Below are 57,671 nucleotides of genomic sequence, written 5' to 3'. Positions count from 1 at the left end.
CATAAAGAATTACATGATCCCGTACTTTCTTTTCAGTTAAGTAACGATTTCCACGTTTTACGAATCATCAAAAATTATTTGGAAGGTGATGAAGAATCTAAGGAATTTGCTGTTCTGTTAGAATGGAACAATGTGTATTATGATGATAGTCCGTCACTTATTAATCAAAAAAGTGTTATACGCTTAGGATTAATCCAATGGCAGATGCGCCAGCTTAATAATATTGAAGCGCTGTTCGAGCAAGCTGAATTTTTTATTGATGTGGTTTCTGGTTATGGAAGTGACTTTGCCTTGTTTCCGGAACTTTTTATAGCACCTTTAATGGCAGATTACAACCATTTATCAGAAGCTGAAGCCATTAGAGAACTTGCCCGATATTCTGAACCAATTAGAAAACGCTTTCAGGAATTTGCTATATCGTACAATATCAATATCATTACCGGAAGCATGCCTTATTTGGAAAACAATAATCTATACAATGTTGGTTTTTTATGCAAAAGAGACGGAACTTCTGAAATGTATACCAAAATACATGTAACTCCCAACGAAGTTCAACATTGGGGAATGAAAGGTGGCTCTGAATTTAAGACCTTTGATACTGATTGTGGCAAAATCGGAATTCTGATTTGTTATGATGTCGAATTCCCGGAACTTTCACGAATTATGGCAAACGAAGGGATGAACATTCTCTTTGTTCCGTTTCTGACAGATACCCAAAATGCTTATACGCGTGTAAAACATTGTTCTCAGGCAAGAGCTATAGAAAATGAATGCTATGTTGCTATTGCGGGTTGTGTGGGCAATTTGCCAAAAGTGAATAACATGGACATTCAGTATGCACAAGCTTCCGTTTTTACACCATCAGATTTTGCTTTTCCTAGTAATGGGATAAAAGCAGAAGCAACTCCAAATACTGAAATGACTCTGATCGTTGATGTGGATTTGAATTTACTTAAACATCTTCACGAGCATGGAAGCGTGCGTATCCTCAAAGACAGAAGAAATGATTTGTATGAAGTTAAAAAAATAGAGAAATGAAAACATGCCTTGAGTGTGCAGAAAAAATTGTAGGCCGTGAAGATAAAAAGTTCTGTTCGGACAGCTGCAGAAACGCCTACAACAACAAAATAAATAAGGACAGCAATAATTTCATGCGAAATGTAAATAATAAATTACGCAAAAATTACCGTATTTTGTCTGAGCTGAATACGGAAGGAAAATCAAAGGCAACACGAGAAAAAATGGTCAACAAAGGCTTTGATTTTGATTTTTTTACTAATATTTTGCAGACCAAAACAGGCAACACTTATTATTTCCTTTACGACCAGGGATACCGGTCTTTGGACAATGATTATTTTATGCTTGTGAAAAAAGAAATTTAGTATATTTCGGCTATGAAAAAAAATCCTACTTCAATACTAGCTTTTCTATGCGTTATTGCCATTTTGGGTATAATATACGCAACAATGATGCCTCAGTGGGTTTCTAAAAATGAGGAAGCGCTGGCAGAATTTTCGACAGAGAGAGCATTTAACCAAGTCAGAATCATATCGCAAAAGCCCCATTTTGTAGGTTCGACAAATCATGAACTGGTTGCCAATTATCTTAAACTTGAGCTAAACCGAATTGGTTTAGAAACTTCTGTTCAGGAAGGTTTTACACTTAATGACAAGGGTTTATTGGTAAAATCAAAAAACATTCTCGCGCGGATAAAAGGATCTGATAACTCAAAAGCACTTTTGCTTCTTTCCCATTATGATAGTGCCCCACACTCATTTTCTAAAGGAGCAAGTGATGACGCCTCCGGAGTTGCAACCATTCTAGAAGGTGTCCGTGCTTTTTTATATTCAAACCAACCTCACAAAAATGACATTATTATTCTCTTTTCTGATGCAGAAGAATTAGGATTAAACGGTGCGGCTCTTTTTGTAAACAAACATCCGTGGGCTAAAGATGTTGGTTTGGTTTTAAATTTTGAAGCCAGAGGTTCTTCTGGGCCGAGTTATATGCTCATGGAAACCAACAAAGGAAACGAAGCTCTTGTAAAGGAATTTGCGAACGCAAAAACTAAATTTCCGGTTTCAAATTCATTGATGTACAGCATTTACAAAATGCTCCCTAATGATACCGATCTGACCGTTTTCAGGGAACAGGGAAATATTCAGGGTTTTAATTTTGCTTTTATCGACGGGCACTTTAATTATCACACTCAACAAGATGATATTCAGCATTTAAACAAAACTACACTTACGCATCAGGGAACTTACCTGATGCCTTTAATGAAGTATTTCTCGAATATTGATTTAAATTCAACAGCAAGTACAAAAGACAATGTATATTTTAATGCCCCCTTTGGATATTTTATAAGTTATCCTTTTGAATGGGTTGCCCCAATGACTTTTGTTGCCTTAGGATTATTAATTGTTTTTATTTTCATCGGAAAAGTAAAACGCGTAATCAGCTTCAGAGAAATTTTCAGAGGATTTGTTCCGTTTTTGGGATCAATTATAATAGCAGGGCTGGTTACCTTTTTAGGATGGAAAATTATTGGGGAAATATATCCGCAATATTCTGATTTTTTAAACGGATTCACTTATAACGGGCATGCCTACATTGGAGCTTTCGTAACACTAAGCATTGCGATTTGTTTTGCTTTTTATCATCATTTTTCAGAAGGAAAAATTACGATGAATCATTTCGTAGCCCCTTTGTTACTTTGGATAATTATTAATGCTTATTTGGCCAATAGCCTGGCCGGAGCAGGATTTTTGATTATTCCGGTTTACTTTGGGATATTCTTATTTGGAATTTTCGTCATCACGCAACATTACAGCTTAGGGCTGAATTTACTATTCAGCATTCCTGCTTTGGCAATTGTTGCACCATTTATTGTAATGTTCCCGGTTGGGTTGGGTTTAAAAATACTTTTTGGAAGCGCCGCCCTTACTGTTTTGCTTTTTGGATTACTGCTCCCGGTATTTGGGGCATTTTCTAAAAAAGGAGTCTGGACGATGCTGTTCTTTGTTATTTCAATTGGCTTTTTTGTGTACGCAGGTATTCATTCCGGTTATGAACAAGGAAAAGCTAAATCTAACAGTTTATTGTATGTTTATAATGCTGATAACGATTCGGCAGTCTGGACTACTTATGACACAAACCTTGATGACTGGACAAAATCTTATCTGGGACAAATGAACCAGAAAGCAGTTGGCCTAAACGGACTTCCGATTGCCAGCAAATACAACTCAACTTTTAGTTACAGTGCCATTGCACCCAAAGTTGATGTTCCAAAACCAACTATAACTTTTATAAAAGACAGTGTTGTAGGCAATAACAGATATTTAAAAATAAAAATCACACCAAACCGAAAAGTGAATCGTTACGATATTTATGCTAATCCAAAAATGACGTTTTACAACTTTAAGGCTAACGGAGTAGAAACTTCGGGGCAAAAATCAAATCGTCTGGAACGTGATGATATAAAAATTTTATGTTATTATGTAGTTGGCAATGAACCTCTTGTTTTGGATTTCTATATCAATAAATCATCTGTTTTTGATATGGACCTTATTGAAAGTTCTTTTGATTTAATGACAAATCCGCTGTTTAACATCAAGCCTAGAAGTGAATGGATGATGCCTACACCTTTTGTTTTAAATGATGCTGTTTTGATTCAACAGAAAATAAAGAGATATACCGCACCTCTCAAAACAACTATTGAAGCGGTACCGGTAAAAGACAGCGCAGTAATTGTCAAAGACAGTTTGAAACCAACTGTTCAACCTGAATAATAGTACTAAAGATAAAAAATGGCAAACTTTCTAATTAAAAGTTTGCCATTTTTCATTAACAGGTACATTCTATTTTTAATCCTGCTTTAACACCATTTGTGCCTTCAGTGGCATAACCGTCAAACTTCCACCACTCTATTCCGCCAATTAACTCTTTTACATTAAAGCCTAGTTTTGTCATATTCAGCGCGCCTCTTGTCGAAGCATTACAGCCAATTCCGTCGCAATAAGTGACATATAAAATTTCTTTATCAAGATGTTTTGTACTTTCAGAAGTCATTTCACGATGCGGAATATTAATCGCCGTTGGAATATGCTCTGCTTCAAAACCAAATGCTTTTCGGGCATCTATAACTACTACTTTTTCCCCATTGTTTAAGGCATCAAACAAATCAGAAGGATCCATTTCAAATGCCAGTTTATTTTCATAATGTTTAATTTGTGCTTCCATTTTTAATTAAGGTTTTATCATTTTGCTTTTTCAAAAGTAGCATAACCCAAAGCGTGATAAAAACGAAAAGAATTCATCAATTTCATTACTTTTTTTCATAGAAAAAGCAACTTAAAATTTTGTTCCTTTGTATACTAATTCTCAAAAAATGGAAATACGACATTTACGATTGATAAAAGCTATAGTCGAAGAAGGAAGCATTACCAAAGCAATAGACAAACTTCATTTGACACAATCGGCTTTGAGTCATCAGCTTAAAGAAGCTGAATATCAATTGGGAACGGCTATTTTCCTGCGAATGAACAAAAAGCTGGTCTTAACACAGGCCGGAGTAAAAATCTACGAAACCGCCAACGAAATTCTGGAGAAGCTTTCTGAAACCGAAACTCAGATCAAACAAATGGTTTTTGGTGAATATGGTGAAATCAGAATTAGTACCGAATGTTTCTCAAGTTATCACTGGCTTCCTTCGGTTTTAAAACAATTCCATCTTTTGTATCCCAATGTTGAATTAAAAATTGTGGCAGAAGCTACACATATTCCTTTACAAAAGTTATTAGAAAATGTAATTGACATTGCCATTGTAAGCGACCAGATAAAAGACACCAATATCAGGTATACGGAGCTTTTTCAGGATGAAGTCGTTATGGTTGTTTCTGAAAATCATTCCTGGGCAGATAAAAAATATGTAGTTGCAGAGGATTTTATCAATGAACATTTACTGATTCACTCACTTCCGATGGAAACGGTTACGATTCATCAGTTTGTTTTGGCGCCTGCCAAAGTCACTCCAAAAAAAATAACGCCCATGCCATTAACAGAAGCTTCACTAGAAATGGTCAAAGCCGATATGGGTGTCATGTCGATGGCAAAATGGGCTTTGCTCCCACATTTAAAAACCAGTCCCATAAAAGCAATTAAGATTGGTAAAAACGGTTTGAAACGAAAACATTTTATTGCCGTTCGGGAAAATCAACATTACCCGAATTATTTTCACCACTTTATCACCTTTTTGCAAACCGAAATCAATCTTCAATGGAATATTCAATAAGAAATTGTGAACCGTTAGATTTACCCAAATTGATTGTTTTATGCCAAAAGCATGCTGAATATGAAAAAGCGGATTTTTCTCCGGAAGGAAAGGAAAAAAGGCTAAAAAAAGCATTGTTTGAGGAGAATCCAAAATTGCATTGTCTGGTTGTTGCTGCAAATGAAACAATTGTTGGATATGTTTCTTATACTTTTGATTACTCAACCTGGGATGCGGCCGGTTTTATGCATATGGATTGCTTGTTTTTGGAAGAGGAAGTAAGAAGTTTTGGAATTGGAGAAATTTTAATTGAGAAACTAAAACAAATTGCAATAGAAAAAGACTGTGTAAATATTCAATGGCAAACTCCTCAATTTAACGAAAGAGCTATAAAATTTTACCACAGAATTGGTGCAAAGGGCAAAGATAAAGTTCGATTTACCCTAACTTTGTAAAGATTTAATCTCGCAATTTGTGAACAATCTTGTGTTTCTGACGCTTGAACCTTAAAAAATGAAATGAAAAAAATTAGTATACTCGGCTGTGGCTGGCTAGGTTTGCCTTTGGCGAAGAAATTAATCGCAGAAGGAAATTTTGTAAAAGGTTCAACAACATCAGAAAACAAACTTTCAATTTTGGAAAGCTTTAAAATAAATCCGTTTTTGGTTACGCTTGAAAGCGAAAGTGTTTCTGAAACTATAAATGATTTCTTAGCAGAAAGCGATATACTTATAATAGATATTCCGCCTAAACTACGCGGAAATAATCCGGATACAGAAAAGAAAGTTTTTGTCGAAAAAATCACCAATTTGATTCCCTTTATAGAAAAGTCCAGTGTCAAAAAAGTACTTTTTGTAAGTTCAACTTCTGTTTATGGAAATGAAAACGGATTAATCACAGAAAAAACAAATCCAAACCCCGACACAGAAAGCGGCAAACAACTTGTTTTGGCAGAAGCAGTTTTGCAAAACAATTCAGCTTTCAATACTACTGTTATTCGCTTTGGAGGATTAATTGGTGAAGATCGTCAGCCGGTTAAGCATTTGTCCGGAAAAGAAAATCTTGAAAATCCGGACGCACCTGTTAATCTGATTCATCAAAATGATTGTATTGGAGTGATTCTGGAAATCATTAACCAGTCAAAATGGAATGAAATTTTTAATGCTGTAGCGCCATTTCATCCAACCCGAGAAGTATATTATACACAAAAAGCACTTGATCTAAACTTAAAATTACCAAAATTCAGTTCTGAAAAATCAAATATCAAAAAGGTTCTTTCAAGTGAAAAAGTTGAAACTGTTTTAAACTATAAATTTCAACTTCAAAATTATTAAACTGTAAGTTAGTTTAAAAAATAACCGCAGAACTTAAATAACTTATATGCTTAAGAAAAATTTGCGAACTTTGCGTAAACGCTTACGGTAAATCTATGGAAACAGTTTACATTAATTCTCCCCTTGGAATCACTACAATAACTGGTGATGAAGATGGCATTTCGGTTATTTCGGTTATGAAAGAAGGAGAAATTTCTGCTGTTGTACCAGAAGTGCTTCAGGAAGCTGTTTTACAGTTAAATGAATACTTTGAAGGAAAAAGAACTGATTTTACTCTAAAACTAAATCCTAAAGGAACAGAATTTCAACAAAAAGTCTGGAAATCACTATTAGAAATTCCGTACGGAAAAACGGTTAGTTATATGGATCAGACCAAAAAGCTCGGCGACATCAAAGCGATCCGGGCTGTAGCATCTGCAAATGGTAAAAATCCACTTTGGATTGTGGTTCCTTGCCATCGTGTAATTGGTACAAACGGCTCCCTTACCGGTTATGCCGGAGAAATATGGCGTAAAAAATGGCTGTTGGAACATGAAAATCCAATAAAACAGCAAAGCTTATTCTAAAGATCCTCAGAACGAATTCATATTTTTTTTTGAGAAAATTCGTTCTTTTTTTTAAAATTCCTGCAGATAAATCCATTTTGCGTAAATTTAGCCCACAAACAATTAGTGGAAATTCGTGAAATTCGTGGTAAAAAATATGATCGAAAAAATAAACCTCAACAACATTTTATTTCTGGACATAGAAACTGTCCCCGAAGAAGAGAATTTTAATTTGCTTGACGCTGAAATGCAATCGCTTTGGGATCTTAAAACACAATATCAGCGAAAAGATGATTTTACGCCCGAAGAATTTTATGACCGCGCGGGAATATGGGCTGAATTTGGAAAGATCATCTGTATTTCGGTTGGGTACTTTACAATAAAAGGCGATATTCGAAATTTTCGTGTAACATCGTTCTTTGGCGATGAAGTGAAGATTTTAAAAGACTTTAATAATTTGCTGAACAATCATTTTAATCAGCCACAACATCTTTTGTGCGGACATAATGCAAAGGAATTCGATATTCCGTTTCTGGCTCGCCGAATGATTATCAATCAAATTGCTATTCCGGACAAATTAAATTTATTTGGAAAAAAACCCTGGGAGATTCCACATTTGGATACTCTCGAATTATGGAAGTTTGGCGATTACAAACATTTTACTTCTTTAAAACTATTAACAAAGATTCTAGGTGTACCATCGCCAAAAGGCGATATTGACGGAAGCCAGGTCGCACATGTTTTTTATGTCGAAAAAGATATTGACCGTATTGTAACATACTGCGAAAAAGATACGATTGCCGTAGCTCAGATTTTTCTGCGTTTACGCCGTGAAGATTTATTAATCGATGATGAAATTATTCATGTATAGTTTTTTGAAGGTACAAAGCTGCAAAGGCACAAAGTCTCAAAGGTTCAAATATTCGCTTCGGATTTAAATGGTTTAGAAAATGACTTATCAGGAAATATCACATCATAGACTTGTTTCGCAAAAGTTACACAAAACAAGTCCAATTTCTCCTCAGGAAATTGTACATCATTTGGGCGCTATGCAGGCGCAGGATTATTCGATGGCAAAATGGGCGATTGGTTCACGTTGTGATGCCACCGAAAAAGAAATAGAAGAAGCAATTAATTCGGCAAAAATCATCAGAACCCATATTTTGCGTCCGACCTGGCATTTTGTTTCTTCAGAAGATATTTACTGGATGCTCGATATTTCAGGACCTCAGGTTAAACCCCTGACAATTTCGGCTGCTAAAAAATTTGGTTATGATACTAAAATGCTTGAACAGATTAAGGTTTCAATTGAAAAGCTATTAGCCGGAAATAATCATCTGACGCGTGATGAAATCATGCAGGAACTGAATATTAAGAAAACTTCGAGTGGCGATTTTCTAAGTGCTGCCATTATGATGAATGCTGAACTTGATGGTTTGGTCTGCAATGGGAAGAGAAAAGGCAAACAAATTACTTATGCTTTGCTTGAAGAAAGGGTTTCTAAACCAAAAAATAAATTATCCAGAGAAGAAGGGCTGGCTAAATTAGCCCTGCGCTATTTTGAAAGCCACGGACCTGCAACGCTACCTGATTTCTCTTGGTGGTCCGGTTTTTCACCCACAATTTGCAAAACAACTATTAACGCAATTAGATTGCAATTAAACTGTATTACCATTGATAATCAGGATTATTGGTTTGGAAAAACTAATCCGAAAATGGGAAATTATCAGGAAAGCGTACATTTTCTTCCGGCGTTTGACGAGATTTTGATTTCGTATAAAACCCGTGAAGCTTCTATTTTGCTCGAGCATCAATCGAAGGCTTTTACCAACAATGGCATTTTTAAACCTATAATTGTAGAAAACGGAAAAGTTATTGGAACGTGGAAAAGAACCATTAAAAAAGATCATACTAAGATTGAAACGCAATTTTTTAATGAAACTGAAACGCACAAAAAAAAGATTCTATTTGAAGCGATCAAACCTTTTGAAAGCTATTTAGAATCTAAAATTAGTATTGAATAATATAAATTTTTGCAGAATATGAGCGTTTTTATAGAAAAGCTTGCTGTTTGAGTATTAAAATCTTTGTGCATTATATTTTGAAATAATTACATTTACAAAAAAATATAATTATGGTACTAAGTAGATTCTGGCTAGTTATTTTTATTTCTTCGATTGTTTTTATTGTTGTTAGTTTGGTTACTGCCGATACGTATACAATGGATTATGTTCTGAATGGAAAAAAAGATGATCCGATTCTGGTTTCTGAAAAATATGCAGAACAGCTTCCTGCCTTTATCAAAGACAGCATCAAAACAGCGCCGGATCAGACGATAATCATCAATCGTGATACGCTAAATGCTGATACTACGTACGTTTATAAAAACAAAACTGTAAAAATTTACAGTGGAGTTCAAAAATCTGATGGTTTATTACCTACTTGTAAAAGTACTTTGGTAGATTTAATTCTGCCGCTAATTGCTTATCTGGCTTTCTTTTGCGGATTAATGGAGCTTTTAATTATATCGGGGGCGTCTGGGAAATTAGCAAAAGCGCTAAGTCCGGTTTTTGTAAAAGTATTTCCAAGTATACCAAAAAACCATCCTTCTATTTCATACATGACTTTAAACTTTGCTGCTAATTTCTTAGGATTAGACTCTGCAGCTACTCCGTTTGGTCTTAAGGCGATGGAAAGTTTACAGGAAATAAATCCCGAAAAAGATAAGGCAAGTGATGCGCAAATTATGTTTATGTGCCTACATGCTTCTGGTTTAACCTTAATTGCTACTTCTATTATCGGATATCGGGCTGCTGCCAATGCAAGCAATCCTGCCGATGTTATGCTTCCTTGCATTATCACTTCATTTATTGGGACTATTGCTGCTTTTCTTATTGTTGGAATCAAACAAAAAATCAACTTCAAAAGTGCTTCACTGGTTATTGCCTTAATGGTCTTAATTGCCGGGATTATTGGTTTGTTGATGTATGTAAACCATTTGGATTTAATCGGTAAAAACCTTTTTACTTCAAATCTTTCTGCATTAATATTGATTGCGATTATTGCTTTTACTTTGATTTTTTCTTTCATTCATGAGAAAAAATTTACTGATGCTAATACAACTGTTTTTGAAAGCTTTGTGGTAGGTGCAAATAATGGTGTTAAAACCGGAGTTACAATCTTTCCTTATGTTTTAGGAATGCTTGTGGCTATCTCCCTTTTCAGAAACAGTGGTTTATTTGAAATTATCAGTGATGGTATTGCTTTTGTTTTCTCTAATATGGGGGTAAGCAAAGAAATTACAAATGCACTTCCGGTTGCAATGCTGCGCCCGTTTAGTTCTGCTGGATCAAGAGGATTCCTTATCGATTCTATGAATACCTTTGGCGCAGATTCTCTTACAGCGAGATTGAGCAGTATTTTTCAATGCAGTGCAGAAAGCACTTTTTATGTTATTGCGGTTTACTTTGGTTCTGTAAATATCAAAAACACCCGTTATGCTTTAGGTACAATGCTTTTAGTTGATTTAATCTGTGTGATTACAGCTATTTTTGTGGCAACGTGGTTTTTTTAATTTGGATAGATAATTATGAACCAAGCCTATGGCTCTCCAAATTATTGGATATTCTGTAACCGGATTAAAATCCGGCCCTACAGTATATATCGAGCCAATGGCTCTTTATAGAACGAATTAAAAAGTTCTGTAGGAACAATTTATATATCTCTCTTGTTTTTAAATTATTGATATTCTATAACCGGATTAAACCCGGCCCTAAAATATAAATCGAGCCAATGGCTCTTTATAGAACGAATTAGAAGTTCCGTAGGAACAATTCATATTGTAGCAACGGATTTTAATCCGTTGATTATGAAAATATGGTACGCCAAAAGTTCCGTAGAAACAATTCATAAAATCAAAAAAGAAAGCCCTACAGTATAGATCGAGTCAATGGCTCTTTATAGAACGAGTTAGAAGTTCCGTAGGAACAATTCATATTGTAGCAACGGATTTTAATCCGTTGATTATGAAAATATGGTACGCCAAAAGTTCCGTAGGAACGATTCATAAAATCAAAAAAGAAAGCCCTACAGTATAGATCGAGTCAATGGCTCTTTATAGAATGAGTTAGAAGTTCCGTAGGAACAATTCATATTGTAGCAACGGATTTTAATCCGTTGATTATTAAATATGGTACGCCAAAAAGTTCCGTAGGAACGATTCATATAATCAAAATAAGAAAGTTAAATATTACAAATAAGTAAATTGTCCTACAATAATGATTTACTTTGCATCTAAAAAATCATTCAAGATGGCAAATACTTATTATCAAATTTATATACAGGTTGTTTTTGCTGTAAAATACCGAGATGCTATAATTTCAGAAGAATGGAGATCAAAATTGCTTGGTGTAATTGGTAATCTTATTAATGAAACAGGATGCAAAACTATCATTGTAAATGGAGTTGAAGATCACGTGCATTGCCTTCTAGGACTAAAGCCAAATATTTCTATTTCAGATTTGATGAAAATAGTAAAAGCAAAATCATCCAAATTTGTTAATGATAACCAACTATCGAAATCAAAATTTAACTGGCAGGAAGGGTATGGTGCATTCTCCTATAGCAGATCACAAGTAGGCGCGGTTTGTAAATACATCGAAAATCAAAAGGAGCATCATAAAAAAGAAACTTTTAATGATGAGTATTTAAACTTTCTAAATAAATTTAATATTCAATACGAAGAAAAATATATTTTTGAAGACTTAATTTAATTACATGAAGATAACCCATTTTTTCATTTTAATTCTTTTGGCCGGCTGCCAAAAAGAACAGAAAAAAAATCAACTTTCAAGTTCAGATACTGATCAAAAACCTGAAGTTGTTGCGCTTCATGTGAAAGAAATTGAGGATAAAGCTTTAAAAACTGATACTATTGTTCTTTCTGAAGACAAAAATGAATTAATAAATTACATCCTGGCAAATCTTATCGAACAGAAAGCAGATAAGGACAGTATAGTAACATCAAAATTCAGACTTGACTTTTATCAAAATAAAAACAAAATTGCTTCTTCAAAAGTATTTATCAGGCAATATGAAAAAGGTTCAGAATGGAGCGGTTCATTTGGTCTGACAGATCTGTCAGATAAAAATTCCTCTTTTATAAAAATCAATTGTGGATATCCTGCTTGCGGGTATACTTATGAGAATTACCTGTATTACCTAAAAAACAATAATTTACAGCTTGTGCATCAGTGGCAATCCATGTCTGACAGCGGCTGGGGAACCTGGACAGAGTTTTTGAATGAGGGATCTAAAGACCCCAAAACCTTTTATTGCAAAACTGTTGCGTTTGAGCCGACAGATGATGATTCAGAAGATTTCGGAATTCTAACCTATTCAGATTCAACCTCTTTTTCTTTAAAAAGGAATCATTGGAAAAAGCAATTACTTACAACAAAAGACAAAGCTTATTTTGAAAAGAAAATGAGTCTTAATGAGTTTTATAAACAGGATTAAACATAATTAAACTCCTAATTCAAATCCTTTCTAAGATAAATAATTTTTAACTTTGTAAAAAACAAAGCAATGATTGATTTTATATACCAAGATCCTTATCCAATTTTAAAAGATGAGACACAATACCGCAAAATTACCTCAGATTTTGTAAAAGTCGAACAATTTGGCGAACGAGAAATATTAACTGTAGATCCGAAGGGATTAGAGTTATTAGCGGAAGAGGCACTAACAGACGTTTCGTTTATGCTGAGAACAAGCCATTTACAAAAATTAAGAAAAATTCTTGATGATCCTGAAGCTACAGATAACGATCGGTTTGTGGCTTATAATTTATTACAAAATGCTTCTGTTGCTGCAGAAGGCCAGTTACCAAGTTGTCAGGACACCGGAACTGCTATTGTAATGGCAAAAAAAGGAGAAAGTATTTATACTGGTGCTGACGATGCAGAATGGCTGAGCAGAGGAATTTTTAATACGTACCAAAAACGCAATTTACGTTACTCACAGATTGTACCGATTTCGATGTTTGAAGAAAAAAATTCAGGATCAAATCTTCCGGCACAAATTGATATTTATGCTAAAAAAGGAACTACTTACGAGTTCTTATTTATGGCTAAAGGCGGTGGATCTGCCAATAAAACGTATTTATACCAACAGACAAAATCGTTATTGAACGATAAGTCTATGGATGCTTTTATTCGTGCCAAAATTAAAGATTTGGGAACTTCGGCTTGCCCGCCTTACCATTTGGCTTTGGTAATTGGAGGAACTTCGGCAGAAGCCAACTTAAGCGCAGTTAAAAAAGCTTCTGCAGGATATTATGATCATCTGCCTACATCGGGAAATATGGCCGGTCAGGCTTTTCGCGATTTAGAATGGGAACAAAGAGTACAAAAAATATGTCAGGAAAGTGAGATTGGCGCTCAGTTTGGAGGAAAATATTTCACACATGACGTTCGCGTAATTCGTTTACCGCGCCATGCTGCTTCATGTCCGGTTGGATTGGGAGTTTCCTGTTCTGCTGACAGAAACATTAAAGGAAAAATTACTAAAGACGGAATTTTTGTTGAGCAGCTGGAAGTAAATCCAAAACAATTTTTACCAGAAACTGCTCCACATTTAGAAGCTCCTGTAGAAATTGACCTGGATCAGCCAATGGCAGATATCTTGGCCAAACTTTCTCAATATCCAATAAAAACACGTTTGAAACTTAACGGAACCGTTATTGTAGCCCGTGATATTGCACATGCAAAAATTAAAGAATTATTGGATGCGGGTCAACCGATGCCAGAATACTTTAAGAATCACCCTGTTTATTATGCAGGACCGGCGAAAACTCCGGAAGGGATGGCTTCAGGAAGTTTTGGCCCTACAACTGCAGGTCGTATGGATGTATATGTAGATGAATTTCAAAAACATGGCGGGAGTATGATTATGCTCGCCAAAGGTAACCGTACCAAACAGGTTACTGACGCCTGTAAAACCTATGGCGGATTTTATCTGGGCTCAATTGGTGGTCCGGCCGCTATTTTAGCGCAGGATAATATTCTAAAAGTAGAAGTGGTTGATTTTGAAGAATTAGGAATGGAAGCCGTTCGTAAAATCACCGTAAAAGATTTTCCTGCTTTTATTATTACTGATGACAAAGGGAATGATTTTTTTGAGAATTTATAAGTTTTTTTGAGGTACAAAGGTTCAGAGAGACAAAGGCTCAAAGTTTACAGTTAAATAAAATAAAAACCGCCTTGTGGCGGTTTTTATTTTTTACCAAATCGTAGAACCTCATAACTCATAACTCATAACTCTTAACTCTTAACTCTTAACTCTTAACTCTTAACTCTTAACTCATAACTCATAACTCAAAACTCTTAACTCTTAACCTCAACTTCAGGCACTTAAATCTTCACTTTCGAAAGCTATAAAATGCGACAATTTTCCTTTTAATGTAAAAACCGGAGCCGCACTGATTTTGCATTTATATGTTTTGCCGTTTTTCTTGTAGTTCTGAATTGTCTTCTCAAATGGAATTTGCAAATCAATTGCTTTTCTTATTTCTTTTAAGGCTGTTCTGGAGGTTTTTGAACCCTGAAACATTTTTGGTGTTTTCCCCAGGATTTCACTTTCTGTATAACCGGTCATTTTTTTTATTCCGCTTGACGCAAAAACAATTTTGAGGTCTGCATCGGTCACTACCACAACTTCTTCCTGAATCCGGTCTTTAATAAACAGGTTTTCTTCATTCCATGAAAATTGCGATGAGAGTTCTTTAACTCTTTTTAAATCAGCAAAAATATGTTTCAGCTCATTAAGATACTCATAATGAAAATCCCATGCCATAATTGGCACCGAATTATGGCATGGGATTTCATCAGATTTTACTTTTTTCATTTTTAAAATAATATAAACTTACTCTCTATAAATATAGAAAGAAAATTCCTCTAAAGAAATAATTAAATACAATTGGCGATAGTTTAGATTGATTAAAATGCAAATTTAAGCTGAACAGCAATTGCTTTTTTTTCTTCCGTATTTAGGTTGTTGAGAGATATTCCGAGCAATCTTACAGAATCTTTCATTCGCTCCTGATACAGTAATTCTTCTACCGTTTCTAATATCAGGCTTTTATCTGAAATAAAATAAGGAAGGGTTTTACTTCGTGTCTGCTGTGTAAAATCACTGTATTTAATTTTAAGCGTTACTGTCTTACCAGAAATATTATATTTTTTTAATCTTTTTTCTAATGACGTGGCGATTTTTTCTAATTGTTCTAACATGAATATTTCGGAAGATAAATTCACATCAAATGTATGCTCTGCCGCTACAGATTTGGTAATTCGAAAGGGTTTTACCTCGCTGTTATGAATGCCGCGCACTACTTTATAATAGAAGCCTCCGGATTTTCCAAAATGCTTTTCGAGGAACTCCAAAGATTTGCCTTTAAGATCCAGTCCGGTAAAAATTCCCAATTGATACATTTTTTCCGTCGTCACTTTACCAACGCCATAAAATTTTCGAATTGGCAATTCTTCCAAAAAAGACAAAATCTCATCGGGATTTACTGTTTTTTGTCCGTTTGGTTTATTAATATCACTGGCAATTTTTGCAACAAACTTATTGACAGAAATTCCTGCAGAAGCCGTAAGGCCTACTTCATTTAAAATTCTTAATCTGATTTCCTGAGCCAATAAACTGGCACTTGGATTTCCTTTTTTATTTTGGGTAACATCAAGATAAGCTTCGTCCAGCGAAAGAGGTTCTACCAAATCTGTATATTCGTGAAAAATGGAATGAATTTTATTCGAAATCTCTTTATAACGATCAAAACGGGGCCGCACAAAAATAATTTCAGGGCAATATTTTTTTGCCAGAGCACCACTTATAGCACTTCTGACCCCAAACTTACGGGCTTCATAACTTGCTGCCGAGACCACTCCTCTATTCTCTGATCCTCCAACGGCTACAGGTTTTCCGCGCAGGGCAGGATTGTCCATCTGCTCCACCGATGCATAAAAAGCATCCATATCAATATGGATAATTTTTCGATATGTAGGCGTTTCAGACATACTACAAATTTAACTAGTTTTTGTGCATTGCAAAAACAAAAAAGCCTCGTAATTACGAGGCTTTCAAATATATTAAACTGAATTTATTTTTTAATGAACTTTTTGGTAACTGTTTTTTGAGAACCTTTTAATTCAATCAAATAAATTCCTGTATGCAAATTACTTACGTCAATCGGATTTTCAGATAACTGACCTGAGCCAACCTGTTGCCCTAAGGTATTTGTGATAGTAAATGTAGCACCTGTTTTGTTTGCTAATGATATACTCAATTCATTATCAACAGGATTTGGATATACCGTTATTTCTGAGCCTGCATTATCTGCAGCAAATGCAATGTCATTAATAGCAGGTTCTTCTATAGTTCCTGCAGTAGTAATATTTACTGTATAATCTTCTACTTGTCCATAAGAGAAACTTTCACAAGCAGTTGGTATTCCGTTGTACTTCATAGAAACTCTTAATCTGGTTGTTCCTAAGGCTGCAGTTGCAGGAATTGTGATTGATCCTGACACCGGAGTAGTAGTCGAAGCCGACTTGGTCCACACAGTTTCTCCTGAATCGGAGAAATCTCCGTCCTGGTTGTAATCAATAAATACCGCATATCCTTCGCTATAAACAGAAGATGCCCATGATGGGGTAATTGTAATTGTATAAGAGGAACTTCTGCTGGCATTTGTAGAAACTGAAGTTAAATTTTCATAACCCGTAGTTCCAGTAGAGGTATTGTTAATTGTACCAAATACAACTTTACCAATTTTTTCTTCTGCGGCATTATTCCCTTTTGATGTACAATACGTTACAGATGCAGCTGTTGTGGTAACGTTGACTGTATTACTTGAAGCAGAAATATTCCCGGCTGCATCTTTTGCTTTTACAGAAAAAGTATAAGCGGTTGAAGCTGTAAGTCCGGTTACGGTATAACTTGTGGTTGTAGAACTGCCTTTTAATATAGAACCTTGATAAATATCGTATCCTGTTACTGCTACATTATCTGTAGAAGCTGTCCATGTCAAATTAGTTGTTGTTGCTGTTGTACCAGAAGCCGCCAAAGAAGTTGGGGCCGACGGTGGAGTTGTATCTCCTGATCCTCCGGAATAAGCTGCACCAATTCCTACTGCATAAAAAGCATTTGTTGTTGCAATAACCTCAGCAGAACCTGCTCCGTATAAATCAATTGCAGATTGTATACCATAAGTTCTGGCAATTGCATAAGTTGAATTAGAAGACAAATATTCACTTTCTAAACGATAAGCTATTTTTGCTGCTTTATCAATTGTAATTCCAGTTACGTTATAAACGTTCCCAATATCATTTGTCCCTGTTTTACCAATAGCAAGGATATAAAACCAGTGGTTTAAAACTCCAGAATTGGTATGAACACCACATTGGTCATTACTGTTTGTTGGCGTACAATTTACGTTAATCCAATATGTTCCTCCATATGTATCTGGCTGACCTTCTGAATTTGGGTCACTCATAGAACGCAAAGCAGCATGTCCAGATCTTCTTTCGATATCTTCTCCAATTAACCATGTAGATTTTGTTGGTGCTGCACGATATTCTATACAAGCTCCCCAAATATCAGAGAAGCCTTCATTCATAGCACCTGATTCTTTTTGATAAGCAAGATTTGCTGTATAAGTACAAACTGCGTGGCCTATTTCGTGACCTGCAACGTCTATTGATGTTAAGATGTCGAATCCTCCGGTTCCGGTTCCGTCGCCATATGTCATAACACTTCCGTTCCAGAAGGCATTATTGTTACTTGGATAACCTGCTGCAACCAAATTATAATGCACATAACTTTTGATTTTTGCGCCGGCATCATCATAACTGTTTCTACCGTGTATGGCAGACCAGTAATCATAAGTCATTTCGGCTCCCCAATGCGCATCAAGTGCACCGTTATCCTTGTTTGTGTTATTGTATTCGATCCAGTTATTATCTGCATCTGTAAAATTGGTTGTTGGATACGTCGCTGTTCTTGCAGAGTTATAAGTCTGGATTCCGTTTCCGCGTGTTCCGTCAAGGAGAATATAAGAAGATCCGCTTAATGTGGTTTGAATAGTCTGCGTGCCACTATAACGAGTTGCAGCATTTGCAGCCACAATTGTCGTTTTTGCTTTTAAGCTGTTTTCTTTATCGACTACATTCTCAGATTTTGATTTTCCATGAGGATTTTCACCAAGATGTTTTATTGTAGCATTATAGAATAACGCTTTTCCTGTAATGGCATCAATATACAAATCGCCACGACTCAAAGGATTTGTGGCATAAATATCAAATTTATATGCCAAACGAACTTTATCACTTGTTCTGTCTTTTCCCTGATTGTCCATGTCCGGTAAGAAAACCAATTCGCCCTTTGGTTTTACATAATCCATTGCAGCGGCATCCTGTGGAGAATCCCATAAGTATTGTTTTGCGCCAGTGTGAGCAACAGCTCTGTTGAAAGCTTCCTGAGCAGAAAGTGATGGTTTTACTTTTGCATTCTCAATTTTGTAAAACTCACCATTCATTGATTCCAGTTTTCCATTTTTAGAATGAAGAGTGTAAGTGGCAAATTCTACCTTAATTCCCTGTTCGTACAATTGGAATTTTTCATGTATAAAACCCTGGCGGTCCGATTGTGTTTTGATTTTAGAAAAAGACTGATTGTCCTTCAATGCCAATTGTTCTTTAAATACCGTCTGATAATCTGAACCTTTGTAGGTTGATTTCTCATTGAAAGTAATTAAACTTGGTTGTCCGTTTTCGGATAAACTTTTTTGATTTATTCTTTTATCTGTTTGAGCAAATCCAGACAGCGAAAATGTAAGAGCAGCAACAGTTGTCCCTACAATTTTGGGTAAAGTACTTTTCATAAGCAAAGTTGAATTTTGGTTGATTAAATTTGGTTAAAATCAGCAAATAAAATATGTAAGTAAATACCTTATTTGAATGATAAAAATATACAAATTTTGTTAATTAATCGGATAAATTTGCCTTTTATCGATAAAATACAACATTTAGCCATGAAAAGACGTCAAAAAATAACATAAAATATCAGTAATAACAATGCCTTACAGAATAAATTAGTATTATACTGAAAATTAATGTTTTACGTTAAATATTATAATTTTACAGTCTTTTTCCTGTAAGAAAATAAAAACGAACAATTTTTAGATAGATTCTTTTTAAAAAAAGGCGTGAATTATCTCTCTGAAACTATTTTTTTGTAAACTAAAACTTAAATTAGCTTCAAAACAAAAATGGGATTTATAAAGATTTTACACTTAATGATTACATACAAATCATTTTCTTTATTTTTGTCTTATACGAAATAAAATAAAATGCGAACATTTGTTATAGGCGACATACACGGAGGATTACTCGCACTTGAACAAGTGTTAGAGAAAGCCGAAGTTACTACAAAAGATACTCTTATATTTTTAGGTGATTATGTTGATGGATGGAGCCATTCTACAGAAGTGATTGATTTTTTGATCGATCTCAAAACCAAACAAAAGTGTATCTGTATCAGGGGAAATCACGATCAGCTTGCTTTGGACTGGCTGGAAAACCGATTTGAGGAATTTGATGAAGAAATGTGGTACAAACATGGCGGACAGGCTACAGTTGAAGGTTATTCTAAAATTTCTGAAGAAAAAAAGAAAACTCATATAGCTTTTTTTGAATCCTTACAGGATTATTATCTTGATGATCAGAACAGGTTATTTGTTCATGCCGGCTTTACCAATTTGAGTGGTGTCAGATATGAATTTTTTTCGAAATTATTCTATTGGGACAGAACTCTTTGGGAGTCTGCTCTTTCATTAGATCCGAATTTAAAACCCTACGATTTGTATTATCCAAAACGTTTTACAGTTTATAAAGAAGTTTACATTGGACATACTCCGGTTACCAGAATTGGCGAGACGGTTCCTGTAAATAAGGCATGTGTATGGAATATTGATACCGGAGCAGCCTTCAAAGGTCCTCTGACGATTATGAACGTCGACACCAAAGAATTCTGGCAAAGTACACCGTTAAACGAACTGTATTTTAACGAAAAGGGTAGGAATTAAACCATTAAAAACTCTACATTTGTGCTGCAAAATAATTAATATTTAAAATTTATGAAAAAGGTTATTACACTTTTGTTCTTAGTATCATTCGGTTTTATTAATGCACAACAAGCCTTCAAAGGTAAAGGAGACATTAAAGTAAATGTGGGTGCTAATCTGCAAGATGGTGGTTCTGGAATTCAGGGTTCTGTAGATTTTGGTTTGGGAGAAAATTTCTCATTTGGTTTCGTAACTACTTATTTATTAGGAGTAGACAACTTTACAGGTTACTACCATAATGTTCCTTCGGCATATTATGATACAAAACCTGAATTTCAGGATCGTTTTGATGCAAAAGCAAGAATCAATGCAAATTTATCAAGCGTAATTGGTGTTGAGCAATTAGATGTTTATCCTGGATTAAGTTTAGGTTTACATAACTTCGGAGGTCATGTTGGAGGCCGTTATTTCTTCACTGACGGATTTGGCGTTTTCACGGAAATTGGATTTCCGATCGCGAAATACGGAAGCAATAATGATCCTTTTTATCATTTAAACAATCAAGCCACTTTTAGCTTAGGAGCTTCTTTTAATTTATAATAAAAGCTATATGTTTTTAAAGAATAAAAAACCGCCCAATTGGGCGGTTTCTTTGCTTTTTAAAGTTTGCGGTTCTTCAAAATAATTTTTGGAAATCTTTGGTAAACCACTTTTCCGTTTAGATGATTAGATTGCCATTTCAGGTATTTCTCCTTCAATTATCAAATCTGCTTCTGTTGATGCTACAATATGCTCTACAGAAACACCTGGCGCACGTTCTAAGAGCTTAAAACCTTTATCTGTCACTTCGAGAACTGCAAGCTCTGTTACAACCTTTTTAACGCAACCAACACCTGTTAATGGCAAAGTGCATTTTTTTAGGATTTTAGATTCCCCGGCTTTATTAACATGCATCATGGCAACGATTATATTTTCGGCAGAAGCTACCAAATCCATTGCCCCACCCATACCCTTTACCATTTTACCCGGAATTTTCCAGTTGGCGATATCCCCGTTTTCAGAAACTTCCATCGCGCCTAAAATCGTTAAATCTACTTTTTGGCTGCGAATCATTCCGAAACTAAAAGCTGAATCGAAGAAACTGGCTCCCGGAAGAGTTGTAATGGTTTGTTTTCCTGCATTTATAATGTCAGCATCTTCTTCTCCTGCAAAAGGAAAAGGTCCCATACCCAGAACACCGTTTTCGCTTTGAAACTCAACAGCTATATCTTCTCTTACATAATTAGCAACCAAAGTCGGTATTCCAATTCCAAGATTAACGAAATAACGGTCTTTTACTTCTTTTGCAATTCGTTTTGCAATATCTTCTTTTGTTAACATAAACTGAATGTGTCAATTTGGAAATTAGACAATTAAAATAATACCCACAATTGAGCAATCTAATTAATTATCTAATTATCACATTTTCTAATTATCTAATATTTTACTTTATGTTGTTTAAAGTAATTTTCTAAAAATCAATATCATATCAATTCTCAAATTTATTTAACGCAACAATTTTGCATTATAATTCATTATCTAATTGACAAAATATCTCATTATCTAATTCCTCTGTCTTACAGTTCGCTGTTCAATTCTTTTTTCAAACTTCTCACCCTGAAAAATACGCTGTACCATAATTCCCGGAATGTGAATTTGATTTGGGTCTAATGTCCCAACTGGAACTAATTCTTCAACCTCAGCAACTGTTATCTTTGCAGCACCCGCCATACAGGCATTAAAGTTTCTGGCAGTTCCTTTAAAAATTAGATTTCCGGCTTCATCACCTTTCCATGCCTTAACAATAGCAAAATCTGCTTTGAATGCTTGTTCCATAATGTGCATTTTTCCGTTGAATTCGCGAACTTCTTTTCCTTCCGCAACTTCGGTTCCGTAACCAGCTGGTGTAAAGAATGCTGGGATTCCGGCTTGTGCAGCACGACAGCGTTCTGCCAGAGTACCTTGCGGAGTCAGTTCTACTTCTAGTTCTCCTGAAAGCATTTGACGTTCGAACTCGGCATTTTCACCCACATAAGACGAAATCATTTTTTTAATTTGTTTCTTCTGCAAAAGCAATCCCAGACCAAAATCATCAACTCCGGCATTATTAGAAATACAGGTTAGGTCTGAAATGGTTGTATTTACTAATGCTGCGATTGTATTTTCAGGAATTCCGCATAATCCAAAACCGCCAAACATAATTGTCATACTGCTTTCGATTCCTTTTATTGCATCCTGAACGCTATTTACTTTTTTTGTTATCATAACAAACTGTCTTTATTACCATATAATTTTGATAAAAATAAGATTTTTAGATTTAATTATAACGATTTCGCAAAAAAATAAAATCATTTCATTCCAAAAAAAATATCCTTTTGTAAACTTCTAAATGCAGAAGTACAAAAGGATATTTTTATTTAAAGGGAATCGAAATTACAATTCGAATTCGTCTGTATTTTGTTCTGTCTGTGTGGTATCTTTCACTACTGCAGGCCTGCTGTAACAATCTACTTTGATAGAGAGATTTGCCGGGCGCTCAAACTCAGCTTTAGAAACCTGAAGATCTTTATCTGCATAACATAATTTCATGAAATATGCCCAAACCGGCAATGCAGCTGTAGCACCTTGTCCGTAAGTCAGACTTTTAAAACGTGCTGAACGATCTTCGCAACCTACCCAAACACCGGTAACTAAGTTTGGAACCATCCCCATAAACCAACCATCTGATTGATTTTGTGTTGTTCCTGTTTTACCTGCAATTGGATTTTTGAACATATACGGATATCCTGTCCAACGGTTATCTCCGCTTCCACCTCCCTGAGTACGTAAACGTGCTCCGGAACCCGTTTCAGTAACTCCCTGAAGTAATTTGATTACGGCAAAGGCGATATCTTTATTTAAAACATCATGAGATTCCGGAATTGGCTCATAAATTACTTCACCGCTTTTGTTCTCAATTCTGCTTAAAAATTGTGGTTTTACATAAACACCCTGATTTGCAAATGTACTGTATGCGGCCACCATATCTTCGACTGTGATATCTACTGCCCCAAGTGCGATAGAGGGTTGTACAGGAATTTCTGTTTTCACACCAAGTTTTCTGGTTAATTCAACAACTGCTTCGGGTCCGGTTCTGTCAATTAATTTTGCCGAAACTGTATTGATAGAGTTTGCCAATCCTTGTTTTAAAGTTACCATTCCACGGTATCTGTTGTCAGAGTTTCTTGGTTCCCAATCTTCCGTTACGTGGTGACGCCCTTTATGAATCATAAATGGTCCATCAAGGATAGAATCACAAGGAGACATATTTAATTGCTCAATTGCAGTAGCATAAACAAATGGTTTAAAAGTAGATCCTACTTGTCTTGCTCCTTGCCCAACGTGATCGTACTGGAAATATTTATAATTAATACCACCTACCCATGCTTTGATATTTCCGGTTTGCGGTTCCATTGCCATTAAACCAGATTGCAAAAAGTGCTTGTAATAACGAATAGAATCTCTGGGTGTCATTATAGTATCACGTTCCCCTTTCCAGGTAAATATTGTCATCTTTGTTTTTACGTCAAATGACTTTATAATTTCATCCTCGCTTTTATCCATATCTTTCAAGGTTGCCCAACGCACAGAATTTTTCATCGCCTGCATCATGATACGATCTGTTTCTGCTTTGGTAATATTGACAAAAGGCGCATTTTTATTGTTTTTCATTTCAATAAAAAATTGCTGCTGCAGATTCTTCATATGTTCAGACACAGCCTCTTCGGCATATTTCTGCATTCTCGAATCGATAGTGGTGTATATTTTAAGACCATCTTTGTAGACATCATAATCTGAACCGTCAGGTTTTTTGTTTTCGGCTGTCCATTTCTTCATATAATCACGAAGATATTCTCTGAAATAAGTCGCCATTCCTTCACGGTGGCTTTCTAATTTGAATTTTAAAGCAATTGGCAAGGATTGTAATCTTTCTTTTTCAGATTCAGAAATCATCTTTGCTTTTGCCATTTGAGAAAGCACCACATTACGACGGTTTTTTACTCCTTCCGGATTTCTGACCGGATTATATAATCCTGAATTTTTGAACATTCCAACCAAAATAGCTGATTCGTCCAGTGTTAAATCTTTTGGGTCTTTAGAAAAATAGGTTTGTGCCGCTGAGCTTACTCCAACCGAATAATTTCCGAAATCATAAACGTTGCAATACATTGCCAGAATTTCATTCTTTGTATATTGCCTTTCAAGGCGAATAGCAATAATCCACTCTTTTATCTTCTGTACAATCCTAAAAGGAAGAAATTTAGATCCTTCTCCGTGAAACAATTGTTTTGCCAGCTGTTGGGTTAGTGTACTTGCTCCCCCATTTGTTCCTAAAGTAAAAACAGCTCTTAAAGTTCCGCGTCCGTCAATTCCCGAATGTTCATAAAAACGGGCATCTTCGGTAGCTACCAAAGCTTCAACGAGGCTTTTTGGAAGATCTGAATATTTTAACTGAGATCTGTTGGTTTTAAAATATTTACCAATTACAACTCCGTCAGATGATATAATTTCGGTAGCCAGATTAGAATCCGGATTTTCTAAATCCTCAAAAGAAGGCATCGATCCGAATAATCCCCATGATGCAAATAAAAAGAAAGCCAAAATACCTAATAAAGTATAGGCAAAAACTCTCCAAAATTTCTTTTTATAATAATTAATGTCTTTAGTAGTAGCTGTCTGATTGTTTTTTTTAGTAGCCATAAATATTCGTCTATTCTTTTTGTTCTATTCTAAAACCTACGTCTGTAATACCTTCTAAAGTCTGAACTCCAGGAATTTTTCCTGATTCTCTAACTGCTTGTTTGATGTGTACTTTGTATTTTCCTCTAAATTTTACACCTTCTTTATAAAACAGTTTACTTTCTTTTATATCTGTAAAACCATTTCCTAATAACGTTCCATCCGGATTTGCCATTTGATACTCTAAGGTATCCACTTTTGTGAATCCGTTTGGTGTTTCAATAGCTACAATTAAAAACAAATTATTAAACGGATAATTGTTATTGTCTCTCAAATTTACAAATAAATTGTACTTTTTGGTAGAATCTAAAACTGGCAGGTCAAATGTTACAATACTGTCTTTATGCCACGCACTTCCAACAGATTTGTACTGATCAAACACTCTTTTTTTATCGCATGAAAAAAGAAGTATAGCTGCCAAAATAAGAATCCCGCTATTTTTTATTCTCATTTTTAGTAATAATTATAGGTTTTCTAGGTTCTGTGGGTTTATTATCGTTCGAATTATTTGATTTATTCGACTGATTTGGTTTGTTGTTCGATTTTTTTGGTTTGTTCGGATTTGCTCCTGCAGGTTTATTATTGTTACCTTGAGGCTTTACCTGATTTGTGTTGGCAACAATAGCATTTTCTGCATTTGGTTTGCGTTTTCGATTTGGTTTTTTCTTTCTTTTTGGCTGATCAAAACGCGTTAAACTTTCCTGCCCCATTGCATTATTGAAATCTTTTTCAGGTTCTGAAGTTACTTCAATAGCAAAATCTTCAAGAGAAGATACTTTATTCTTCTGTTTGTTTTCTGCAATTATTTCTTTGACCTGATCAATTTTTAAAACATGCCAGTTTGCAAAATTATTTGTGTAGGCAAACCACATCAAACCCTTAAAAATATCTTGTTTCTGACAAACTGCATCGCCCTTTTCTGTCACTAACTTAGTGTCATAATCCGGAAAATCTTTTAATGCATCCATGTAAGTATCAAGCTCATAGTTTAGACAGCACTTTAATTTTCCACATTGTCCAGCTAATTTCTGAGGATTAAGTGAAAGCTGCTGGTATCTTGCTGCCGAAGTATTTACACTTCTGAAATCAGTCAGCCAGGTCGAACAGCAAAGTTCACGTCCACAAGAACCAATTCCGCCAAGGCGTGCTGCTTCCTGACGAAAACCAACTTGTTTCATCTCTACTCTTGTACTGAATTCTTTAGCAAAATCTTTGATTAACAGTCTAAAATCGACTCTGTCGTTTGCCGTATAATAAAATGTTGCTTTTGAACCGTCTCCCTGGAATTCAATATCCGAAATTTTCATTTCCAATTTATGCTGGATTGCCAGTTCACGTGCACGAACTTTCATAGGTTCTTCACGATCGCGCGCTACAGACCATATGTCAATATCCTTCTGAGATGCTTTTCTGTAGATTTTAGGAATTTCGTTACTATCCGGATTTACTCCTTTTTTCTTCATTTGAATTTTTACCAATTCGCCTGTAAGTGTAACAATTCCAATATCATGTCCTGGTGAAGCAACAGTTGCTACTATATCACCAATACTTAGCGTTAATTTTTCTGAATTTCTAAAGAATTCTTTTCGTCCGTTTTTAAAACGAACTTCAACACAATCAAAAATTGCCTCTCCATTAGACGGGCTCATGTTGGCCAGCCAGTCAAAAACAGTCAATTTATTGCAGCTATCGGTGCCGCAAGTCCCATTATTTTTACAACCCTTTGGTGCGCCGCCATCTGAGGTTGAACAACTTGTACATGCCATAATTATATATGTAGTGTCGCAAAAAACGACTTAAGTTCATAAACATTTAATCGGTAAAGATAGTATTTTTTTATTTTGCTTTTTATCGATTAATTCTAAACGGATGTTAAATGATTAAACATATAATTATTAAAGGAAAACATTCTTTCAAACAGTAGCTGGCCATTTAGTTTTTCATCTCTTTTTAACTGTTTTTATTTACGTTTAATTTTTGTTAAATTTATTTAAAAACACTATCTCGTAAGAAAATTAAGGATAAATTTGCACGCTTTTTGAAAATCAGCATAAGATTAAAATATTTTTAAAACAAATTAGCATCCAGTAATCCTTGATTTTTTATAAAAATGAAAACCTGTTTTTTTATTCTATTATCCTTTTTTATATACATTGATTTGTCAGCACAAATCAAAGAAAAAGATACTCTTTTTTTTAATGTTGATAAATATTATACCGTATCACCATGGATCAAACATACAGTAGATGAAACTTATTACAATAAATTAGCATTTGAAAAGATGCAGATAAGGGAAACCAATACAGATGGTTATATTTTTTTTGACACTGACACTGTTTTAAAAGGAATTAAACCCAAAAAAATAATATCAATAAAAGAATATATTGAAAATAAGAAATTTTATTGTGACGGCGGTCATAATAAAATTGTAGATAAATGGAAGCTAAAGGATTCCTTAATTGATAAATACGTGATTTTTTTTGTGAATGGAAGTGAATTAATACAATCTAAAAATTTACGATATATCTCGTATTACCCTATCCACAAGGATATGAAGGTAATTCAAAATAAAAGAAAAGACACACTTTTTTTCAAACTAGATAACAATTATATCTACGAACCTGAACCAGACTGTAAGCCAAAAAGATATGCATTAAAAGATGGTGGAAAATCTAAGACAGGGATTTTTTACTTTGAAGAGTTTGAAGAGCAAAACAGACCAAAATTCAAATCTAAAAAAATACTTGATTTAGAAAATTTTGTGCATTCAACCCGATTTTATAATGCTGATAAACAATCAATAGAAGACTTTGATCTTTCAGATTACTTTAATAACTATATAATTTTTCTGGAAAAGGAAATTCAAGACAAACATAATTACATTCAAATTAAGTCCTTTGTAACTATAGAAAATTAAAAAAGGTAAAATCAAATAATAATGCCCATGTTTTATAAGAAATATGGGCATTTCTTTTCTAAGTCTCCTTAACCGTAATAATTTTCACTGGACAAGCTTTTGCCGCCAATTCGCAGCTTTCAACAATGCCATGATTCGGAGATTTTAAAGTAAAAAATCCTTTTGCATTTACTGAATGGATCAAAACCGATTTTCCGTCTTTTTTTGACATTTGAAAATGCACCGGATCCATTTCGACACAGTAATTACAGCCAATGCATTTGCCTCTTTGTAAAGTTATGATAACCATTACGCTTCTACAATTTTATATAATTTATCAGACATCCTGATTCTAAATGGCAGTTTTAAGCTGCAGTCATCGCCTTTTGTAGCTTTTTCTCCAGCAATGTCATTCACAAACATTTCGTCAATAATCATTTCCTGAGCACCTGTGCTTGGACCGGTTACCAGAATTTTATCTCCAATTTTAATATCGTAAGCCTCAATTTTGAATTGACCTACTTCTGCTTTTGGGAAATAGTGTGTTCCTTTTCCAACGTATACTTTCTTTTGCGTTGCTGCAGATCCGGGAATATCACTCCATTCACCTAATTCCTGACCCAGATAATAACCTGACCAGAAACCGCGATTGTAAACTGTATTTAAAGCTTCCATCCAGACTGCGGTTTTGTCTTTTGAGAAAGTTCCATTATAATAGGCATCAATAGCTTCACGATAGGTTTTAATAACGGTTGCTACATATTCCGGCGCACGGCCGCGACCTTCGATTTTTAAAACCTGAATTCCGGAATCAATTACCTGATCTAAAAAATCCACGGTACATAAATCTTTGGGAGACATCATGTATTCGTTATCCAATTCAATTTCAAAACCGGTTTCCTGATCAATCACGGTATATTTTTTACGGCAATTTTGTTTGCAGGCACCGCGATTTGCAGATGAATTATGCGAATGCAAACTCAAATAACATTTTCCTGAAACAGCCATACATAATGCGCCGTGACCGAAAATTTCGATTTCAACTAAATTGCCGTTCGGACCTTTTATTTGTTCTTTTTCTATTTGGGCTGTAATATTTTTAACCTGACGTAAACTCAATTCGCGACTTAATACCATTGTGTCGGCAAATAAACTATAGAATTTAATGGTTTCAATATTGGTAATATTCAACTGAGTTGAAATATGAACTTCCATACCAATTGATCGTGCCATGGCGATTACAGCCTGATCAGATGCTATTACTGCTGTAATATTTGCTTCTTTGGCCTTATTCAATAATGTTTTTACAACAGATAAATCGTGGTCGTAAATTATGGTGTTTAAAGTCAGATAGGTTCGAACGTTTTTTGCTTCGCAGCGATTTGCAATATCCTGTAAATCATCCATTGTAAAATTTACTGTTGAACGTGCTCGCATGTTAAGTTGTTCAACACCAAAGTATACAGAATCGCAGCCGTTATCGAGCGCAGCCTGAAGCGACTCAAAGTTCCCTGCGGGAGCCATGAGTTCGATTTTAGTATTTGTTTTCATTTTTGTTGTATTGTCTCCAAATGGATAAACCATTGGCGTGCTTTAAATTGAATGCGACATATAAATTAGCTTAAAAAATGCGCTAATTTACAATTTTATACAATTTATCTGACAAACGAATACGAAAAGGAATTTCAAAAGTAACTTTATCACCAATTTTGGCAGTTGCAGTTTCAGCTCCGTCGACAATTAGTTTTTCTAAAATCAGTTGTTGTTCACCAGTTGTCGGACCAGAAATTAAGATTTTATCTCCAGCGTTTAACTCTTGATTTTCAATAGTAAACTGACCCACTTGTGCTTTTACATAATAATGCTCGGCTTTTCCAAGGAGTACTTTCTTTACTTTTATTTTTTGACGGATATCAGCAGGTTTAGTTCCGCTTTGCGTTTCCGCGGCTAAGGCAGAATTTGGCAAGTCGCCTGAATGTTTGAATTTTAAGTTTTCAGATTTACCTTTTCTAAACACTTTATTTCCAACTTGTTTTCCGGTACGCAAACGAACCTGATCCACCAAAGGCATGTGGATAATATCTAAACATTCTGTAGAACAGCAATTTTCCATTGCAGCTTTGCATTCATCACATTGAATAAAGAGCAAATGACAGCCATCATTTTCGCAATTGGTATGATTGTCGCAAGGTTTGCCGCATTGGTGGCATTGAGAGATTATATCTTCGGTGATTCTTTCACCCAGACGATTATCAAATACAAAGTTTTTTCCAATGAATTTACTTTCTAAACCTTCTTCTTTAAGCTGTTTTGCATAGTTGATGATTCCACCTTCTAATTGGTAAACATTCTTAAAACCCTGATGTTTAAAATAAGCACTTGCTTTTTCGCAGCGAATTCCACCTGTACAATACATGACAAGATTTTTATCTTCTTTGTGGTTTTGAAGCTGTTCGTTGATTATCGGTAAACTTTCTCTAAAAGTTTCAACATCGGGAGTAATGGCGTTTTTAAAATGTCCAACTTCACTTTCGTAGTGATTTCTAAAATCAACTACAATCGTATTTGGGTCATCCAGAATTTCGTTGAATTCTTTGGCTTTCAAGTGAATGCCTATATTGGTAACATCAAAAGTTTCGTCGTTTAAACCGTCGGCAACGATTTTATCACGAACTTTAATAGTAAGTTTTAAAAAGGAATGGTCATCATGTTCTACCGCTTCGTTCAAACGAATGCCTTTCATGAAATCATAAGCTTCAAGAGTTTCTCTAAAAGCCTCCAAATTTTCTTCAGGAATACTCATTTGAGCATTTATTCCTTCAGTTGCAACGTAAATTCGGCCTAAAGCATCGAGTGCATTCCAGGCTAGAAATAAATCATCGCGAAATTTTTTGGGATCTTGAATTTTGGCATACGCATAGAAAGACAACGTAAGACGTTGTTTACCGGCATCATCGATCATGATGGCTCTTTCTTCTGCGCTTAAAGTGTTGTACAGTTGCATGCTATAAACAGTTTTTAAGTTTAGAAATTATTTTTTTGCAAAAGTAATTAAAAAGGTTCAAAGATGCAAAGGCTCATAGTGACAAAGGTTCTGAGGTTCTGAGTTACTAAGGTTCTAAGAATTTTAAAGATTTTATAAAAACAGAAAAGCACTATATTTCTATAGTGCTTTTTAAATCTTTGTACCTCTGTACCTTTGCCACTTTGAACCTAAAATCTCAGAACCTCAGCAAATCAGAACCTTAGTCCCTAAAAATTAACAATACTCGTTAAACGCATCTTGTAAATTCTCAGCAATTAATTCAGCTGGACGTCCTTCGATATGGTGACGTTCTAACATGTGAACCAGTTCTCCGTTTTTGAACAAAGCCATAGATGGTGATGATGGAGGAAAAGGGAACATATGTTGTCTGGCAGCATCAACTGCTTCTTTGTCAACACCAGCGAAAACAGTAATTAAGTGATCTGGTTTTTTAGCGCCTTCTAAACTCATTTTTGCTCCTGGACGTGCATTTCTTGCAGCACAACCACAAACTGAATTTACAACAACTAAAGTGGTGCCTTCTGACTTGATAGCATTATCTACAGCTTCAGCACTATGTAAATCTTGAAAACCTGCAGCTGTTAATTCAGCCTGCATTGGTTTTACCATTTCTTCTGGATACATATTTTTATCTTTTAAATTGTACTTTTTGAACTGCAAAGTTACAAAGTTTACTCTCAACTCGTTAATTTGAAGTATAAAGTTTTGTTATAGTTAAATAGTAAATTTAAAACTTAATAAATATAGTTCGGAAATATTAAATAACCTCTTTCAATTTTTTATGAGGAAATTGATAATTATATTGTTTTAAATGAATTCTGCCTCTTGATTTACGTTTTGTTGTTAAAACGGTTGATTTGTCCTGTTCAGAAATTTCAATAGTAGAAAGATAGCTGGAAAAATATTTGCTAAGTATCTGGATGTTGCCAACCTCAATAGAATAAATGATTTTTTTTCCCTCGGTTTTTATGTTTACGAGATTTGCTTTTTTCAACTCTAATAAATGTTTGGATATTGTTGATTGTGCCAGGGGAATTAATTCAACAATTTCTCCACATGTTCTGTTGTCTCTTTTCCATAAAAGTGTCATAATCTGAATTCGTACAGGATGCCCGAGTGCTTTGCAGATTTTTCCTATTGCCTTCGTTTCTATATCAAAATTTAATTGTTTGGTAATTCCCATAATTTCTCATTATTCATTATCGTAAAAAAACGATTTCACATCTACATTGTTTTCTGTCGGCAAATTTACAGACCATATCATTTTTTAATCACCTTTAAAAGGTGTTAAAACAAAATAATAAGACATTTTTATAATGGATTGTGTTTGGTGGAAAAGCCAGTGTTTTACGGCCATCCACTATCTATTACGATAAGAAATTATTTCTGTTTAGAAATGTTAAGCTGTAACTGATATTTGACAGATTGAGCAGAGTATTATTAAACTCAATGAAAAGTACAAAAACCACCTTTTTGCTCTGCCATTAGAAAATTTATCTAAATATTATTTGAAGTAAAGTCTTAATAAATAGCGTTTTAGGGCATTTTAAAATCACTCTTAAATCTTCCATTATATTTGTTTCTTCGTCTAAAAACTTAAAAATCAAAGCCGGATCGCCTTTTTTGAACAGGGAAGAAAAAATAGAACTTCCTAATTCGTTATTTCGATGTAAAATATCCAAAAGCAATAAATCGTAAAACCAAAACCGATTTTTTTTATGAAAAGAAGACATTTTAAAATTCTCTTTTTGAAGAAAATCAACTAACTGAGAAGATTTTTTATCTGAATTTCGAAAAGTATATCCTGTACTCGCTTTTGTCCAACCACCGGCGGTGCCAATATTAAGAACCCGTTTTGTATTTTTCTTCCAGAAAGGATAACAGGTCATGGGTATACTTCCTCGTTCTTTTTCTACAATTTCAAATTGCTTAGCCCCAAGCTGGTGGAGATAATTTTGAATTGCATTTTCGTATTCTTCTGTTTGCAGTAGATTTTCCGAAAACAAAGTGTACTCTATTAAAGCTTCTGTCTTAGACACAGGCAGGATATACATGAAACGCGTATTGCCTTTTTGTTCTACAGAAAAATCCATAAAAATTGCTTCTTCCGGATTAAAGATTTCGGTTTCAGTTTTTACAAACCAACCAATAAAATGCTGCTGTAAAACGGGATATTGGGTTTGGTTTTGAGCGAGAGCTTTGGTATAAATGCTGTTGAAAAGATAATCACATGTAAACCTGTTTGCTTCTGTCCCAACAAAAACGTGCGATTCCAGTTCGTTAATGTCTGTTACTCTTTCTATCGAAAAAGTAATATTTGAATTTTTTGAAAGTATATCAAAAACAAAATTATAAAAGTCCAATCCTTTTATTTGGCAGTATTGATAAGGTATCAACGCCATATTACGCTTAAAGTTTTCATTGGCAAATAAAGCCGAATCCCATTTTTTTGAGATAATTGAATTCCAGATAGTTTCTTCTTTAATCCAAAAACACCATGTTCTGTCATTCGTTTTCTTTTGATTTTCATCTAAAAGCAAAATTGACTTATCATTAAATTTTCCAGACAAAACCATTTTGTAAACGGTCATTAAAGCTGATAAACCAGTTCCGGTAAAAATGTAATCGAAATGTTTAATTTGCGAAGAATTCATTCTCAAAAATAAGAAATTTTATTCTTCCAGTTTTTCTAAAAGAATTTTAAAATCTTTTGGTGATAAATAATTGGAATACTGGAAGATGATTTCGTTTTTCTCATTCATAACACATAAAACCGGATAGACAATCTGGTTATTGTTTGTTCCAAGTTGTAAAGCTAGTTCGTGAACTCCGACATTAGTTCCCGTTGGCTGAAATTTAAATATCTGATTATTAAATCTTATATTTCGTTTTTCTTCAGCATTCAAATCAATAAAATAAAATTCTGAATTGAGTTTTTGAATTATTTCCTGATTTTTAAAAGTGGTCACTTTCATTCTTTGGCAAAACTGACACCAATCGGTATGAATAAAAACTATTATTTTTCGTTTTTGAATTTGCTGCAAACTATCAATTTCTTCAAAAGACCTGCTTTTAATCTGGCAGAATCCAGTTGAAGTTATTCCGAAGAAAAAAATTAAGAGAAATAGCTTTTTCATTTGTTTGTTTTTTGCCACAGATTAAATGGTTTTTTAAAAGGAGTTGCCACGAATTACACGAATTTACACAAATTAATTCGGGGAAATTCGTGTAATTCGTGGCAGCTTAAAATCCATTTATTGGTGAAATTGTGACATTAAAATTATCTAAAAGTATATCGAAGGCCAAAAAAACCACGAATGGTTTGGTTCTGACCATAAACATACGTCGTGTCAAAAGTCAAACCGTAGGGATTATCCGCAGTTACCAAAACTTTTCCTGCTGAGTCATACTGCACATTTTTATCAAACGGATCATTTGTTCTTGAAATCAAAAACGGATTATTTTGTTTTGGGGTAAAGTTCAGCAGATTTTTGATTCCGCCATACACTTCAAAATCCTTCCAGCCTGAATAAGTAAACTGTATATTCTGAATACTATACCAGGGTGATTTGGAGCTACGAGGATCTGTTTCGCTCAACAATGGCAAATTCATTGGGCTATAAACATTTCCGGTATAGTCCATTGACAAATTCCATGGTGCGATTTTATAAGAAACACTCCACGTTCCTGTAAAATTTTCAGTCAGGTAAGGACGTTGTGAAATACCATTTTCAACATTTTTATTATCCAGGACCGTTGCTCCCACAATAAATTTTAGCCCGGAAGGAAAATTAAGATCCACATTTGTACTAATCCCCTGGCTTATCGCATAACCGTCAATATTGTCGTAAATGATTTCATTAGGGTTTGTTTCGTAATCTGAAATGATTTTATTGCTGAATCTGGTATAAAAGGCAGTTGTTTCTATTCCCATAAAAGTTCCGTTTCCGAAATTAATTTTCTGAATATAATTCAGATTGACATTTACAGATTGTTCCGGATTCAAATTATTGGCGATCACCACATCTCTTGAACCTGTTAAGGCAGCATGATCTTCGGTAAATAAATTCACAACCCTAAATCCGGTTCCTGCATTTAATCGAAAAATCGTATTCTCATTTGCCTTGAATCGATATGCCAATCTGGGTGTAAAAATCGATCCGTGAATGGAGTTATAATCATAACGCATTCCAAGCAAAATTTGGCTTTTTGGCGTAAATGTAATTTCGTCCTGTATAAAAATTCCGGGCAGCCATGTACTTTCTGCGTCCTTTGTAGCTGTGGTATTATCATCATAATACGTATATCGATTGGCGATTCCTGCGAGTAAATCATTTCGGCCTATTTTTTTATCCCATGTTAATTGCAAAAACCCAATTTTCTGATTGGCTATATAATAAGTCGTTCCATATCGGCTATCCTGATAATGTACATTTCCGGAGAAAGAAAGCATTAGTTTTTCTTCAAAAGGCAATTGATAACTTCCGATTAACTCACCTCTTTTAGTATAAATGCTTTCGCCGTAAATTTCGTCGCCACCCCTATATTTCTTTTCCCAACGAATATCGCCTCCCCAGCGATCCTCATACATTCCGCGCGCTGCAATCGTAAAAAGGCGATTATGATTTCTTTTGAAGCTCCATTTATTAAAAACAGAAATCCGTTCAGAAAGTGTAACATCTGTAAAGTTATCCTTGTCCTTATCAATAATCTGATCGTAATTGAAGTAATTGACACCCAAAAGAGAAACTGCTTTTTTTCCGGCATTAAATTTCATTCCCAAATCAAGATTGCTTTCAAAATAAGAAGTTGTAAAATAATCGGCAGAAAAAACCGGAGCATTAGTTGGATTTTTAGTTATAATATTGATTAGTCCTCCAACCGCTTCACTTCCGTACAACGACGAAGCCGGGCCTTTTACAATTTCAATCCTTTCAACCAGAGAATTTGGAATTCCCGATAACCCATAAACAGTTGAAAGACTGCTTACGATTGGCATCCCGTCAATTAAAACCAGGGTGTAGGGTCCTTCAAGTCCATTTATATGAATATCACCTGTATTACAGACCCCGCAATTCAACTGTGGCCGAACGCCATTTATGTTTTGTAGTGCTTCATAAATACTTGGAGTCGGATTCTTTTTGAAGAAAGCTGTCGAATATACCTCAACCGGAACAGCACTTTCTAATCGCTTTACAGGTTTTAAAGTTCCGGAAACCACAACTTCATTAAGCTCGTTTTTATCTTCCTTTAATTCAAAATCAAGTTTTAATTCCTCATTTTCTAAAACCGATATTTTTTGAGTTATTGTTCTGAAACCAGCAGCAGCAACAAATATCTTATAAGTACCAATCGGTATATTGGTAAACTTATAAAATCCAAGGCTATCTGTTTCGGTTTTAAAATTGGTATTAAGAAGCTTAACTTGAATTTGTTTTGTTTTTAAAGTGTCATAAGTTACTTTACCGGATATGGTTTGCGAATAAGCAGCTTTTGTCAAAATTAAAAATAATATCGAAAATAAATATTTCATTATTATAAAATTAAATTTAGACAAATCTAAAAATTAAATTTGACAAATATTGTTCCTTATGCTAAAAACTTTAAAATGAATCGCTAACATCTCCTTAAATAAGAAGAAATTGAGCCTTATTTTTAGATAAACTGATATATGCTTTGACAAGACCAATCACAAAAGTCTATGCAAAATTTTCATCTATCAATGTCTTATTTATACTTGCACCGGCAAAAGAACCAGATGATACAGCCATTGCAACAGATCTCGCCTGAATACAACTGTCTCCGCATGCATATATTCCTTCAATATTGGTTTTTTGAAACATGTCTACCTTAAGTAAGCCCATTTCTGTCAATTCGCAGCCCAATACTTCCGGCAGAGGACAATGCTGTTCAAATGGTGGTCTGGCATAAACAGCTTTTACATCAATTTTAGATTGATCTCTAAAAGTTATCCTTTGAATATTGCCACTTTCGTGAATGAACGAGTCAATTTCTTCATAGATAACTTCAATTCCATGATTTTTCAGGATTAGCAATTGCGCTGAAGTTAAATCTGATTTTCCGTTGGTCAAAAGTTTTAGATCCTTAGTCCAGTTTGAAATCATTTTTACATATTCAAATCCTATTTCACCATTGCCAATTACTGCTGTTTTTTCAGCTTTTACTTCATATCCGTGGCAATAAGGACAATGCAAAACTGAAATACCCCAACATTCGGCAAAGCCTGGAATATTAGGCAGTAGATCCTTTACGCCGGTTGCAAACAATATTTTCTTTGCGGTAAAAGAAAGCCCCGACTCAGTTCTCACTTCAAACCCGGATTTTATTTTAATACAGCTTATTGCAAGTCCGTGATAAAATTGAACTGTATTATAAAAATCAACCTGTACTTTGGCTTTCGCTGAAATAACTGCAGGAACTTCACCATCATGTGTAATGAAATTATGAGAATGTGGTGTTTGTCGGTTACAAGGCAATCCGCTGTCTATGACCAAAACTTGTCTCAGCGAACGGCCAAGACTCATAGCAGCAGAAAGTCCGCTATAACTTCCGCCTACAATTATGATCTCAAAATCTTGTTGTTGTATCATCCTGTTTTCTTTTATGTGATTTATAATTTAAAAAATGACCGATTATCATACCTACGCCCCCAATTATTATAAGATCCAGATGAATTTCAAAAAAAATCTCTGCCAAAACGCTAACACAAATTAATGCTATAGATAATATAAGTATACCTGAGATGATGATGTCTGTTTTTTTAATAATTTTGACAATTGCAAAAAGACCAATTAATGCAAATATCAGATCAATATACGGATTATGGTTTAAGCCTAATGGCAGGACCGTAAGTAATGGAAATAACAGACAATGTACAAGACAAATTGTAGCGCTTGAAATTCCTAAAATATCGTAAATTGGAGAGGTTATTTTTTTCATTTTATTGTACATTTGCTTAATGCAATAATGTTGCAAATATACACTCTTTTTTACATTTGCAACTATGTTGCGTTAATTTTTATTTGAATTAAAATTATGAAAGTCACGAGAAACACTACAGCAAAGACGGCGATTACAGAGATTTTTAAAGAATCCAAGACTGCGCTATCTCATTCTGAAATACACAAATTAACTAAGGATTTATGTGATCGCGTGACCATCTACAGAATATTAGATCGTCTTGTAAATGATGATATTGTACATAAAATTGTAGATCTTGACGGAACTGTAAAATATGCCAAATGCAATCATGCGAGTCGTGTTCACATACATAATCATGCTCATTTTAGCTGTGAAAACTGTCACGAGATAACTTGTCTTGAAAGTGTAAAACCAAGTTATATAATTCCACACAATTATAAGGTTAATAATATCAATTTTACCCTTTCTGGATTATGCCCAAATTGTTTAAATTCTAACATTTAGATTTTAGGCACGTCTAAAAATATTGTTGTGCGAATATAATTTTTCTCTATATTTGGTAAATCAATACTTTAGCAATGACCAAATCTTTAGAAGAAGTTAACCAATCGGTACCAACCGAGCACAAAAAAACAGGTTTCAGAAAAATTTTAGCCTTTTTAGGCCCTGCATATTTAGTAAGTGTTGGCTATATGGATCCCGGTAACTGGGCAACCGATATTGCCGGCGGAAGCCAGTTTGGCTACGCTCTGTTATGGGTTTTACTAATGAGTAATTTGATGGCGCTGTTACTTCAGAGTCTAAGCGCCCGTCTTGGGATTGTAACACAACGAGATCTTGCACAAGCGTCCAGAGAAACATATTCCAAATACATCAATTACATTTTATATTTTCTGGCAGAAATTGCAATTGCAGCCTGTGATCTTGCCGAAGTTCTTGGGATGGCAATTGGTATAAATCTATTATTTGGAATTCCGCTACTCGAAGCAGTTCTAATTACTGTTTTAGACACATTTTTGCTTCTTTTCCTGATCAATAAAGGAATTCGTAAAATGGAAGCTTTCATAATTGCTTTGGTAGCTATTATAGGTTTTTCTTTTATTTTCGAAATGATTTTTGCCGAGCCGGAAATGCATAAAGTCTTAGAAGGCCTAATTCCTTCAATTCCGAATTCTGCGGCTTTGTATATTGCTATCGGTATTATAGGGGCAACGGTTATGCCGCATAATCTTTACTTACACTCTTCTTTGGTACAAACGCGAAAATTTGACAGAACTCCTGCCGGAATTAAACAAGCTTTAAAATATAATTTTATTGACTCTACTATTGCGCTAAATCTTGCGTTTTTTGTAAATGCTGCAATTTTAATTCTTGCCGCTGCTACTTTCCATAAAAACGGAATGTTTGAAGTTGCGGAAATTCAGGATGCACATCAATTTTTAGCACCTTTGTTAGGAACCAAATGGGCTCCGGTTCTGTTTGCAGTTGCCTTAATTGCAGCCGGGCAGAGTTCTACCGTTACAGGAACGCTTGCCGGACAAATTGTGATGGAAGGTTATCTTCACTTCAGAATGCAGCCTTGGGTGCGTCGTATTATTACACGCTTAATTGCTATTATCCCTGCCGTAATTGTGATTTCTATTTATGGCGAAAGTGTCACCGGAAAATTATTAATTTTGAGTCAGGTAATTTTGAGCTTGCAATTGGGCTTCGCCATTATTCCGCTTATTCACTTTGTGAGTGATAAATCCAAAATGAATGGTTTTCATATTTCAAAGACTACCCAATTTGCTTCCTGGGTTATAGCTGCAATTATTGTTTCACTAAATGCAAAATTGGTTTATGATGAAATTACTTCATGGCTTGAAAGCTCCGATAATCCAATCATTCTCTGGCTTACAGTAGTCCCGCTCGCTTTTGGATTTCTTGCTTTATTATTATACATCATCTTTAAGCCCTTTATAACCAAAGTAAAAACGAAGACAACAAATCATTCTCCGCACAGTCTAAAACTTCATTTTTCTCAAAAGCAAAGTCAACAGGTAAAAAATATTGCAGTTTCTGTAGATTTTTCCAGTGCTGATGAAGCTGCACTGAATCACGCATTTGAATTAGGAGGAATGGATGCAAAATATACACTTATTCATATTGTCGAAACCGTTGGTGCTTTAATGTATGGAGTTCATGTACACGACCACGAAACAACCATCGACGAAAAATTGTTATTAGAATATAAAGAAATGCTTTCGCAGAAAGGATTCAACATAGAAACTGAACTTGGTTTTGGAAAACCCAACAAAGTAATTCCGAAAATCATAAATGAAGGCAGTTTTGACATTCTGGTTATGGGAACCCACGGGCATACTGGTTTAAAAGATATTATTTTCGGTACAACGGTAGACAAATTGAGACATAAAATTTCAATACCTTTGTTGATTGTTAAATAAAGGGGCTAAGATGCTAAGGTTCTAAGATTCTAAGGTTTTTTACTTAAAGCCTCAAAAGAAACTTAGCATCTTAGAACCTCAGAACCTTAGAACCTAAAAAGAATGACCTTCTCAGAAGAAAATTACTTAAAAGCCATTTATCATCTTACCGCTTCGCTTGAAACGGAAGTGAGCACTAATTCTATTGCTGAAATGATGGAAACTAAAGCTTCATCGGTTACGGATATGCTTAAAAAACTGGCGGAAAAGGATTTAGTAAATTATAAAAAATATCAGGGTGTTTCTTTGACCGAAAATGGAAAACTGGCCGCGAAGATGATTGTTAGAAAGCATCGTTTGTGGGAAGTGTTTTTGGTTGAAAAATTAAATTTCAGCTGGGACGAGGTTCATGATATCGCAGAGCAATTGGAACACATTAAATCGGAACAACTGATTAATCGTCTGGATGACTTTCTTGGAAATCCGACTGAAGACCCGCACGGCGACCCGATTCCGGATGCAAACGGAAGAATTGTGAAGATTGAAAAACAATTGCTTTCTGAATTATCAGAAAATCAGGTGGGAGTTTGTGTGGGTGTAAAAGATACGTCATCAGAGTTTCTTAAATATTTAGATAAACAGGGAATAGCTTTGGGTTCTAAAATCGAATTTTTATCTAAGGAATCTTTCGATTTATCGGTAAAAATCAATGTTGATGGAAGGGAATTGTCGATTTCGAATAAAATTGCTTCTAATTTGTTTGTAACACTGGTTTAAGTATTATGAATAAGAAAAAGATCCGCTAATATCAGTCAGCGGATCTTCTGGAATTTTAAGTAGCGAAAAATAGTATTGAAAAAGCCAATGCTTTATAAAGTAACATCACAAGTAAGGCCTGGATGTAATTAACAGATTAATTAATCGGCTAAAGCAAAATCTAAATTGATAAATTTGCCTTCTAAATTTTGAATTAAATGATCTGCTTTGTTTAAACTTAGTAAATTAATTGCAATTCGTGATTTGGCATTTGTATTTGCTTCTATGTATAGTACGAAATGGTTAATTCCAAAACCTTTTATTTCATTGAATTCTAATCTTTTAGTTACAAATATTCCTTTTGAAATGATCGCTTCGTCTGTAAAGACAACTTTTTTATCAAAAGCACTTTGAATAAGAATAACTCCAAAAATAATGGCTGACAAACTTAAAACTGGAGTCAGATAAAACAAATAATGGGTTGATAAACTCTCATCATAAATACGAAGTGCTAATGAATCTGGTGGCAATGTAATAAAAGGCACCATTAATAAACTGCCAAATGTGAGTATCAGCAAAATGGAAGAAACTAAAATGAAAACTTTCAGCCTATATGATATGGTATAAACCTTCATCTGAAAACTATATTAAAATTATAAATTTTCAGCAAAAGTAAGATGTTTATCTTACAGTGATAAAGCTAATTAAGCTTAAACTTTATCAAAATAAGACATATTTTTTTAGTGCTTTTTAGAAGTTTGAGAAACCCATTTGCCTGCAACATCTTCATTTTGTCTCAATAACAAATTCAATTGCCCAACATGATGCTGGACATGTCGCATGTTATAGATAATCATCTCAATTCTATTGTAATTTTTCTTTTTTGTTATGAATCTTTTTTTTGATGTTTCTTCATTTAATGCGTCTATCAAAAAGAAAACTTTTTTACGTGAATATTCAAGGTATTCAATTAGTTCCTTTTTTAGGTAAACTCTTTCAGGTAAAATTCCTTTTGGATCAAATTCTGATAAAGAAAATGAATTTGGAGGGCAAAAGTTACCTGGTTCTTCAGATGAATAATAATCGAGCCAAAAAATAGTATGATAAGCGGAATACCAAAATTCTTTTTTGTCCCAAAAACTTTCAGGACAAATTTGTATTGAACTCTCAAGCATATCTATTACAGCTCCAAATTGTCTCCATAACATCTCCTTAAGTTCTTCCATAATTTAAGTTTAAACTATTCCTTTCTCAATCATCTCCAGCATAACAGGCGAAGCATTCTTAAATGTTGGTTCTTGCTCGATAATGCTTCCGGCGTTTTTCTTGTTTACTTTAAATGTTATATCATTTTCTGTGGTAAACAAAAGCGCCGTCAAAAATGGGTTTTTAATATACGTTCCTAAAACCAATAAAGCTTCATCTAAAGCATGAATGCTTTCGATTTCTTCGGTTTTATAGCGGGTCGTTAACGAAATTGAAAATGTATTATCTTCATTCAAAACTAATCTGAAATAGATGTTTTTAATCTCAGTGTCGCCCATTGTTTTTGCCAACGTCAGTTTTGCGAAAGTTCCTGCCTGAATACTTTCTTTAACTCGTTCACAAAAAAGGGCAAATATTGGTTCGTATGACATTTTTTTAGTTGCTAAGGTTGTAAAGTTGCTAAGACTCTAAGATTAAATTCTTTGTGTATTTCTGTGAAGTCTTCGTGTGTGTCTGTATGATGGCTTATTTCCCGGTAAATTCAGCTTTACGTTTTTCTAAGAAAGCTGTGGTTCCTTCTTTAAAATCCTGAGTCCCGAAGCATTTCCCAAATGATTTTATTTCGGTATCAAACCCATTTTTACCATCTTTAAAGTTCGCATTTATAGATTTTATTGCTTTACTAATTGCAAAAGGAGCATTTTTAATTATTTTCTGAGCAATCCCTTTTGTAAAATCAAGCAGTTCTGCCTGAGGAACTGTATGATTTACCAGCCCGTATTGTTTTGCTTCTTCAGCAGATATCATAGCCGCAGTCATAATCATTTCCATAGCGCGCCCTTTGCCTACTAGTTGTGGCAAACGCTGTGTTCCTCCATAACCGGGAATTAAGCCCAAAGTAACTTCCGGCAAACCCATTTTTGCATTATCAGATGCTACTCTAAAATGACAGGCCATGGCTAATTCTAATCCTCCGCCAAGGGCAAAACCGTTTACAGCGGCAATTACGGGTTTCTTTAGATTTTCTATATAATCAAACAAAGATTCCTGACCTTCGGCAGCAAGTTGTGCTCCCTCAACAACTGTATAATTTGCAAACTCTGAAATGTCAGCTCCGGCAACAAATGCTTTTTCGCCACTTCCCGTGAGGATAATAACACGAACCTCATCATTTTTACCTAATATTTTTATTGCCTTATTTAAATCGCTGATTGTAGCTTTATTTAATGCGTTTAGTTTTGTCGGTCTGTTAATGGTTACGGTTGCAATACTTTCTTCTATAGAAATTAAAATGTTTTCGTAGTTCATGACGGTTCGTTTAAGAGTTTGTAATGGGTAAAGAAACTCTAAATGTAGTTCCTTTACCATATGTGGATTCAAAGGTAATTGTTCCTTTGTAATTTTCGATTATGTTTTTTATAATTCCAAGGCCAAGCCCCATTCCGCTTGTTTTGGTTGTAAATTTAGGTTCGAAAATCCGTCCAATATCCAGTTTTTGAATTCCGATTCCATTATCCTTTACTGCAATTTCAACGTTATTGTTTCTTCGTTTAACTGTTACAAGAATTGATTTCTGGAATTGGCTTTCCGGAATTGCCTGTGTTGCATTTTTAACCAGATTGGTAATCACACGGATTAACTGCGTGCGGTCCATTTTTGAAATAATTTCTTCCTCCTGACTTTCAAAAACAATATAATCTTCATTAAAAATATCCAATGCCAATTCTACAACCTCAACTACGTTTAACGTTTCGTTTTGCTGTGCCGGCATAGAAGCAAAGTTAGAAAATGCCGAAGCAACGGCCGTCATCGTATCAATCTGCTGGATTAGAGTTTCGGAATAATCATTCATTTTTTGTTTTACATCAGGATCATTTGGATCGAATTTTCGCTGAAAACTCTGTACAGTCAGTCGCATAGGGGTCAGCGGATTTTTTATTTCGTGTGCCACCTGTTTTGCCATTTCACGCCATGCCTCTTCTCTTTCACTTTGTGCCAATTTAATAGCGCTGGTTTCAAGTTTGTCTACCATTCCGTTATAAGCCTTAATTAGAAAATTAACTTCTTTACTATTGGCTTCTAGTACAATTTTCTCGTTTTTCTGATCCAAATTGGTTTCTTCTAAACGGTCTGAAATAGTTTTTAACGACTTTGTTATATAAGTTGACAGAAAATAAGCCAGGGCAAAAGCAACCAGAAGCATAAAAGAATATACCTGACTTAACCGAATTAAAAAAGTATTTAATTCATTATCATAATAGCCGTCGTCTTCTAAATAAGGAAGGTTTAAAATTCCAAGCGGTTTAAATTTTTCGTCTTTGATTAAACTATAGGAAGATCGGTTTTTAACACCGTCAATAGTTTTTATATCAACAAAACGTTTTTCTATTGATGATCTTACCAGTTTTAGAATATATTCTGGAATTGGCGGCGGTGCTTTATCAACCGCAAAAGATTCTTTTGAAGATTTTAGCAATTTACCGTCAAGACTAAAGATATTGATTTCGATTTTATGAATCTGCGCTAACTCGTGGATTTTGTCTTTAAATATTAAATCTAAATTTCCCGTTTTTAGCGGATATGTTGTAGTAGCCAAAACATAATTGATATGCTCTTTTACCGCATTTTCTTTACGTTCTAATCTTTCCTGATGATATTCTTTAGCCTCATTTTTGAACTGAATAATAGAAATCGATGCCAATAAAAACGATGCCACAACAATCAATACAATCATCGACAGGAAAATCCTGGTACGCAATGAAAGCATGGACATTTTGAAGTTATTAAGCATAATTTTAAGTATGTGTTATAAGTTATGAGTTAAACGTCATAAACTTACAACTCATAACTCAAAACTCATAACTATTTTTTCTCTCTAATTCTTTTATAGAATCGGAATCCCAGCATTATTAAAACGGAGAACAAAATAATTCCGATTACACCGAAGATCCAGTTGATGGCGCTTTTTAAAACTACTAAAAAAACAACAGCAAACAAAATAATCGTTGCACCTTCATTCCATAAACGCATGAAATTATTGGTATATTTTACCTCATCATTTTGTAATTGCTTAAAAATCTGATGACATTTTGCGTGATATAAGTATAAAAGAAAAACGAAGCACAACTTTACATGCATCCAGGGCATTTTGAGCCATGCATTTCCCAAATCGGTAAAAAACAGCATCCAAAAGGCAAAAATACTCGCCAAAACTGCTGATGGCCATGTGATAATGTACCACAAACGGTAGGCCATTATTTTGTATTGTGCCTGTAGAATTTCTTTTTCAGGAGAGGGTTTTTCATTGGCTTCAATTTGATAAACGAATAAACGCACAATGTAAAACAAACCTGCAAACCAAGTGATTACAAATATAAGATGTAACGATTTTAAGTAGTTATAGTATTCCATTTAGAAAGTCTTTTTTCTATACTCTTTTCTCTATTTCTATTTCTTAGCCCAATCATTAATCCAGTTACCAACTGTCTCGCACCATTCATCATCATCATTCAAGCATGGAATTGCAAGAAATTCCTCTCCTCCTTTTGCCTCAAAATCTTCTTTGGCACGCATGGCAATTTCTTCCAATGTTTCCAAACAATCTGAAACGAACGCAGGCGTAACAACTGCTAATTTCTTGATTCCTTTAGCAGGCATTTTATCGATTTCGATATCTGTGTAAGGCTCTAACCATTTATCACCTGCCAAACGCGATTGAAAAGTAAGACTGTACTTATCTTGAGGAAGTCCTAATAATTTTACGACTTGTCTTGTAGTTTCATAACATTGGTGACGGTAGCAAAAATCATGTGCCGGCGACGGAGTGCTGCAACATGAACCGTCTATTTTACAATGTGATTTGGTTACATCTGTTTTTCGGATGTGACGCTCCGGAATTCCATGATATGAAAATAACAAATGATCGTAATCAAACCCAACTAAATGTTTTTGAATTGAATCTGCCAGGTTTTTGATGTAATCTGGTTTATTATAAAACGCAGGAACATCGGTAAAAGTCATATTCGGGAATTTCTTTTTACGGATTTCTTCCGCTTTCACTAAAATAGTCAAAGTCGAAGCCATTGCATATTGCGGGTACAAAGGAAAAAGCAGTACTTCTGTAACGCCTTTGTCATGCAATTCCTGAAGTCCTTTTTCTATAGTCATACTTCCGTAGCGCATTGCCAGCGACACTGGAACATTTACAAGTGGCTGTACTTTTTTCTGCATTCTTTCTGAAAGTACCACAAGCGGTGAACCTTCTTCCCACCAGATTTTCACGTAAGCGTGCGCTGATTCTTCGGGTCTTTTTCTCAAAATAATACCTCGAACTAGTAATGCTCTCAACAAATATGGAACGTCGATCACGTATTTATCCATTAAAAATTCATCTAAATAAGGTTTTACATCTTTTGGTGTTGGACTATCCGGAGATCCTAAGTTTACTAATAATACGCCTTTCATTATATTTTTTGATTTCGGCTTTAAGCTGGGCTTTAAGCTCTTGTTTGTTTTTAAAATTTCGGCAAAAGTATTGTATGTACTTTTGTAGAAATATGATAAATATTATTTATTATTTATTATTGAATATCAAAAATCGATTTGTTAAGTCATGTGCTCAGAAATTGTGTTCTTATGAATTCGATAGATTGTTTGTAATAATCGTTATTATCCCAATCTCCAATTTCAATTTGAGTTTCCCAATTATATAAACAGATTACTTCGCAATCAGGATCTAATTGAATAGAGAACAAAATATTTCCGTCATTATAAATCGCATAACTATCTTCAAGTTGAGCACCAAAAACACATTTTTCAGTACTTTTTGTTGCTTTGTAATATTTCAAATATTTGAACACGTTAGGCAATTCCTTTTTAATTACATTATAAATATCTTTTCCAAATCCGCTATAACGCACTAATACTTCTTCAAATTTTTCTTCTACGTATTCCTGATGATCTCCTAATATTTCTGTTTCCATTTACACATTCGTATTAATCGACATCAAGTACTTTTTCGGAGTTGTGGCAAACTTTTTCTTGAACGCTGCGATAAAGTGACTTCCGGTGCTATACCCTATTTTCAAACCAACTTCGTTTACGTTATAAGATCCGCTGTCTAATAATTTTCTGGCGAAATCCATTTTGTAATCGAAAAGGAAACCATAAACTGTATCGCCGTAAATTTGTTTGAAACCCATTTTGAGTTTTTTCAAATTCAAACCAATTTCGTCAGCGAGCTCTTGCAGTCCGGGAGGTTCAGCCATATTGGCGATGATAATTTCTTTGGCTTTTCGAATTTTTAGAACGTTATCTTCATCAATCAAAAACGGGCATTGTTCTGCGTTTGGATCTTCGGTTCTGTTAAAATACAAACTTAGCAATTCGTATCCTTTTCCTTTGTAGTAAAGGTTTTTTATGGATGGATGAAGATTGTAATGAAACAGCTGACTCAGCACAATAGCCATTGATGGACTAATATTTCCTTCGTTATAATATTTTTTATCCTTATTATCAGGACTTAAAAAAGTAATATAATCTGCTTCTGCAGAAAACAACGCATGAAATTTCTTGATCGAAACAATTACAGAAATCACCCACGAATTTGGAGCGAGTTCTAAATTCAGCGGTAATTCTTTCTGCGGATTGTATAAAAGCAGTGATTTTTCTTCCTTCAATTCTAAAGCATAATTACCCTGATTGAACAAGAATTTTGCATTTCCTTTTATACCAAAGTGAAACTGTATCAGGCCAGTACCTATTTCGTGCTGTGCAGAAAAAGGTTCTAAACTGTCGTTTTGAAAACGGATAAGCGTAAAGTCGTCTTCAATTTTTATAATTTCCTGAGAACTCATAGCGATATTTTTTTAAAACTAAAATCAAAGCAAAAGCAAAATCTTATTTAGAATCACTCTAAACAAACCCGTTGTGACCAATTGATTTTGCTACAAAAATACTTCTTTTTACTCAAAAACACCTATTTAGGTTCAAAAAAACATACAGCGACATAAAAAGCACTTTGAGCGTTATTTTTATCAATGCTATAGTAATAATTTTGTTGCACTTTTATGAAAGTAAATTTATGGAAAACAATAACGTACCAAAACACCTTTATTTTTATTCAGTTGGTCTGAGTTACAAAAAAGCTGATGCTGAGGTAAGAGGTCAATTTAGTCTGGATGCTGCCGCGAAAACGCGTTTGCTTGAGCAAGCTAAAAATGAAGGAATAGAAAGTTTAATCGTTACTTCAACCTGCAACAGAACCGAAATCTACGGTTTTGCTGAACACCCATTTCAATTAATAAAACTTATTTGTGATAATAGTAACGGATCTGTAGATGCTTTCCAAAAAGTTGGATTTGTATATAAAAATCAGGAAGCAATTAATCATCTGTTTCGAGTAGGAACCGGGTTAGACAGTCAGATTCTTGGTGATTTTGAAATTATATCTCAAATTAAAACTAGTTTTACCCATTCAAAATCAATGGGTTTAACCAATGCTTTTACAGAGAGATTAGTAAATGCTGTTATTCAGGCCAGTAAAAGAATTAAAACGGAAACCGAAATTAGTTCTGGTGCAACATCCGTATCTTTTGCATCGGTTCAATATATTCTTAAAAATGTTGAGGATATCAGTAATAAAAACATTTTGTTGTTCGGGACTGGAAAAATCGGAAGAAATACTTGCGAAAACCTGGTAAAACATACCAAAAACGAACATATTACCTTAATCAACAGAACTAAGGACAAGGCAGAGAAACTGGCCGGAAAACTAAATCTGATTGTTAAGGATTATTCTGAATTACATCTTGAACTTCAAAAAGCCGATATAGTAGTTGTTGCAACTGGAGCCCAAAACCCGACGGTTGACAAAGCAATTCTGAATCTAAAAAAACCTTTATTGATCTTAGATTTATCAATTCCGAAAAACGTTCATGAAAACGTAGAGGATCTGGAAGGCGTTACATTAATCCACATGGATTATTTGTCTCAGTTGACAGATGAAACTTTAGAAAATAGAAAACTACATATTCCTGCTGCAGAAGCAATTATCGAAGAAATAAAAGAGGAGTTTGTAACCTGGATGAAAGGGCGCAAATTTGCTCCAACCATAAATGCTTTAAAAGAAAAACTGAATGCTATTAAAAATTCAGAACTGGATTTTCAAAGCAGGAAAATTACCGACTTTAATGAAGCTCAAGCTGAAATAATCAGCAATAGAATCATTCAGAAAATCACTACTCACTTTGCCAATCATTTAAAAGACGACGATACGATGGTTGACGAAAGCATCGAATGGATCGAAAAAGTCTTCAAAATAAAAGCATCTTAATTTTTGGCTTTACCATTAAGATATTAAGTTAATTAAGGCTTTGCGCTTAAAAAAATAGAATCATTAAGCATAGATAAATAATTAAGCTTTGTGTTTATATGACTCAACCTTAACTAACTTAATATCTTAATGGTAAAAAGAATAAAAAAGAATAGAAAGTTCTATGACAAAAAAAGAGGTTACGCAGTTGGCTTATGAAATAACAGGTTTTGCCATAAAAGTGCATAAAGCATTAGGCCCCGGACTTTTAGAAAGCATTTATGAACAATGCCTCAAATACGAATTAGAACAAAACGGATATGATGTTAAACAACAATTAGCAGTTAAAATAGATTATTATGACCTTGAGTTAGAAACTGACTTAAGAATTGATTTGCTTGTAAATGATTGTGTGGTTGTTGAATTAAAGGCAATAGAAAATCTTTTACCTATTCACGAAGCACAATTGTTAACATATATGAAATTATTACAAAGGCCCCAAGGTTTATTAATTAATTTCAACACATTGAACATAACAAAATCAATGAAACCACTTGTAAATGATCATTTTGCAAGATTAATAGATTAAAAATTACTATAAAGAGATTCAACCATTAAGAGATTAAGAAAATTAAGTTCAAATTTTTTTAAAACTTAATTTTCTTACATTCAACACAAAACTTAATGATCCTTAATATCTTAATGGTAAAATAATAAAAAATGGCTGAAAAAACAATCAGAATAGGAACCCGCGATAGCGAATTAGCACTTTGGCAAGCACATACTGTCGAGAAAAAACTAAATGATTTAGGATATAAAACCTCAATTGTTGCAGTTAAATCTCAAGGTGATATTATTCTGGACAAACCGCTTTATGAACTGGGAATTACCGGAATTTTTACTAAAACCCTTGACATTGCTATGATCAATGGTGATATTGATATTGCTGTACATTCTATGAAAGATGTTCCGACAGCTTTGCCAAAAGGAATTGTTCAGGCGGCTGTTCTGGAAAGAGCCAATGTTTTAGACATTTTAGTTCACAAAGGTAATCCTGATTTTACAAACCCAAGCACGATTGCAACCGGAAGTTTACGCCGTCAGGCACAATGGTTTAATAAATATCCTAATCATACCGTAGTAGATTTACGTGGAAACGTTAATACTCGCATGCAAAAATTACAGGACAATAATTGGGATGGAGCTGTTTTTGCTGCTGCAGGTTTGGAACGCATTAACTTAAAACCGGAAAATTATATCAATCTGGACTGGATGATTCCGGCACCGGCACAAGGAGCAATGCTTGTTGTGGCAATGGAAAATGACAATTATACTTTAGATGCGCTTTCGCAATTAAATCATATTGAAACCGAAATCTGTACTTATATCGAACGTCAGTTTTTAAGAACTCTTGAAGGCGGTTGTACGGCACCAATTGGTGCTTTGGTAAATTATAATGAAGACGAAGACACCTTACATTTTCAAGGTGTTCTGCTTTCTGTTGACGGGAAGCAAAAATTGGAAATCGACAAAACAGTCGATATTTCTGAATGGAAAAAATTAGGTTTTTATGCTGCTCAGGAGATTCTGGATAATGGTGGTACCGAATTGATGCAATCTATTAAAGAAAGTTTGAAAAAATAATGGCAAAGTCAATTCAGATATTATCTACTAAAAAACTGTCGGGCGAACAAAGGCAAGCATTAGAAAATGCTAATTTGGAAGTTCTCGAAGCCGATTTCATTAAAACTCAAAACAAATCTTTTGAATTAAAAGACCTCAACGAAAATCTGATTTTTACGAGTCAGAATGCCGTTCATAGCATTTTATCAAATCCAAAAGCAGAACAGTTAAAAAACAAAAACATTTTTTGTGTTGGTTTAAAAACTAAGATATTATTATCTGAAAATGGATTCAATGTTGTGGCTTACACCGGTTATGCAACCGATTTGGCAGAAATTATCACTTTGATTTACGGAAGAGAAAGCTTTACTTTTTTCAGCGGTAATCTTCGCAGGGAAACTTTACCAAAAGCTTTAAAAGATGCTGGTGTAAAGTTTAATGAGATTCACGTTTACGAGACAACGTTACAGCCTCAAAAAATAAAAACTGCCGTTGACGCGATTTTATTCTTTAGTCCTTCTGGCGTTGAAAGTTATTTGAAAGACAACACAATCAAAAAAGAAACCTGCTTTTGCATTGGAGAAACTACTGCAGAAGCTTTGCATAAAATTACCAAAAACATCATCATTGCAGATCAGCCTACAGTTGAAGACGTAATTGAAGACGTAATTGAAGAATATAAGTAACAAACAAGATTTCCTGCAAGATTTCCAAAACCTTGCAGGTATATAATAATCAACACAATACCTATAAGGTTTTGAAAACCTTATAGGATAAATAAATAAAAGATGTTAAAAAACGACCTATTTTTAAAAGCACTTAAAGGAGAAACTGTACAACGTCCGCCAGTATGGATGATGCGCCAAGCCGGAAGGTATTTACCGGAATTTATCGCTTTGCGTGATAAATATGATTTCTTCACTCGTTGTCAAACTCCGGAATTAGCTGCCGAAATCACAGTTCAGCCAATTCGCAGAATTGCACCAGATGCAGCTATTTTATTTTCGGATATTTTGGTTGTTCCGCAGGCAATGGGAATTGAAGTGTTGATGAAAGAAAATTTTGGTCCGTTTATTCCAAATCCTATCCGTTCTATGGCGGATGTTCACCGTGTATACGTTCCTGACATTCAGGAAAGTTTAGGTTATGTTATGGATGCCATTAAGTTGACTAAGGAAATGCTGAACGACGAAGTACCATTAATTGGTTTTGCAGGTTCACCCTGGACAATTTTTTGCTATGCTGTTGAAGGTAAAGGTTCTAAAAGTTTTGATACTGCAAAAGGTTTCTGCTTTTCAAACCCAGCTGCAGCACATACCTTATTACAAAAAATCACAGATACAACCATTTTATATTTAAAAGAAAAAGTAAAGGCCGGAGTTGATGCTGTACAGATTTTTGACTCTTGGGGCGGAATGCTTTCTCCAGTTGATTATCAGGAATTTTCATGGAAATACATCAACCAAATCGTAGAGGCTTTGGCAGACCACGCGCCGGTTATTGTTTTCGGAAAAGGATGTTGGTTTGCTCTTGGCGAAATGGGTAAAAGCCGTGCCTCGGCACTTGGTGTTGACTGGACTTGTTCGGCTAGAAATGCGCGTTATTTATCTGGTGGAAACATTACTTTACAAGGAAATTTTGACCCATCAAGATTGCTTTCTCCTATTCCGACCATCAAAAAAATGGTTCATGAAATGATTGACGAATTCGGAAAAGATAAATATGTGGTAAATTTAGGACACGGAATTTTGCCAAATATTCCTGTAGATCATGCCAAAGCGTTTATTGATGCGGTGAAGGAATACGGACAATAGTTAAATTTATCAGTCGCAGTTTGCTTTCCTGCAAGGTTTCCAAAACCTTGCAGGTATAAGTTGCAACGTTATAATTGACAAACCTACAAGGTTTTGGAAACCTTGCAGGACGGGAAAAAGAATACTGACAAATATGAAGTTGGAGGTTTTAGAGAAGGATTGTTATTATCACATTTATAATCGTGGGATTAATGGAATAAATATTTTTGAAGGTGATGCCAATAAGATTTATTTCTTAAAGCAGTTTTCAAAATATTTATCTGGCAAGATTTCAGTTTTTGCTTATTGTCTCATGAATAATCATTTTCATTTTGTTATTAGATTAAATATCGAGGAAAAAGAAGTTACACAAGCCTTTTCAAACTTATTTAATTCTTATGCAAAAGCTTTCAATAAACAGACAAAAAGAACAGGAAGTTTATTCGAAAAGCATTTTAAAAGAATAAAATTAAAAGACGAAAATTATTTAAGACATTTGATAATTTATGTTCATTTGAATCCTAAACATCATTTTGATCTTGATTTTAAGGATTTCAGATTTTCATCTTATCGAGCTTTTTTATCTGATAAAGAGACAAAAATTGAACGTGAAGAGGTTTTGAATTTATTTAGTGATTTTAATAATTTCATTTTCTGCCATAATCAAAAGAACGATTTTTTAAATGAGACTTATACTTTTGAATGATCTTTATCGCTATCCTACAAGGTTTTCGAAACCTTGTAGGTATAATTTGTTTGTATTAGTATAAACTTCGTAGATAGTTGTAATTAATTCAGACCTACAAGGTTTCGAAAACCTTGCAAGGAAACGTAACAAAGAAAAAATGCTTAACAAAGGTTTAAGAGATAACGAAAGCATCAGAATTGACAATATCCTGAAGACATTGCGCTCGCTTGACTTTATACCTCAGCCATTGACCGATGATGCGAAATCAGACATCGAAAATCAACTAAAAGAATTTGCTTTAAGCATTGATTCATTAGTTGCGTATTCAAACGAAGATTTAATCACGTTATTAATGCGTCTTCATTTTGACTGGGAACAGTTAGAACAATTTGGAGATTTTTTAATAGAATTCTCTAACGTTGAAAATTATACTTTTGAGACTAAAGCTTTAGCTATTTATCAATACATTCAGGCAGAAAGCAAAGTTTTTTCTTTTGGTATAAATGCTAAAATTATTTCGCTAAAAAACAAATAAGATGAGTTTTACAGATTGGAAAACAGACCGAATTGAAAATATTCTTCCTGAGGAGTTTTATAAACTAATTGACAAAAATAAAAATCATATTGGAAAAACTTTTCCGGTTACCTTGGCCAATTCTGACTCTTTAGAAAAAGCTCAAAATTTTATAAAGGCCAGTATTGAAAAAGAAAAAAACAAAGAAGGTTTTCATTTTTACGCCCGGGATATTAAAACCAACAACCTGATTGGTTACTTATGTGTAAAAACGATTGATTATCGCATCTCTAAATGCGAGTTTGGCTATTTTTCTGATGAAGATTACGAAGGAAAAGGAATTACCTCCAAAATGGTTTCGGATGCACTTGACTTTTGTTTCAATGAATTGATGCTGAATAAAGTATTCATTTGTACCTCAGAAATAAATGTTGCAAGCCAGCGAATAGCATTAAAACACAATTTTAAACAAGAAGGAATTTTACGGGACGAATTTAGAAATGGTGACGGCGAATTGCAAAACTCTGTTTATTTCGGCTTGCTTAAATCAGAATACAATACTTATGAAAGATAAATTTTACGCATACATACAGCAATTGCAAGACCAAATCTGCTCTGGATTAGAAGCTGTTGACGGAACTGCAAAATTTCGTGAAGATCTTTGGAAGCGTCCTGAAGGCGGCGGTGGAAGAACACGCGTTATTGAAAACGGTGCAGTTTTAGAAAAAGGCGGTGTCAATATTTCAGCCGTACACGGAAAGCTTCCTGAAACTATGCAGAAAATGTTTGGTGTTGGCGAAGCAGATTTCTTTGCCTGCGGACTGAGTTTGGTAATTCATCCTAAAAACCCCATGGTTCCTACCGTGCACGCCAATTGGCGATATTTTGAAATGTACGATGAACATGGAAAAGTAATAGAACAATGGTTTGGCGGCGGTCAGGATTTAACGCCTTATTATCTGTTTGAAGAAGATGGAGTACATTTTCATAAAACTTGTAAAACGGCTTGTGACAAACACAATCCGGAGTTTTACCCGAAATATAAAAAACAATGTGATTCGTATTTTTGGAATGCACACCGAAACGAAGCACGAGGTTTAGGAGGTTTGTTTTTTGATTATTGCAAAGCAAATGAGCAAATGTCAATGGAAAACTGGTATGCTTTTGTAACTGAAGTTGGAAACAGTTTCCTCGAGGCTTATGTGCCAATTGTAGAAAGAAGAAAAAACCTTACTTATACTCCCGAACAAAAAAACTGGCAGGAAATACGCCGTGGCCGTTATGTCGAATTTAATTTAGTACATGACAAAGGCACATTATTCGGCTTAAAAACCAACGGAAGAATCGAGAGTATTTTAATGAGTCTACCTCCTTATGTGCAATGGGTCTACGATCATCATCCGGAAGCAGGAAGCGAAGAAGAAAAATTGTTAAAAGTACTTGAAACTCCAATTGACTGGATCTAACAAGTTGAATTAGTGCTTATTAATCCAGAGAAATATAAATTTAAAATTGTAATTTAATCTGAAATATTAAATCAAAATTTAAATAGTATGGAAAAGAGAGATATAAATAGTGCACAATTAGACCGCATGCACTCAGGAAAAGGATTTATCGCAGCATTAGATCAGAGCGGCGGAAGTACTCCAAAAGCATTATCGCAATATGGCGTTGAAGAAAACAGTTATACAAATGACGAAGAAATGTACACTCTTGTACATGAAATGAGAACCCGAATTATTAAAAGTCCTGAATTTAACAGCGAATATATTCTGGGTGCTATTTTGTTTGAAAACACCATAGACCGTAAAATTGATGGACAATGGACTGCTGATTACTTGTGGGAAAAGAAAAATATAGTTCCGTTTTTAAAAGTTGACAAAGGGCTCGCTGATCTTATAAATGGTGTACAATTGATGAAACCTATTCCTGATTTAGATGAGTTGCTGACGAGAGCTGTAGAAAAAAATGTATTTGGAACAAAAATGCGTTCTGTTATCAAAGAAGCAAATGCTGAAGGTATCCGGGAAGTCGTAGCACAACAATTTAAAGTTGGAAAACAAATCTTCCAAAAAGGACTTGTACCAATCATTGAACCGGAAGTCGATATTTATAGTGCTGATAAAGAAAAATCAGAAGAAATTCTGAAAGAAGAAATTAAGAAACAGCTTAATTTACTGGATAACGATGTAAAAGTAATGCTGAAATTGTCTATACCAACTGTAAATGATTTTTATAGCGAATTAATGCTTGATCCGCATGTCGTGCGTGTTGTTGCGTTATCGGGAGGATACGGTCAGGAAGAAGCCAATGAAAAACTCGCACAAAATCACGGATTAATCGCCAGTTTTTCAAGAGCACTTTCTGAGGGACTTAGTGCTGGTCAATCTGATGATGCATTTAACAATAAGCTTGGTAAAACTATTAAGGATATTTATACCTCATCAATTACATAAAACAATATAATAGAAAATCCTGTCAAATGGATTTAAGAATAAAACTTCAGGATAAAACCTGAAACATGAAACTTTAAACAAAAAAAATATGTTCCCATTACACAGAGGCAGAAGATTAAGAGTAAATGAATCTATTCGTTCTTTAGTTCGTGAAACCAGTTTAAGTCCATCAGACTTTATGTTTCCAATGTTTATTGCTGAAGGCGAAAATTATAAAGTTGAAATCCCATCAATGCCCGGGATTTTTCGCAGATCTATAGATTTAACTGTCGAAGAAGTCAAAGAACTTTTTGCTTTAGGAATTCGTGCGGTTAATATTTATGTAAAAGTAAGTGAGAACTTAAAAGACAATACTGGTAAAGAAGCCTGGAATAAAGATGGCTTAATGCAGCAGGCTATTCGTGCAATTAAAGCGGCTTGTCCGGAAATGATTGTTATGCCAGACGTAGCTTTAGACCCCTATTCTATTTATGGCCACGACGGAATTATTGCAAACGGCGATGTCGAAAATGACAGTACGGTTGAAGCATTAGTAAAAATGGCAGTATCCCACGCTCAGGCCGGAGCCGATTTTGTAGCGCCAAGCGATATGATGGACGGAAGAGTTTTACGCCTTCGCGAAGGTTTGGATGCTGCTGGTTTTCAAAATGTTGGTATAATGAGTTATTCTGCTAAGTATGCTTCGGCATTTTATGGCCCTTTTCGCGATGCTTTAGATTCTGCTCCGGTAGACACGACTGATATTCCGAAAGATAAAAAAACCTATCAAATGGATTATGCGAACCGTATAGAAGCGATAAAAGAAGCTTTGTCTGATGTAGAAGAAGGTGCTGATATGGTTATGGTAAAACCCGGTATTGCTTATCTTGATATTGTTCGCGAAGTAAAGAATGCTGTAAATGTTCCTGTTACGGTTTA

58 protein-coding genes (2 of these 58 cut by a window edge) are annotated in these 57,671 nt (G+C 34.6%); 30 read left to right on the top strand and 28 right to left on the bottom strand.

What is annotated here, in order from left to right; all coding sequences use genetic code 11:
- The 3 genes in view from JOD96_RS04160 to JOD96_RS04150 are tightly spaced (at most 12 nt apart) and all read left to right on the top strand, a layout consistent with a single transcriptional unit that may run on beyond the window.
- Positions 1 to 1,038: the 3' portion of a carbon-nitrogen hydrolase family protein gene (locus JOD96_RS04160; RefSeq protein WP_209563003.1), read on the top strand. Its footprint begins 489 nt before the window's first position; the window shows 1,038 of its 1,527 coding nt (coding positions 490-1,527); the start codon falls outside the window, past its left edge; the stop codon is at positions 1,036 to 1,038.
- Entirely contained in the window at positions 1,035 to 1,382 is a 348-nt protein-coding gene (locus JOD96_RS04155; protein ID WP_209563002.1) for a hypothetical protein, read from the top strand. The genes JOD96_RS04160 and JOD96_RS04155 overlap by 4 nt, the downstream gene beginning before the upstream one ends.
- 12 nt (positions 1,383 to 1,394) lie before the next feature.
- Positions 1,395 to 3,791 carry a M28 family peptidase gene (locus JOD96_RS04150; RefSeq protein ID WP_209563001.1) on the top strand — a complete coding sequence of 799 codons (2,397 nt, stop codon included), beginning with the start codon at positions 1,395 to 1,397 and terminating at the stop codon, positions 3,789 to 3,791.
- Positions 3,792 to 3,846: 55 nt separating this feature from the next.
- Here the strand turns inward: JOD96_RS04150 and JOD96_RS04145 are convergent, their stop codons facing one another.
- Positions 3,847 to 4,242 (bottom strand): rhodanese-like domain-containing protein, encoded by a 396-nt coding sequence (locus tag JOD96_RS04145; RefSeq protein WP_209563000.1) that lies wholly within the window; start codon positions 4,240 to 4,242, stop codon positions 3,847 to 3,849.
- A gap of 148 nt (positions 4,243 to 4,390) precedes the next feature.
- Here JOD96_RS04145 and JOD96_RS04140 point away from each other — a divergent pair, with 148 nt between their 5' ends.
- The 10 genes from JOD96_RS04140 to JOD96_RS04095 all read left to right on the top strand — a co-directional run bounded on the left by JOD96_RS04140 (position 4,391) and on the right by JOD96_RS04095 (position 14,342).
- Positions 4,391 to 5,293: a LysR family transcriptional regulator gene (locus JOD96_RS04140; protein ID WP_209562999.1), complete on the top strand. Its 903-nt coding sequence runs from the start codon at positions 4,391 to 4,393 to the stop codon at positions 5,291 to 5,293.
- On the top strand, positions 5,278 to 5,727 hold the full coding sequence (locus tag JOD96_RS04135) for a GNAT family N-acetyltransferase (protein WP_209562998.1): 450 nt from the start codon (positions 5,278 to 5,280) through the stop codon (positions 5,725 to 5,727). The genes JOD96_RS04140 and JOD96_RS04135 overlap by 16 nt, the downstream gene beginning before the upstream one ends.
- A 63-nt stretch (positions 5,728 to 5,790) precedes the next feature.
- Complete coding sequence (locus JOD96_RS04130; RefSeq protein ID WP_209562997.1) at positions 5,791 to 6,606, top strand: NAD(P)H-binding protein; 816 nt, start codon at positions 5,791 to 5,793, stop codon at positions 6,604 to 6,606.
- A 95-nt stretch (positions 6,607 to 6,701) separates the two neighbouring features.
- Positions 6,702 to 7,172, top strand: coding sequence for a methylated-DNA--[protein]-cysteine S-methyltransferase (locus JOD96_RS04125; RefSeq protein ID WP_209562996.1), 471 nt, complete (start codon positions 6,702 to 6,704; stop codon positions 7,170 to 7,172).
- Between the two features lie 136 nt (positions 7,173 to 7,308).
- Positions 7,309 to 8,022 carry a 3'-5' exonuclease gene (locus JOD96_RS04120; protein ID WP_209562995.1) on the top strand — a complete coding sequence of 238 codons (714 nt, stop codon included), beginning with the start codon at positions 7,309 to 7,311 and terminating at the stop codon, positions 8,020 to 8,022.
- 79 nt (positions 8,023 to 8,101) lie between these two features.
- The gene (locus tag JOD96_RS04115; RefSeq protein ID WP_209562994.1) at positions 8,102 to 9,175 is read left to right on the top strand and encodes a winged helix DNA-binding domain-containing protein; all 1,074 of its coding nucleotides are present in this window, start codon (positions 8,102 to 8,104) and stop codon (positions 9,173 to 9,175) included.
- Positions 9,176 to 9,285: 110 nt separating this feature from the next.
- A complete protein-coding gene (locus JOD96_RS04110; protein ID WP_209562993.1) occupies positions 9,286 to 10,725 on the top strand; it encodes a nucleoside recognition domain-containing protein in 1,440 nt (479 codons plus the stop codon).
- Positions 10,726 to 11,461: 736 nt separating this feature from the next.
- Positions 11,462 to 11,923 carry an IS200/IS605 family transposase gene (tnpA, locus tag JOD96_RS04105; RefSeq protein WP_209562992.1) on the top strand — a complete coding sequence of 154 codons (462 nt, stop codon included), beginning with the start codon at positions 11,462 to 11,464 and terminating at the stop codon, positions 11,921 to 11,923.
- Positions 11,924 to 11,927: 4 nt separating this feature from the next.
- Entirely contained in the window at positions 11,928 to 12,668 is a 741-nt protein-coding gene (locus tag JOD96_RS04100; protein ID WP_209562991.1) for a hypothetical protein, read from the top strand.
- Between the two features lie 69 nt (positions 12,669 to 12,737).
- The gene (locus JOD96_RS04095; RefSeq protein ID WP_209562990.1) at positions 12,738 to 14,342 is read left to right on the top strand and encodes a fumarate hydratase; all 1,605 of its coding nucleotides are present in this window, start codon (positions 12,738 to 12,740) and stop codon (positions 14,340 to 14,342) included.
- Between the two features lie 213 nt (positions 14,343 to 14,555).
- On the opposite strand, the gene JOD96_RS04090 is transcribed toward JOD96_RS04095, so the two are convergent.
- The 3 genes from JOD96_RS04090 to JOD96_RS04080 form a co-directional block, all read right to left on the bottom strand.
- Positions 14,556 to 15,056 (bottom strand): PAS domain-containing protein, encoded by a 501-nt coding sequence (locus tag JOD96_RS04090; protein WP_209562989.1) that lies wholly within the window; start codon positions 15,054 to 15,056, stop codon positions 14,556 to 14,558.
- A 92-nt stretch (positions 15,057 to 15,148) separates the two neighbouring features.
- Positions 15,149 to 16,231 (bottom strand): DNA polymerase IV, encoded by a 1,083-nt coding sequence (dinB, locus tag JOD96_RS04085; RefSeq protein WP_209562988.1) that lies wholly within the window; start codon positions 16,229 to 16,231, stop codon positions 15,149 to 15,151.
- 83 nt (positions 16,232 to 16,314) lie between these two features.
- Complete coding sequence (locus tag JOD96_RS04080; RefSeq protein ID WP_209562987.1) at positions 16,315 to 19,095, bottom strand: M4 family metallopeptidase; 2,781 nt, start codon at positions 19,093 to 19,095, stop codon at positions 16,315 to 16,317.
- Positions 19,096 to 19,563: 468 nt separating this feature from the next.
- Between JOD96_RS04080 and JOD96_RS04075 the strand changes: the two genes are divergently transcribed.
- Both JOD96_RS04075 and JOD96_RS04070 read left to right on the top strand, forming a co-directional pair.
- Complete coding sequence (locus tag JOD96_RS04075) at positions 19,564 to 20,298, top strand: metallophosphoesterase family protein (RefSeq protein ID WP_209562986.1); 735 nt, start codon at positions 19,564 to 19,566, stop codon at positions 20,296 to 20,298.
- Between the two features lie 51 nt (positions 20,299 to 20,349).
- Entirely contained in the window at positions 20,350 to 20,877 is a 528-nt protein-coding gene (locus tag JOD96_RS04070) for a DUF6646 family protein (protein ID WP_209562985.1), read from the top strand.
- Positions 20,878 to 21,003: 126 nt separating this feature from the next.
- Here JOD96_RS04070 and JOD96_RS04065 read toward each other — a convergent pair whose 3' ends face one another.
- The 5 genes from JOD96_RS04065 to JOD96_RS04045 all read right to left on the bottom strand — a co-directional run bounded on the left by JOD96_RS04065 (position 21,004) and on the right by JOD96_RS04045 (position 26,861).
- Positions 21,004 to 21,657, bottom strand: coding sequence for a CoA transferase subunit B (locus JOD96_RS04065; RefSeq protein WP_209562984.1), 654 nt, complete (start codon positions 21,655 to 21,657; stop codon positions 21,004 to 21,006).
- Positions 21,658 to 21,879: 222 nt separating this feature from the next.
- Positions 21,880 to 22,581: a CoA transferase subunit A gene (locus tag JOD96_RS04060; protein WP_209562983.1), complete on the bottom strand. Its 702-nt coding sequence runs from the start codon at positions 22,579 to 22,581 to the stop codon at positions 21,880 to 21,882.
- A gap of 168 nt (positions 22,582 to 22,749) precedes the next feature.
- Positions 22,750 to 25,056: a penicillin-binding protein 1A gene (locus JOD96_RS04055; protein WP_209562982.1), complete on the bottom strand. Its 2,307-nt coding sequence runs from the start codon at positions 25,054 to 25,056 to the stop codon at positions 22,750 to 22,752.
- 10 nt (positions 25,057 to 25,066) lie between these two features.
- Positions 25,067 to 25,546 (bottom strand): gliding motility lipoprotein GldH, encoded by a 480-nt coding sequence (locus tag JOD96_RS04050; protein ID WP_209562981.1) that lies wholly within the window; start codon positions 25,544 to 25,546, stop codon positions 25,067 to 25,069.
- Positions 25,530 to 26,861 (bottom strand): stage 0 sporulation family protein, encoded by a 1,332-nt coding sequence (locus JOD96_RS04045; protein WP_209562980.1) that lies wholly within the window; start codon positions 26,859 to 26,861, stop codon positions 25,530 to 25,532. Before JOD96_RS04045 ends, JOD96_RS04050 begins: the two co-directional genes overlap by 17 nt.
- 392 nt (positions 26,862 to 27,253) lie before the next feature.
- Here JOD96_RS04045 and JOD96_RS04040 point away from each other — a divergent pair, with 392 nt between their 5' ends.
- Positions 27,254 to 28,012 carry a hypothetical protein gene (locus JOD96_RS04040; protein WP_209562979.1) on the top strand — a complete coding sequence of 253 codons (759 nt, stop codon included), beginning with the start codon at positions 27,254 to 27,256 and terminating at the stop codon, positions 28,010 to 28,012.
- 58 nt (positions 28,013 to 28,070) lie between these two features.
- Here the strand turns inward: JOD96_RS04040 and JOD96_RS04035 are convergent, their stop codons facing one another.
- The 10 genes from JOD96_RS04035 to JOD96_RS03990 all read right to left on the bottom strand — a co-directional run bounded on the left by JOD96_RS04035 (position 28,071) and on the right by JOD96_RS03990 (position 37,997).
- Positions 28,071 to 28,301 carry a ferredoxin gene (locus JOD96_RS04035; protein ID WP_209562978.1) on the bottom strand — a complete coding sequence of 77 codons (231 nt, stop codon included), beginning with the start codon at positions 28,299 to 28,301 and terminating at the stop codon, positions 28,071 to 28,073.
- Positions 28,301 to 29,542, bottom strand: a complete 1,242-nt coding sequence (locus JOD96_RS04030) for a peptidase U32 family protein (RefSeq protein WP_209563024.1) — start codon at positions 29,540 to 29,542, stop codon at positions 28,301 to 28,303. Before JOD96_RS04030 ends, JOD96_RS04035 begins: the two co-directional genes overlap by 1 nt.
- Before the next feature lie 82 nt (positions 29,543 to 29,624).
- A complete protein-coding gene (locus JOD96_RS04025) occupies positions 29,625 to 30,995 on the bottom strand; it encodes a rhodanese-related sulfurtransferase (RefSeq protein ID WP_209562977.1) in 1,371 nt (456 codons plus the stop codon).
- 255 nt (positions 30,996 to 31,250) lie between these two features.
- A complete protein-coding gene (locus JOD96_RS04020) occupies positions 31,251 to 31,661 on the bottom strand; it encodes a BrxA/BrxB family bacilliredoxin (protein ID WP_209563023.1) in 411 nt (136 codons plus the stop codon).
- Positions 31,662 to 31,794: 133 nt separating this feature from the next.
- Positions 31,795 to 32,220, bottom strand: a complete 426-nt coding sequence (locus tag JOD96_RS04015; RefSeq protein WP_209562976.1) for an ArsR/SmtB family transcription factor — start codon at positions 32,218 to 32,220, stop codon at positions 31,795 to 31,797.
- Positions 32,221 to 32,530: 310 nt separating this feature from the next.
- Positions 32,531 to 33,691: a lycopene cyclase family protein gene (locus tag JOD96_RS04010; RefSeq protein ID WP_209562975.1), complete on the bottom strand. Its 1,161-nt coding sequence runs from the start codon at positions 33,689 to 33,691 to the stop codon at positions 32,531 to 32,533.
- Between the two features lie 18 nt (positions 33,692 to 33,709).
- Positions 33,710 to 34,174, bottom strand: a complete 465-nt coding sequence (locus tag JOD96_RS04005) for a thioredoxin family protein (RefSeq protein ID WP_209562974.1) — start codon at positions 34,172 to 34,174, stop codon at positions 33,710 to 33,712.
- Between the two features lie 143 nt (positions 34,175 to 34,317).
- Positions 34,318 to 36,570: a TonB-dependent receptor gene (locus JOD96_RS04000; RefSeq protein ID WP_209562973.1), complete on the bottom strand. Its 2,253-nt coding sequence runs from the start codon at positions 36,568 to 36,570 to the stop codon at positions 34,318 to 34,320.
- Positions 36,571 to 36,736: 166 nt separating this feature from the next.
- The gene (locus tag JOD96_RS03995) at positions 36,737 to 37,648 is read right to left on the bottom strand and encodes an NAD(P)/FAD-dependent oxidoreductase (RefSeq protein WP_209562972.1); all 912 of its coding nucleotides are present in this window, start codon (positions 37,646 to 37,648) and stop codon (positions 36,737 to 36,739) included.
- Positions 37,626 to 37,997 carry a MerC family mercury resistance protein gene (locus JOD96_RS03990; protein WP_209562971.1) on the bottom strand — a complete coding sequence of 124 codons (372 nt, stop codon included), beginning with the start codon at positions 37,995 to 37,997 and terminating at the stop codon, positions 37,626 to 37,628. The genes JOD96_RS03995 and JOD96_RS03990 overlap by 23 nt, the downstream gene beginning before the upstream one ends.
- A gap of 96 nt (positions 37,998 to 38,093) precedes the next feature.
- Here JOD96_RS03990 and JOD96_RS03985 point away from each other — a divergent pair, with 96 nt between their 5' ends.
- The 3 genes from JOD96_RS03985 (at position 38,094) to JOD96_RS03975 (ending at position 41,182) form a co-directional block, all read left to right on the top strand.
- Positions 38,094 to 38,483: a Fur family transcriptional regulator gene (locus JOD96_RS03985; protein ID WP_209562970.1), complete on the top strand. Its 390-nt coding sequence runs from the start codon at positions 38,094 to 38,096 to the stop codon at positions 38,481 to 38,483.
- A 74-nt stretch (positions 38,484 to 38,557) separates the two neighbouring features.
- Positions 38,558 to 40,426, top strand: coding sequence for an Nramp family divalent metal transporter (locus tag JOD96_RS03980; protein ID WP_209562969.1), 1,869 nt, complete (start codon positions 38,558 to 38,560; stop codon positions 40,424 to 40,426).
- Positions 40,427 to 40,528: 102 nt separating this feature from the next.
- Positions 40,529 to 41,182, top strand: coding sequence for a metal-dependent transcriptional regulator (locus JOD96_RS03975; protein WP_209562968.1), 654 nt, complete (start codon positions 40,529 to 40,531; stop codon positions 41,180 to 41,182).
- A 140-nt stretch (positions 41,183 to 41,322) separates the two neighbouring features.
- On the opposite strand, the gene JOD96_RS03970 is transcribed toward JOD96_RS03975, so the two are convergent.
- The 9 genes from JOD96_RS03970 to JOD96_RS03930 all read right to left on the bottom strand — a co-directional run bounded on the left by JOD96_RS03970 (position 41,323) and on the right by JOD96_RS03930 (position 48,222).
- Positions 41,323 to 41,796 (bottom strand): hypothetical protein, encoded by a 474-nt coding sequence (locus tag JOD96_RS03970; RefSeq protein ID WP_209562967.1) that lies wholly within the window; start codon positions 41,794 to 41,796, stop codon positions 41,323 to 41,325.
- Between the two features lie 105 nt (positions 41,797 to 41,901).
- Positions 41,902 to 42,387 carry a DUF1572 family protein gene (locus JOD96_RS03965; protein WP_209562966.1) on the bottom strand — a complete coding sequence of 162 codons (486 nt, stop codon included), beginning with the start codon at positions 42,385 to 42,387 and terminating at the stop codon, positions 41,902 to 41,904.
- Between the two features lie 9 nt (positions 42,388 to 42,396).
- Entirely contained in the window at positions 42,397 to 42,798 is a 402-nt protein-coding gene (locus JOD96_RS03960) for a hypothetical protein (protein WP_209562965.1), read from the bottom strand.
- Positions 42,799 to 42,892: 94 nt separating this feature from the next.
- Positions 42,893 to 43,675, bottom strand: coding sequence for an enoyl-CoA hydratase/isomerase family protein (locus tag JOD96_RS03955; RefSeq protein ID WP_209562964.1), 783 nt, complete (start codon positions 43,673 to 43,675; stop codon positions 42,893 to 42,895).
- Between the two features lie 10 nt (positions 43,676 to 43,685).
- Positions 43,686 to 45,101, bottom strand: a complete 1,416-nt coding sequence (locus JOD96_RS03950) for an ATP-binding protein (protein ID WP_209563022.1) — start codon at positions 45,099 to 45,101, stop codon at positions 43,686 to 43,688.
- Between the two features lie 128 nt (positions 45,102 to 45,229).
- Positions 45,230 to 45,778 carry a CopD family protein gene (locus JOD96_RS03945; protein WP_209562963.1) on the bottom strand — a complete coding sequence of 183 codons (549 nt, stop codon included), beginning with the start codon at positions 45,776 to 45,778 and terminating at the stop codon, positions 45,230 to 45,232.
- A 36-nt stretch (positions 45,779 to 45,814) separates the two neighbouring features.
- The gene (hemH, locus tag JOD96_RS03940) at positions 45,815 to 46,831 is read right to left on the bottom strand and encodes a ferrochelatase (protein WP_209562962.1); all 1,017 of its coding nucleotides are present in this window, start codon (positions 46,829 to 46,831) and stop codon (positions 45,815 to 45,817) included.
- Between the two features lie 146 nt (positions 46,832 to 46,977).
- Positions 46,978 to 47,349 carry a hypothetical protein gene (locus JOD96_RS03935; protein ID WP_209562961.1) on the bottom strand — a complete coding sequence of 124 codons (372 nt, stop codon included), beginning with the start codon at positions 47,347 to 47,349 and terminating at the stop codon, positions 46,978 to 46,980.
- A complete protein-coding gene (locus JOD96_RS03930) occupies positions 47,350 to 48,222 on the bottom strand; it encodes a helix-turn-helix domain-containing protein (protein ID WP_209562960.1) in 873 nt (290 codons plus the stop codon). It abuts the gene before it with no gap.
- 227 nt (positions 48,223 to 48,449) lie between these two features.
- Here JOD96_RS03930 and hemA point away from each other — a divergent pair, with 227 nt between their 5' ends.
- From hemA to hemB, 11 genes are all read left to right on the top strand, one after another.
- Positions 48,450 to 49,700: a glutamyl-tRNA reductase gene (hemA, locus tag JOD96_RS03925; RefSeq protein ID WP_209562959.1), complete on the top strand. Its 1,251-nt coding sequence runs from the start codon at positions 48,450 to 48,452 to the stop codon at positions 49,698 to 49,700.
- A gap of 163 nt (positions 49,701 to 49,863) precedes the next feature.
- Positions 49,864 to 50,268, top strand: coding sequence for a GxxExxY protein (locus tag JOD96_RS03920; protein ID WP_209562958.1), 405 nt, complete (start codon positions 49,864 to 49,866; stop codon positions 50,266 to 50,268).
- Between the two features lie 131 nt (positions 50,269 to 50,399).
- Entirely contained in the window at positions 50,400 to 51,323 is a 924-nt protein-coding gene (gene hemC / locus JOD96_RS03915; RefSeq protein WP_209562957.1) for a hydroxymethylbilane synthase, read from the top strand.
- Entirely contained in the window at positions 51,323 to 51,988 is a 666-nt protein-coding gene (locus tag JOD96_RS03910; protein WP_209562956.1) for a uroporphyrinogen-III synthase, read from the top strand. Before hemC ends, JOD96_RS03910 begins: the two co-directional genes overlap by 1 nt.
- A 102-nt stretch (positions 51,989 to 52,090) precedes the next feature.
- On the top strand, positions 52,091 to 53,116 hold the full coding sequence (gene hemE / locus JOD96_RS03905; protein WP_209562955.1) for a uroporphyrinogen decarboxylase: 1,026 nt from the start codon (positions 52,091 to 52,093) through the stop codon (positions 53,114 to 53,116).
- A gap of 292 nt (positions 53,117 to 53,408) precedes the next feature.
- Complete coding sequence (locus JOD96_RS03900; RefSeq protein ID WP_245188341.1) at positions 53,409 to 53,801, top strand: hypothetical protein; 393 nt, start codon at positions 53,409 to 53,411, stop codon at positions 53,799 to 53,801.
- 139 nt (positions 53,802 to 53,940) lie between these two features.
- Positions 53,941 to 54,318 (top strand): hypothetical protein, encoded by a 378-nt coding sequence (locus JOD96_RS03895; RefSeq protein ID WP_209562953.1) that lies wholly within the window; start codon positions 53,941 to 53,943, stop codon positions 54,316 to 54,318.
- A gap of 1 nt (position 54,319) precedes the next feature.
- On the top strand, positions 54,320 to 54,871 hold the full coding sequence (locus JOD96_RS03890; protein WP_209562952.1) for a GNAT family N-acetyltransferase: 552 nt from the start codon (positions 54,320 to 54,322) through the stop codon (positions 54,869 to 54,871).
- On the top strand, positions 54,861 to 55,763 hold the full coding sequence (gene hemF / locus JOD96_RS03885; protein WP_209562951.1) for an oxygen-dependent coproporphyrinogen oxidase: 903 nt from the start codon (positions 54,861 to 54,863) through the stop codon (positions 55,761 to 55,763). The genes JOD96_RS03890 and hemF overlap by 11 nt, the downstream gene beginning before the upstream one ends.
- Positions 55,764 to 55,865: 102 nt before the next feature.
- Positions 55,866 to 56,753, top strand: coding sequence for a fructose bisphosphate aldolase (locus tag JOD96_RS03880; protein WP_209563021.1), 888 nt, complete (start codon positions 55,866 to 55,868; stop codon positions 56,751 to 56,753).
- Positions 56,754 to 56,841: 88 nt separating this feature from the next.
- Positions 56,842 to 57,671 carry the 5' portion of a porphobilinogen synthase gene (hemB, locus tag JOD96_RS03875; protein ID WP_209562950.1) on the top strand. The gene runs 166 nt beyond the window's last position, so only the first 830 of its 996 coding nucleotides appear in the window; the start codon lies at positions 56,842 to 56,844; its stop codon lies beyond the right edge, outside the window.

Origin of the sequence: Flavobacterium sp. 1355, assembly GCF_017833415.1 — a bacterium.
GTDB lineage: Bacteria > Bacteroidota > Bacteroidia > Flavobacteriales > Flavobacteriaceae > Flavobacterium.
This window is presented reverse-complemented; position numbering and strand designations above follow the sequence as displayed.

Excerpts from the sequence above, each read along its gene's own strand:
- JOD96_RS04155 (WP_209563002.1), top strand. The coding sequence starts at position 1,035 with ATGAAAACATGCCTTGAGTGTGCAGAAAAAATTGTAGGCCGTGAAGAT.
- JOD96_RS04150 (WP_209563001.1), top strand. The coding sequence starts at position 1,395 with ATGAAAAAAAATCCTACTTCAATACTAGCTTTTCTATGCGTTATTGCC.
- JOD96_RS04145 (WP_209563000.1), bottom strand. The coding sequence starts at position 4,242 with ATGGAAGCACAAATTAAACATTATGAAAATAAACTGGCATTTGAAATG.
- JOD96_RS04140 (WP_209562999.1), top strand. The coding sequence starts at position 4,391 with ATGGAAATACGACATTTACGATTGATAAAAGCTATAGTCGAAGAAGGA.
- JOD96_RS04135 (WP_209562998.1), top strand. The coding sequence starts at position 5,278 with ATGGAATATTCAATAAGAAATTGTGAACCGTTAGATTTACCCAAATTG.
- JOD96_RS04130 (WP_209562997.1), top strand. The coding sequence starts at position 5,791 with ATGAAAAAAATTAGTATACTCGGCTGTGGCTGGCTAGGTTTGCCTTTG.
- JOD96_RS04125 (WP_209562996.1), top strand. The coding sequence starts at position 6,702 with ATGGAAACAGTTTACATTAATTCTCCCCTTGGAATCACTACAATAACT.
- JOD96_RS04120 (WP_209562995.1), top strand. The coding sequence starts at position 7,309 with ATGATCGAAAAAATAAACCTCAACAACATTTTATTTCTGGACATAGAA.
- JOD96_RS04115 (WP_209562994.1), top strand. The coding sequence starts at position 8,102 with ATGACTTATCAGGAAATATCACATCATAGACTTGTTTCGCAAAAGTTA.
- JOD96_RS04110 (WP_209562993.1), top strand. The coding sequence starts at position 9,286 with ATGGTACTAAGTAGATTCTGGCTAGTTATTTTTATTTCTTCGATTGTT.
- tnpA (WP_209562992.1), top strand. The coding sequence starts at position 11,462 with ATGGCAAATACTTATTATCAAATTTATATACAGGTTGTTTTTGCTGTA.
- JOD96_RS04100 (WP_209562991.1), top strand. The coding sequence starts at position 11,928 with ATGAAGATAACCCATTTTTTCATTTTAATTCTTTTGGCCGGCTGCCAA.
- JOD96_RS04095 (WP_209562990.1), top strand. The coding sequence starts at position 12,738 with ATGATTGATTTTATATACCAAGATCCTTATCCAATTTTAAAAGATGAG.
- JOD96_RS04090 (WP_209562989.1), bottom strand. The coding sequence starts at position 15,056 with ATGAAAAAAGTAAAATCTGATGAAATCCCATGCCATAATTCGGTGCCA.
- dinB (WP_209562988.1), bottom strand. The coding sequence starts at position 16,231 with ATGTCTGAAACGCCTACATATCGAAAAATTATCCATATTGATATGGAT.
- JOD96_RS04080 (WP_209562987.1), bottom strand. The coding sequence starts at position 19,095 with ATGAAAAGTACTTTACCCAAAATTGTAGGGACAACTGTTGCTGCTCTT.
- JOD96_RS04075 (WP_209562986.1), top strand. The coding sequence starts at position 19,564 with ATGCGAACATTTGTTATAGGCGACATACACGGAGGATTACTCGCACTT.
- JOD96_RS04070 (WP_209562985.1), top strand. The coding sequence starts at position 20,350 with ATGAAAAAGGTTATTACACTTTTGTTCTTAGTATCATTCGGTTTTATT.
- JOD96_RS04065 (WP_209562984.1), bottom strand. The coding sequence starts at position 21,657 with ATGTTAACAAAAGAAGATATTGCAAAACGAATTGCAAAAGAAGTAAAA.
- JOD96_RS04060 (WP_209562983.1), bottom strand. The coding sequence starts at position 22,581 with ATGATAACAAAAAAAGTAAATAGCGTTCAGGATGCAATAAAAGGAATC.
- JOD96_RS04055 (WP_209562982.1), bottom strand. The coding sequence starts at position 25,056 with ATGGCTACTAAAAAAAACAATCAGACAGCTACTACTAAAGACATTAAT.
- JOD96_RS04050 (WP_209562981.1), bottom strand. The coding sequence starts at position 25,546 with ATGAGAATAAAAAATAGCGGGATTCTTATTTTGGCAGCTATACTTCTT.
- JOD96_RS04045 (WP_209562980.1), bottom strand. The coding sequence starts at position 26,861 with ATGGCATGTACAAGTTGTTCAACCTCAGATGGCGGCGCACCAAAGGGT.
- JOD96_RS04035 (WP_209562978.1), bottom strand. The coding sequence starts at position 28,301 with ATGGTTATCATAACTTTACAAAGAGGCAAATGCATTGGCTGTAATTAC.
- JOD96_RS04030 (WP_209563024.1), bottom strand. The coding sequence starts at position 29,542 with ATGAAAACAAATACTAAAATCGAACTCATGGCTCCCGCAGGGAACTTT.
- JOD96_RS04025 (WP_209562977.1), bottom strand. The coding sequence starts at position 30,995 with ATGCAACTGTACAACACTTTAAGCGCAGAAGAAAGAGCCATCATGATC.
- JOD96_RS04020 (WP_209563023.1), bottom strand. The coding sequence starts at position 31,661 with ATGTATCCAGAAGAAATGGTAAAACCAATGCAGGCTGAATTAACAGCT.
- JOD96_RS04015 (WP_209562976.1), bottom strand. The coding sequence starts at position 32,220 with ATGGGAATTACCAAACAATTAAATTTTGATATAGAAACGAAGGCAATA.
- JOD96_RS04010 (WP_209562975.1), bottom strand. The coding sequence starts at position 33,691 with ATGAATTCTTCGCAAATTAAACATTTCGATTACATTTTTACCGGAACT.
- JOD96_RS04005 (WP_209562974.1), bottom strand. The coding sequence starts at position 34,174 with ATGAAAAAGCTATTTCTCTTAATTTTTTTCTTCGGAATAACTTCAACT.
- JOD96_RS04000 (WP_209562973.1), bottom strand. The coding sequence starts at position 36,570 with ATGAAATATTTATTTTCGATATTATTTTTAATTTTGACAAAAGCTGCT.
- JOD96_RS03995 (WP_209562972.1), bottom strand. The coding sequence starts at position 37,648 with ATGATACAACAACAAGATTTTGAGATCATAATTGTAGGCGGAAGTTAT.
- JOD96_RS03990 (WP_209562971.1), bottom strand. The coding sequence starts at position 37,997 with ATGAAAAAAATAACCTCTCCAATTTACGATATTTTAGGAATTTCAAGC.
- JOD96_RS03985 (WP_209562970.1), top strand. The coding sequence starts at position 38,094 with ATGAAAGTCACGAGAAACACTACAGCAAAGACGGCGATTACAGAGATT.
- JOD96_RS03980 (WP_209562969.1), top strand. The coding sequence starts at position 38,558 with ATGACCAAATCTTTAGAAGAAGTTAACCAATCGGTACCAACCGAGCAC.
- JOD96_RS03975 (WP_209562968.1), top strand. The coding sequence starts at position 40,529 with ATGACCTTCTCAGAAGAAAATTACTTAAAAGCCATTTATCATCTTACC.
- JOD96_RS03970 (WP_209562967.1), bottom strand. The coding sequence starts at position 41,796 with ATGAAGGTTTATACCATATCATATAGGCTGAAAGTTTTCATTTTAGTT.
- JOD96_RS03965 (WP_209562966.1), bottom strand. The coding sequence starts at position 42,387 with ATGGAAGAACTTAAGGAGATGTTATGGAGACAATTTGGAGCTGTAATA.
- JOD96_RS03960 (WP_209562965.1), bottom strand. The coding sequence starts at position 42,798 with ATGTCATACGAACCAATATTTGCCCTTTTTTGTGAACGAGTTAAAGAA.
- JOD96_RS03955 (WP_209562964.1), bottom strand. The coding sequence starts at position 43,675 with ATGAACTACGAAAACATTTTAATTTCTATAGAAGAAAGTATTGCAACC.
- JOD96_RS03950 (WP_209563022.1), bottom strand. The coding sequence starts at position 45,101 with ATGATTGTATTGATTGTTGTGGCATCGTTTTTATTGGCATCGATTTCT.
- JOD96_RS03945 (WP_209562963.1), bottom strand. The coding sequence starts at position 45,778 with ATGGAATACTATAACTACTTAAAATCGTTACATCTTATATTTGTAATC.
- hemH (WP_209562962.1), bottom strand. The coding sequence starts at position 46,831 with ATGAAAGGCGTATTATTAGTAAACTTAGGATCTCCGGATAGTCCAACA.
- JOD96_RS03935 (WP_209562961.1), bottom strand. The coding sequence starts at position 47,349 with ATGGAAACAGAAATATTAGGAGATCATCAGGAATACGTAGAAGAAAAA.
- JOD96_RS03930 (WP_209562960.1), bottom strand. The coding sequence starts at position 48,222 with ATGAGTTCTCAGGAAATTATAAAAATTGAAGACGACTTTACGCTTATC.
- hemA (WP_209562959.1), top strand. The coding sequence starts at position 48,450 with ATGGAAAACAATAACGTACCAAAACACCTTTATTTTTATTCAGTTGGT.
- JOD96_RS03920 (WP_209562958.1), top strand. The coding sequence starts at position 49,864 with ATGACAAAAAAAGAGGTTACGCAGTTGGCTTATGAAATAACAGGTTTT.
- hemC (WP_209562957.1), top strand. The coding sequence starts at position 50,400 with ATGGCTGAAAAAACAATCAGAATAGGAACCCGCGATAGCGAATTAGCA.
- JOD96_RS03910 (WP_209562956.1), top strand. The coding sequence starts at position 51,323 with ATGGCAAAGTCAATTCAGATATTATCTACTAAAAAACTGTCGGGCGAA.
- hemE (WP_209562955.1), top strand. The coding sequence starts at position 52,091 with ATGTTAAAAAACGACCTATTTTTAAAAGCACTTAAAGGAGAAACTGTA.
- JOD96_RS03900 (WP_245188341.1), top strand. The coding sequence starts at position 53,409 with ATGAATAATCATTTTCATTTTGTTATTAGATTAAATATCGAGGAAAAA.
- JOD96_RS03895 (WP_209562953.1), top strand. The coding sequence starts at position 53,941 with ATGCTTAACAAAGGTTTAAGAGATAACGAAAGCATCAGAATTGACAAT.
- JOD96_RS03890 (WP_209562952.1), top strand. The coding sequence starts at position 54,320 with ATGAGTTTTACAGATTGGAAAACAGACCGAATTGAAAATATTCTTCCT.
- hemF (WP_209562951.1), top strand. The coding sequence starts at position 54,861 with ATGAAAGATAAATTTTACGCATACATACAGCAATTGCAAGACCAAATC.